Genomic DNA, 57,671 nt, shown 5'->3' on the forward strand with positions numbered 1-57,671 from the left:
CAAGGCCTGCCAGGCATACTGGCCTGACGAGGGCGTCTCATCGACCAATACCAACTGGATATCTGCCACGTTATCGCGCAGGTGCTGATAACGCTCCGGATCACAAATCAGCACACCGGCTCCGGCATCTCCGATAGCGTGCAACAGCTCATCGCGCAGCCCCCAGCTATTCAGCGGGACCGGGACGGCACCAGCCTGAACGCAGGCAGTGAAGGCGATCATCCATTCCGGGCGGTTGCGCATGGCGATCGCTACCCGCTCACCGGGACGGAGACCAAGGATCTGCTGCAGCGCAGCGGTCATGCGGTCGGCAGCCGTGTAGAACTCGGCAAAGCTGTAGCGTTGGTCACACCACAGCAGAAACGGCGCATCACCGTGGCGGCGACCAGCCTGAATGGCTTCGGTAAGAGTCGCCGGGGCATTGATGAAGTATTTGCGCCCTTGTTGGTCTTCACCCAGGGCAAAGGGTGATTGGGCGCTCAGCAATTGCTGGTTACACGTCCGCCATTGATCCACGAGACTGGTGTGCATGGTTACCTCTTTGTAATTTTTGTAGTTCGCCACGGGCCGTTTCAGGCGCTGCGGTTGTCGCTGTATCGCTGGCAGTGGTAATCACTGTTGCCCAGCTGGTTCTGTGCTACGCGCATACGCTTGAGAAACAGCCCCAGATCATATTCATCGGTAACGCCAATGCCACCGTGCATCTGTATCGCCTCGTTACTGACCCGCTGGGCCATCTGGCCGGCCTTCCACTTGGCCAGGCTGACCAGACGGCGACGCTCACGGTCGTCGCTGCCTGGACGATCGAGCTGGGCAAAGGCCCCCATCACGCTGCTACGCGCCAGTTGCAGGTCGGTATACAGGCGGGCCGCACGGTGCTGCAGAGCCTGGAAGCTGCCGATCGGGACGCCGAACTGGACCCGGGTCTTGAGGTATTCGATGGTCATCTGGAAGGCGGTTTCGGCCATGCCCAGCAGCTCTGCCGCCAGGCAACTGCGCCCACGATCCAGCACCAGATCAAGCGCCTCGGCAGCATCGGCACTACCCAGCCGGCTATCAGGCTCCAGCCGCACCTTGTGCAAGCGCAGCGCCGCCATATTGCGCGCATCGATCATCTGCCGCGCTTCAAGCTGCACACCAGGCGTGCCGGCGCGGACCAGGAACACCCCGCAGCCGCCGTCGGCCTCACGCGCCACCACCAGCCAGCCGTCCGCCTCGCGAGCGTCGGCCACCCAGAGCTTCTCACCATCGAGCAGCCAGCCGTCGGCATCGGCCTGGGCGCTGAGCGCGATATCTTCCGGTGCGTGGCGGGCCGACTCTTCCAGCGCCAGCGCCAGGCGCAGCTCACCACTGATCAGTTGCGGCAGCCATTGCTGGCGCTGTCCGGCAGTGCCGAGCTGCTCGATCAGCCCACCGCACAACACCACGCTACCCAGTAGTGGCGAGGCGCTCAGATGGCGCCCCATTTCCTCGAACAGGGGTGCAAAGCCGGCAAAGCCGAAGTCCAGCCCGCCATCCTCTTCGCTGAACGCCACCGCGCTCCAGCCCAGCTCCAGCATGCCCTGCCAGACGTCGGCGTCGTAGCCAGCGGCAATACCCTGGTCGCGTATGGCCCGTTGCACGGAAACCGGCGAGCGCGCGGACAGGAAGTCGCGTGCGCTGTCCTGCAGTTGCAGTTGATCTTCGTTGTAAACCAGACTCACGGCACTCTCCTCACTTGGCTTCCGGCAGGCCAAGCACGCGCTTGGCAATCACGTTCAACTGCACTTCCGATGAACCACCGGCAATGGTCTGGGCATAGCTCATCAACCAGGCACCGGTCATATCCAGTTCACGCTGGCTGAAGCCCTCACCTTCCCAGCCCAGGGCCTGGTTGCCCATGATCTCCAGCAGCAGCTCGAACTTGGTTCGCTCCTGCTCGCTGTGTACCAGCTTGGCGATTGCCATCAGTCCCGAGGCGTCCTGCCGGGCGCGCAGGGTCTCGGCAATACGGCGACTGGTCAGACTGAAGGCTTCTTCATCCATCAGGCAGGTTACCGCCCTCTGCTGCAGGGCGATCTCAGCCACCGTTTGCGGCTTATCCAGATACTGCTTGAGGAGTTCACCCAGGTCGAAATGGGTGGGCAGCGCCGTTTCGCTGAACTTCGACATGGCCCGGCGCTCATGCTGCAGCAAGGCCTTGCCCAGTGTCCAGCCACCGTTGAGTTCACCGATCAGTTGCGCACGCGGCACCCGCACGTTGTCGAAGAACACCTGGCAGAAGCTCGACTTGCCGCTGATCAGGTCGATCGGTGCGACGCTCACTCCCGGCGAGGTCATGTCCAGCACGATCAGGCTGATGCCAGCCTGCTTCGGCTCCATCGGCCCGGTACGGACCAGGGCATACATCCAGTCGGATTTGTTGCCATAGGAGGTCCAGATCTTGGTGCCATTGATGACGAAATCGTCGCCATCGATGACGGCCGAGGTGCGCAGACTGGCCAGGTCGGAGCCCGCATTGGGCTCGGAAAAACCCTGACACCAGCGAATCTCGCCCCGGGCCATGGGTGGCAGGAAGCGCTGCTTCTGCTCTTCACTGGCGAACTCCAGCAGGACCGGACCGAGCATCCAGATGCCCAGATTGATCTGGGGTGGGCGACAATGCAGGCGGCGCATTTCCGCTTCGAGAACAGCCAGTTGCTGGGGATTCAACCCGCCACCGCCGTATTCCACCGGCCAGTCGGGGCAGAACCAGCCCTTGTCGCGCATGCGTTCGAACCACAGGCGCTGGTCCTCATGCTGGAATTCGACCGTACGTCCGCCCCAGACCATCTCATCGGACGGCATGGGCGTGCGCATGGATGCCGGACAGTTGGCCTCGAGCCAGGCTCGGGTTTCCTGGCGAAATGCTTCTAGCTCGTTCATCGTGTTACCTGCATGTTGTTCTTACCAGACCGCGAACCCGGCCTTGATTATGCGTTGACTCTAACGGCAGCAACCGCGCGACGACGTCGTCCGGATGGACGATTTCCCGCGCGGCATCGGTCAACTGCCGACTGCTGCAGAGCGCCCGGCCAGACGACCGAAGAAGGTCGAATCGCCCAACGACAGGCCCGAGCAGTAGTCCTCCCCCCAACGCGGCAGCCCGCAGGCCGTGCGGCCGGCCGCATACAGACCGGCGATCGGCTGGGCATCACCATCCAGTACCTCACCGCTGGGCAAGGTAGCCAGTCCACCCAGGGTGAAGGCATGGCCCTGGAAATCGCCCTTGCAGTAGCTCAACGCGGCGAATGGCGGCTCGGTCAGCGGACGCAGCCACTCGGCGGTCTTGTGGAAATACGGATCGCGGCCGTCTGCCGCCAGCCGGTTGAACTCCTCGACGGTATGCACCAGCGCGCCTGACGGCAGCCCGAGCTCTTCCTCCACTTCCTGCCAGGTCTCGCCAACGGCGGCCACCTGGATGTCCTCCTGGATCACCGGACGACCGAAAATCTCGTTATCGACCAGCAGCCAGGCACGACCATTGGGCTGGCGCAGCACATGATGCGCGGCCCGACCGTGATAGCAGTCCTCGTTGACGAAGCGCTGCCCGCGTTCATTGACAAAGATACCCTTGACCAGCGATGCCGGGGGGAAGAATGGCAGGGTGGCAAAGAACTCCTGCATGTTCAGCGTGGCCGCACCAACGCTCATGCCCATGCGGATACCGGAACCGTCATCATTCCCGGCGCTGACCTGCAACTCGCAGTCCAGGGCACCCGGCACGAAGCGCCGAACCATGGCGGTATTGCTGATGAAACCACCGGCACAAAGCACTATCCCGCGCCGCGCACAGATGAAACGTTGCTCGCCGCCTTCGCGAGTAACGATGCCTGCTACCCGCTGTTGTTCATCAATCACCAGCGACAGCGCGCGACTGTCATAGCGGACCTGCGCACCCAGCTCCTCGGCGCGGGCGCACAGGATTTCCATCAACACCTTGCCGCCACCCCAGCCGACGAACTGCACGGTATGACCGCGCGGTGCCGGTCTGGCCTGATCCAGATAGGGCCAGGATTTTTCGTTGCCGGACCACAGCAGGGTATCGTCGGTCGGCGGCTCGATCCACTTGCCTGGCAGATAGGTGCCCTTGAACGGTACGCCCTGCTCGCGCAACCAATTGAAATGCGCCACGCCATTGTCGGCATAGATCGCCACCCGTTCGGCATCCGCGGCCGGGCCACCCGCCAGCATCAGGTACTTCTGGAAGTCCTCGGTAGCGTCGTCGAAGCCATGCTCACGCTGGACATCGGTGCCACCGTTACCGCCCACATAGACCTCACCACCGGACAGGCTGGCGCTGCCACCGCCAACGCCGGCTACTTCCAGCACCACCACCTCGGCACCCGCCTGACGCGCCTCGATCGCCGCACAGGCGCCAGCGGCGCCAAAGCCGACCACCACCACGTCGGTTTCCATGTCCCAACCCGGCACCGTAGCCAGCGGGCACGGACGGGAGGGAGAACAGGTCTTGTCAGTCAGCATTGCACAGTCCTTTCATCTTGTTGTTATCGAGCTATTCAGCCTGCCGCCGGCGTGTGGTTGAGTACCGCATCTCCTGGTCTACCCAGTACACAGGAGGTGCCGCCGTCGGTATACATCATCGTCACGCAGCGGTTGCAGGCAGTGCAGCCGGAACGCTGTATATTTCCTTCTCGCAGGCGACTGACCCACGCCGGGTCATGGATCAATGCCCGCCCCACGGCTACGGTATCGAAACCTTCGGCCATCAACTGCCCCACGCCCGCTGCCGATGTGACTCCGCCCAGATAGGCCAGCGGCACATCCACTGCAGCACGCACCTTGCGAGCGTGCTCCAGCAGGTACAGCTCACGGAACTCCACCGGTTTTTCAGTCAGGGACTGCAGGAACATGGCCGCCTTCATCACCGGATTGGTCACCACCGCCCGATTCTCCGGGGGAAATGAAGAGCCGAACATGGTGGTAATCGACTCGGCATTCATGCCGGCACTCAACACCAGCAGATGCGCGCCCTCGGCCTCCAGTTCGCGAGCGATGCCCACACCATCCTCAATGCTGTTACCGCCGCGCGTACCCTCGGTGATGCTGAACTTGCAGATCACCGCCAGCTCGTCGCCGACGGCGTCGAGTACCTGGCGCAATACCTGGCGTGGAAAGCGCATGCGGTTGGCCAGGCTGCCGCCGTACTCATCCCGACGCTTGTTGTACAGCGGCGAGATGAACTGACTGAGCAGGTAGCCGTGCCCCATATGGATTTCCACCGCGTCGAAGCCAGCCTCGCGGGCCAGCTCGGCCCCGGCGGCAAAATCCGCCGCCACTTGCCGCATGTCCGATACGCTCATGGCGCGCTTGAGGTATTGCCCGCTCATCAGGCCGATCTTGTTGAAACCGCCGCTGGCCGATATCGGCCGACCTTGCCCCGGCGTTTTGGTAAAGGTGAAGCAGCCGCCATGGGTGATCTGCGCCGATATCGCGCCGTTTTCCGCATGCACCGCCTCTGTCAGGGCACGCAGGTGCGGCAGTGTGGCACGATCGAGACAGATCTGGCTGGGCAAGGTGCAACCTTTCGCGCTCACCGCGCAGTAGGCCAGGGTGTTCAAGCCAACGCCGCCAGCGGCCATACCGGCATGGAACTGCACCAGTTGGCGTGATGGGACACCATTGGGCGCCATGCCCTCGTTGGTCGCCGACTTGATGAAGCGGTTGCGCACCGTCAGTGGGCCGATAGTGAGCGGGGTATAGGCTTGGGATAATTGTTGTTCGATGCCTGCCATGCTGGTCTCCATAACGAATGGACCGGTAGCCGGCCCGACCATGCCCAGCGGCAGCGGCTCGGCCAGGACTGTCCGGCGTCAATTGCATCGATTCTGGAAAGCTCGTCGATGGGCGTCATCGTCTGATCAGACGAGAAGAGTGAAATACCACTGAGGGGGACCACCGGCGCCCCATGAGATGGCAGGCTTGCGTCCCTGGTTGCCGCCAATCGGTGATGAACTGCCAGATGGGCGTATTGCCCCCTTCATTTGGACGAGTCCGTAACCCACCCGGCACGCCATCCTCATCGCACAATCAATAATAATGAGGATGTACATGATGCTTCGCAGCAGTTTGATCAGGCTCGCCAGTCTGGTAGTCGGTCTGCTCATCACTACCCTGGGCCAGACGGCGCCCGCTCTGCCCGATGTCGACTGGCCTCTGCACGGCAACACTGCTGGCGAAACGCGCTACGCGCCGCTGGCGACCATCGACCGTGGGAATGTCGAACGCCTGGGACTGGCCTGGCACTTTCGTTTCGATCGGCCCCGCGGGGTCCAGGCCACCCCCATCATGGTGGACGGCACCCTGTATGTAAGCGGCCCCTGGGGTGTGGTCTACGCCCTTGATGCACGCACCGGCTCACTGCGCTGGCAGCATGATCCCCTGGTACCACCAGCAAAGGCCGCCATCAGTTGCTGCGACGTGGTCAACCGCGGCGTGGCCGTCGAGGACGGCAAGGTCTTTGTCGGCACCATCGATGGCCGACTGCAAGCCCTCGACGCCACCTCTGGCGCCCTCCTGTGGGAAACGCTCACCGTCGATCCTGAACAGCCCTACACCATCACCGGCGCACCCCGTACCGCGGCCGGCCTGGTGATGATCGGCAACGGCGGTGCCGAGTTTGGAGTACGCGGTTACATCTCGGCCTACGACATGACAACTGGCAGGCTGAAATGGCGATTCCATACCGTGCCCGGCGATCCGCAGGCAGCTGCTGACGGGCAGATCTCAGACCGGCCACTGAAGCAACTGGCGCAACCGACCTGGACCGGAGAGTGGTGGATCCAGGGTGGTGGTGGCACGGTGTGGGACTCCATGGCCTGGGACCCGCAGCTGGACCTGTTCTACTTCGGCGTTGGCAATGGCTCGCCCCATGATCGTGATCTGCGCAGCCCGCAGGGCGGAGATAACCTGTTTCTCTCGTCCATCATCGCCGTCCGCCCGCAGACCGGCGAATACGTCTGGCATTACCAGACCACCCCGGGCGACAGTTGGGACTACACGGCCACCCAGCATATCGTTCTTACCGAACTGGAGATCAATGGCAACGCCCGCAAGGTACTGCTGCAGGCACCGAAGAATGGCTTCTTCTATGTACTGGATCGCGCCACCGGAGAACTGCTCAGTGCGGAAAACTATGTGCCCACCTCCTGGGCCTCGCATATCGACTTGCAAACCGGTCGGCCCGTGGAGCTGCCCGGGGCACGCTATCCCGCCGGTCAGCCGGCCCTGGTCACACCCTCCCAGATCGGTGGTCACAACTGGCAACCGATGGCATTCAGCCCCAAAACCGGACTGGTCTATATCCCGGCCCAGGAGAGCACCGGCTTGCTGATGAAGGCAGCGGATTTCCGCCATGAGCCCGGCCGTTGGAATACCGGCATCCAGGATCATCCCATGCCCACCGACGCCGCGACACTGGCTCAGGCGCGGGACGGCTTTCGTGGTCACCTGCTGGCATGGGACCCGGTCAGGCAGCGAGCGGCCTGGCGTACCGAGCAGCCTGGTCTGTGGAATGGTGGCGTGCTGGCAACCGGTGGTCAGTTGGTCTTTCAAGGCCAGGGCGGCGGTGGCCTGCATGCCTATGATGCCGAGACTGGTGTGCGCCTGTGGCAGAGTGATACCTGGCTGGATGTTCTCGGCGGCCCCATTACCTATGCCCTGGATGGCGAGCAGTACATAGCCGCCGCAGCCGGCTTCGGCAGTTCGCTGCACCTGTCCGCCAGCCTGTCGCTACCCAGGCAGGGCATGCCAGTGCCCGGTGGCGTCTTTGTCTGGAAGCTGGACGGCAAACAGGCACTGCCCGCGCCCCAATCTCGCCCGGCCGTTCCCGCCTTGCCGGCCATCGAGGCGAGCAACGAAGAAATCCAGCGCGGCGGGGAGCTCTATACACGCTATTGCATGGTATGCCATGGCGCAGCGGCGGTGGCGGGGGCTGCCATACCGGACCTCCGGTATTCGCCTTACATCCAGAGCGGCGAACTGTTCAGCCTGCCACTGCTCGAAGGCATCCTACAACAACGCGGCATGCCGTCCTTCGCCAGGACACTGGATGCTGCATCCGCCGAGATGATCCGCAGCTATGTCATCCACAGCACAGCGACAGCTCGCCGGCAGGGGGTCGAATAACCAGATCAGGGTTTACAAGTGACTTGCGGTGAACGGGATGACGGTTGTTTCCTCTGAAAACGAAGGCGCCTTTCCGGTAAAGCACAGAGAGCAAAAAACAAACAAAAAAAGGGCGGGATCGCTCCCGCCCATATTTTTGCGCTATCCCTATCTGCCGTCCCTGACCAGTCGTCCTGACTGCCATCGTCCTGAAAATCCCTGACTCAGCTCCCTGCCGAGTAGCGCAGTCCGTTGCGCATGGACACATCATAGCCAGAAAATATCCCCGATCAATATCAAAATCTGTCTCACCCATCTGGGTTACCTTGTTTTTTACATATATAAATCAATCATTTACTAATTTTCGCCTAACAGAAATCCTACTCATCTCACAGTGATTGACGGATATATCCTATAGCTGGAATAGCCAATGTCTTACACAGACCAATAGGACGTAGCGTGACCAGCACGTCCCGGCAGCTGGCGCGGCAGTTCCCTCCTCCCGCCTAAGACTAAGGTCGCCTTTCCTCATCCGGGCACTGATTTAGAGTCTCCATACCAGACCGTGCTCGGCCAGGAATAAAAACAAACATGCGCAACAACAATGCTTTGCCAGTTCAACACCCGGGGGTTCCCGCTGAACCCATGCAGCAGCGTGGCCGCTTCGTCTGGGTATGCACACTCGGCCTGGGTATCCTGTACCTGGGCTTCCTCATGCTCGTCGCCTTCCAACCCGAATGGCTCGGGGCCACCATTGCAGAGGTCTCCAGCGTACTGCTCTGGGGCCTCGGTCTGTTACTGCTGTTATTGACCTTCGTGCTGGCCACCCTGCATTTCAGCCATGCCAGTCGTGACTATGCCGACCTGAAATTCCCGGACCATCCCCTTGCGCACCCCGGCGGCGACGATGTCGCAGCAGCCGAAGGCTACCAACCTGACACGGGCTGCCTGCGCCGCCTCCCGGGATGATCCCTCAAGAGCAATGAAAAACAGCGTTCACACCGAGCCTGCGAGTGGACGAGCATAACCAGAAAGGAGAATAACAATGCAAAAAGACGTAGTGGCCGAGGTGCTCAGGCACCCGAAATACCAGGAGCTGGTGAGGCGTCGGACCCGGGTGAGCATGGGCTTTTTCGGCCTGACCCTGCTGATCTATGCCGGTTTCATTCTGACCATGGCCTACCTGCCGGAGGTGTTCGCCCAGCCCCTGGGACCAACCTGGACCATGAGTGTCGGACTCTTCGTCGGCCTGCTGGTAGCCTGCAGCGCGGTGATCCTGATTGCCCTGTACACCTATTTCTCAAACAAGGTATTCGACCCGCTGTTGGAAGCGATCATGAGGGACGTGCAATGAACAAGTACCTGTTGGGCACGCTGCTGACCCTCGCCACACCGATGGCCTTCGCCGAGACCGGCCAGGGCGCCAACACCGAAGCCATCGTGATGTTCCTGCTGTTCATCGCCGGTACCATGGGGATTACCTGGTGGGCTGCGCGCAAGACCCAGACCACCTCTGATTTCTACACCGCCGGTGGTGGTATCAGCGGTTTTCAGAATGGCCTGGCGATTGCCGGTGACTACATCTCCGCCGCGTCCTTCCTGGGGATTGCCGGTATGGTCTACGTCTCCGGTTACTACGGCGTGATCTATGCCATCGGCTTCCTGTTCGGCTGGCCGGTGGTGATGTTCCTGGTCGCCGAGCGCCTGCGCAACCTGGGCCGCTACAACTTTGCCGATGTCACCGCCTTCCGCCTGGAGCAGACTCCGGTACGGATACTGGCGGCGAGCGCTTCACTGCTGATCATCGCGCTGTACCTGATCGCGCAGATGGTCGGTGCAGGCAAGCTGATCGTGTTGCTGTTCGGCATCGAGTACAAGTTCGCGGTGGTGATCATCGGTGCGCTGATGATGATCTATGTGTTCTTCGGCGGCATGACCGCCACCACCTGGGTACAGATCATCAAGGCGGTACTGATGCTGGCCGGCGGCACCCTGCTGTCGGTACTGGTACTGTATGCCTTCAACTTCAGTCCGGATGCCATGCTCGCCGAAGCAGTGACCGTGCACCCCTATGCCGAAGAACTGATGTCACCCGGTGACGCCGTTACCAGCAACCCCTTGAATGCGCTGTCGCTGGGTCTGGCTCTGGCCTTCGGTACCGCCGGTCTGCCGCACATCCTGATGCGTTTCTTCACCGTCTCCAGCGCCCAGGAAGCGCGCAAGTCAGTGATCTGGGCCAGTAGCTTCATCGGCTACTTCTATATCCTGACCTTCATCATCGGCTTCGGTGCCATTGCCCTGCTGGTTCGCCATCCGGAATTCTTCCATGGTGGAATGGACGGCAGTTTCAACATGCTGACCGACCTGATCGGCGGCACCAACATGGCAGCGGTGCATCTATCCAATGCGGTGGGTGGCAGTCTGCTGTTGGGCTTCCTGGCCGCCGTGACCTTCGCCACCATCGTTGCGGTGGTCGCCGGTCTGGCCCTGGCCGGCGCCGCCTCCATTGCCCATGACCTGTATGCCAACGTGATCGCCCGGGGACGTTCGACCGAGAAGCAGGAGATGCGTATCTCCAAGATCTCGATCCTGGTGCTGGGCGTGCTGTCGATCCTGCTGGGTATCATCTTCGAGGATCAGAACGTGGCCTTCATGGTCGGCCTGGCCTTCGCCATCGCCGCCAGCGCCAACTTCCCCGTACTGGTGCTGTCGATCTCCTGGCGCGGCTGCACCACCCGCGGTGCAGTCATCGGCGGCTTCACCGGCTTGGCGGTAGCAACCCTGTGGGTAGTCCTGAGCAAGACGGTATGGGTCGACGTGTTCGGCAATGCCGAACCGATCATTCCCTTCCCCAACCCGGGTATCGTGTCCATCCCGCTGGCCTTCATCGCGATCTGGTTCTTCTCGATCACCGATAAGACCGCACGCGCCGACCGTGAGCGTGATGCCTTCGACGCACTGACCGTGCGCAGCCAGACCGGCCTCGGTCGCACTGGTGCAGTAGCTCACTGAGCCTGGACCAGCACCAGACAGATCCCCGGCAGCGGTATGGTGCCGGGGATTTTCTTGTCTGCTCGACGGCAGTCCAGGCGCTGCCGGACACCGGCGTAGCACAGGCGCGCTACCCCCCGGAGGCGTTGCGGATCACGCCCGCTGCAACGGAAAGGCAATCACCTCATCGATACGGCTCGCACCCAATGCCAGCATCACCAGCCGATCCACCCCCAGTGCCACGCCGGCACACTCGGGCAGCCCCTGCTGCAGGGCACCGATCAATCGCTGGTCTGTAGGCAGTACCGGGCGCTGGAATACCTCACGCAAGCGCTGATCAGCTTCGAAGCGGCGCGATTGCTCATCCGCATCGGTCAACTCGAAGTAACCGTTGGCCAGCTCCATACCCTTGATGAACAGCTCGAAACGTGCCGCACTGGCTACCCGGTCATCACCCTCGACCACTCTGGCCAGTGCCGCCTGGGAGGCGGGAAAGGCGTATACCATGGTCGGCTGCAACAGGCGCGGCTCGATGCAGTGGGAAAACAGCAGGTTCAGCCAGCCATCCCGGTCCAGTTCACCACGAAAGTCGCAATGTTCGAGCCCCAACCGCGCCAGCTCGGCGTTCTCGCAGGTATGGATATCCACACCCAGGTGCTCGACGAACAGCGCAGCATAGGTCACCCGCCGGGACCGTCCGCAACCAAGCACCACATCGACCAGGTCATCCACTTCATCCATCAGCCGATGATGATCAAAGCCCAGCCGATACCACTCGAGCATGCTGAATTCGGGATTATGCCGGCTGCCACTCTCACCATTGCGGTAGACCCGGCACAGTTGCCAGATACAGCCGCTGCCAGCAGCCAGCAGGCGCTTCATCGGGTATTCCGGTGAGGTGTGCAGATACAGGGGCTGCGCTGCCCCACCGCCTTCGGGCACGTAGTCGGTGGCAAACGGAAACAGGTGTGGGTCGCTGACCGCGGCAGCGGACAAGCTGGGCGTTTCCACCTCCAGCACCTGGCGCTCGGCGAAAAAGCGGCGGATGGTATCGATGACCTGGGCCCGGCGGCGCAGGTTGGTCAACGAGGCGGTAGGCTGCCAGTCGTTCATGCTCACTCCAGAAAGAAAAACCGGGGCCTGGGCCCCGGTTTCGCATACATCATCGGCGCTTGCCGATATCAGGCACGGCCCACATAGTCGGCGGTGCGGGTATCGACCTTGAGCACGTCGCCAACGTTGATGAACAACGGCACCTTGACCACCGCACCGGTTACCAGCTTGGCCGGCTTGTTGCCGCCGCCAGAGGTATCGCCACGCACGCCCGGATCGGTCTCGACCACTTCCAGCTCAACGAAGTTCGGCGGCGTGACCGCGATCGGCGAGCCGTTGAACAGGGTGATGGTGTAGACGACCTGCTCCTTCAACCAGTTGGAGGTATCACCTACGGCTTTCTCATCGGCACCGAACTGCTCGAAGGAGCCGTCGGTGGCCATGAAGTGCCAGAACTCACCATCGGTGTACAGGTATTCCATGTCCCGATCCATCACGTCGGCGCCTTCCAGGCTGTCGCCCGACTTGAAGGTCCGCTCGTTGACCCGGCCGGTCTTCAGGTTGCGCACCTTGACCCGGTTGAAAGCCTGGCCCTTGCCAGGTTTGACGTACTCATTCTCGAGGATCGCGCAAGGATCGCCGTCGAGCATCACCTTAAGACCCGGCTTGAATTCGTTGGTAGAATAGTTGGCCATAGATTTCCCACTTACTGTTTGAACGGATACATCCGAAAACGCGCCGACCGATGGTCACAGCCCGGCGTTGCATGCAACGCCCGACGGATGCCCCTGCCACCCATGCGCGGAAAAACCCCAATGATACATGGATCTTTAGCGCCTGTTGAGTCTGTCAGTTGGCAAAGCCTGCTGGCGCAGAGTATTACCGATCCGCGGGAGCTGCTCGGCCGACTCGACCTGGAACCGGCACTGCTGGCACCGGCACTGGCCGCCAGCGCCGATTTCCCCCTGCGCGTGCCCGAGCCCTACCTCAGCCGCATGCAACCGGGCAACCCACACGACCCGCTGCTGCGCCAGGTGCTGCCACTGGGCGAGGAGTTGCAGGAACACCCGGACTTCATACTCGACCCACTGGGTGAGCAGCACAGCAACGCCCGCCCCGGGATCATTCACAAATACCATGGCCGGCTACTGTTGATCGTCAGTGGTGGTTGCGCGATCAACTGCCGTTACTGCTTCCGTCGGCACTTCCCCTATGGCGATAACGCCCTGAGTACCGATGAATGGCAACAGGCGCTGGATTACATCCGCCACGACCCCAGTATCGCCGAGGTGATCTACAGCGGCGGCGATCCGCTGGCAGCCAACGACAAGCGACTGGCCTGGCTGACCCGGGAAATCGCCGACATTGCCCATGTACGCCGGCTGCGCGTGCATACCCGGCTACCGGTGGTGATTCCGCAGCGGGTGACCAGCGCCCTGATCGATGCCCTGTGCGGCACCCGCCTGCCAGTGAGCATGGTGCTGCACTGCAACCATGCCAACGAGATCGATGCCCAGCTTGCCCAGGCCATTGCCACCCTGCGCCGGGCGGGCATCCTGCTGTTGAACCAGACAGTGCTGCTCAAGGGCGTCAATGATCGTATCGAGGAGCTGCTGGCACTCAGCGAAACCCTAGGAGATCATGGCGTTTTGCCTTACTATCTGCACGTACTGGATCATGTAAAAGGTGCACAGCATTTTCATGTAGACGACACGACGGCCAGAGGACTGGCCGGTGAGATGCTCGCCAGACTGCCGGGTTTCCTGGTCCCACGTCTGGTGCGGGAAATCGCAGGGGAAACCAGCAAAACACCACTGCCTCCCGAGTTGATCAGGGCGGCTGACCACTTAGCCTAGGCCCCGACCAACTGCTACAGTGTGATCAAACACTCATCCTTGGCGTAACGCATGTATTGGACTCCAGCTTGATTCGTTCTCGATTTGGCCTCAAGGGGCTGCAACGGAAGAAAAATGTTATGGATAACGCCACGCATACACTGAATCTGCGCGTGCCCCCGCAAACGCTCGAATCGCTGAGCTTTGCCGAAAGCAATGAGAAAGGCATCGCCCACTGGATCGCCAACCTGCCCAAGGCCAATATCGGCGAAACCGCCCGCCAACTGTACAAAGGCCTGATCGAGCTCAACCAGCTGCGGATCACCCCGGACAAGCGCCTGGCCATGCTCGAGCTGATCCGGCCGCAGGTGCACTACGTCTGCACTGCCCTGTCACGCTATTACCTGGGCCAGTCCATCGTCCTGGAAGAGCGCCCGCGCAAGGTCGCCAACCTGTCCCAGTCACTGCAGAACCACCTGGCCACCGGCTACAAGATCGTGGTTACGCAGGACGCCAGCATGAAGAACCGCGACCGCGCCGAGATCACCACCCTGGCCATCCAGCGGGCGATACGCGCGCTGTGCGGGCCATTGCTGCGTGCCTATCAGCTGTATTGTCCGGTCGCCGACGGCGTCTGGCTGGAAATACACCAGCTGTATCTGCTGGCGCGCGGACGCAGGCTGCATCAGGTTCCGGTCGAGGACAAGGAAAGCACCGGCGGCAAGGTACTGAGCATCGAGCAGGCCTACCTGGCCGTGTTGCTGCTGGGCACCGCGCGCCCCAACCAGATGCGCCAGAGCGTCATGGCACGGCTGTTCGGCGTGCTCGAAAACTGGAGCGACCTGGCCGCCCTGGTCGAACCGGACTCCCCCGATGCGCTGTTCATCATCAACCCGGCCATGGATTGCCCACCGCGCTATCGCTCACTGGTGCTGGATGAGGACCTGACCGGCAGTCTCGGACTGGATACCCGCGCACTGGTCGATACCATCAAGCAATACCTGCTGGACAGCGAACCGGCCCGCAAACGCCTGCAGGTGCCCGAGGGCCTGGGCATGGAGCTGCTGCAACATATCAGCCAGTCCTGGGGCGACCTGGCCGAACGCACCTTCAATCGCATGCCGGGCCGCGGCGAGCTGCGTATCACCATCGGCATGAGTGCCACCCACTTCCAGGTTGCCGGCACCAGCTTTTCGCGCTTCATCAATGCCGAGGACAGCAACCCGTTTTCCGACGCCAGCCGTCGTACCCGCCAGGAGGGCTGGAGCACTGCATTCGATGGTGACCAATCGGTGGATTGGACACCGGATGTGGAAAAGATCAACTACACCACCGACAGTGAGCCCAGCGACGAAGAGAACGCCGAGAGCTACCCGGTACACAGCCTGCGCATCATCAACCACAGCCCCGGCGGCTTCTGCCTGACCTGGCCGCGGGAAGTACCCAGGCAGTTGCAGGCCGGCGAACTGCTGGGCGTGCAGGAAGAAGCCGATCAGGGCTGGAGCCTGGCGGTGGTACGCTGGATTCGCCAGGTGCGCGGCGGTGGCACCCAGATGGGTATCGAGCTGATCGCCCCGCACTTCACCCCCTGCGCAATCAAATTGTTGCGCAAGACCGAGCACCCCAGCCGCTATCTGCGCGCCCTGCTGGTGCCCGAAGTGACGGCGATCGATCGCCCTTCGACACTGATCACCCCGCGCCTGCCATTTCAGGTGAGCAGCAAGGTGATGCTGCTGCTCGGTGGTCAGGAGCTGCGCGCCCAACTGGTCGAGGGCATCACCGCCACCGGCAGCTTCAGCCAGTTCGAACACCATATTCTGAATCAACCGGACAACAGCACCGGCCAAACCGAGACCGATAGCACAAGTTTCACCATTGGCTCGGAGGATGACTTTGACTCGTTATGGAAGTCTCTGTAGATTCAATTGTCTGGATCCGCAAGGATGGGACTGCTTGAGACAAATGGGACAACATGGCCATCGATGCACACGCCATCAGACTACTGATTCTGGACGATTCGCAGAATAACGCGGAGCGTCTGGTCAGCATCTTACGCAACGCCGGGCATGCCACCCGCGCGCACCGCGTCAGTTCACTGGAAGACCTGCAGGAATCACTCCAGCAGACCTGGGACCTGTGCCTGGCCTGCCCCGAGACCAGCTTCATGAGCGCTCAGGAAGCCTGTCTGATCATCAGCCAGTCGCATGACGTGCCCTTCATCCTGCTGAGCGAGCAGGATAATCTCGACACCCGCAGCGACGCCCTGCGCAGTGGCATGCAGGACTGCGTACCCGGCACTGCCGACGCCCTGCTGACCATGGTGGTCAAGCGCGAACTGACCAACCTGGCCGCACGCCGCCAGCGCCGCATCGCCGAGCAGTCCCTGCGTGAAACGGAAAAGCGCTGCCAACTCCTGCTGGACAGTTCCGTCGATGCCATTGCCTACGTGCTCGATGGCATGCATATCTATGCCAACCGCTCCTATATCCGCCTGTTCGGCTACGACGATGCGGATGACCTCGCCGCCGAGCCGATGGTCGGCCTGATCGCCGCCAAGGACCAGAACAACTTCAAGGATTTTCTGCGTCACTACGCCAGCCGCAGTGAGCAAAGCGAAATGCGCTGCACCGCGATGGACAGTGACGGCAAGGAATTCCCGATCATGCTCAGCTTCTCACCGGCCAATTACGACGGTGAGCCCTGCACCCAGGTAGTGATCCGCGCCGAAACCGCCAGTGCCGAATTCGAAGAGAAGCTCAAGGCCATGGCCAGCCACGACCTGGTGACCGGGTTGTATAACCGCTCCTGGTTCCAGGAACAGCTGGAAGGCATCAGCGAACAGGCGGTACGCAACAGCCAGCCCAGCACCCTGGTGTACATCAGCATCGACACTTTCAGCGCCCTGCAGGCGGACATCGGCATCGGTGGCTCCGATCTGGTGCTGGCTGACCTGGCGCAGATTCTGCGGCGCGCCGTCCCGGAAAATACCCTGCTGGCCCGTTTCAGTGATGATGCCTGCAGTGCATTGATCGAAGGCAAGGAGCCAGAGACAGTCGCCGCGCAGTTGCCAGCGCTGCTGAAACAGATCGAGAGCAATCTGTTCGAGGCCAATGGTCGCACCGTCCAGATCACCGTCAGCATCGGCGTCTCCAGCATCAGCGAAACCAACCCCGAACCGACTCAGGCCATCGAGCGAGCGCACCGCCTCGCCGAGCAGGTCAGTCAGGCCGGCGGCAATGCCATCAAGGTGTTCAATCCGCTCGAAGAACTGGAGCACATGGCCAACCGCGGCAACATCATCGCGCTGATCCGCCATACCCTGGAAACCAATGCCTTCAACCTGCAGTTCCAGCCGGTCATCAGCCTGCGCGGTGACAACTCGGAGCATTACGAAGCCTTCCTGCGGCTGCTCAACAACCAGGGTGAGGAAGTACCGCTGGTCGAATTCCAGTCCGCCGCCCTGGAGTCGGGGCTGGCCATGGATATCGATCGCTGGCTGATCGGCCGGGCCGTCAACCTGCTCGCCCAGCACCGTTCCAAGGGTGCCGACACGCGGCTGATCCTCAACCTGAGCAGCGCCAGTCTGCAGGACCCGGAAATCGTCAAGTGGATCTCCACCCTGCTGAAGGAATCCAGGCTGCCAGCCGATGCGCTGATCTTCCAGTTCAACGATGCCGATGCCAACAACTATCTGAAACATGCCAAGGTGCTGGCCGAGTCGCTGCACAGCATCCATTCGAGGATTTCGCTGAGCCATTTCGGTGGCGCGCTGAACCCCTACACCATCCTCAAGCATCTGCCGGTCGACTATGTGAAGATCGACGAATCCTTCAGCCGCGACCTGTCCGATGCCGACACCGTCGAACAGCTCAAGGAAATGGTCGCCACCCTGCACAACCAGGGCAAACTGACCATCGTTTCCTGCGTCAACAGCGCAATCATGATGCCGACGCTATGGCAGGCCGGGGTCAACTATATCCAGGGCAATTACCTGCAGCCGCCCAGCGACAGCATGAGCTACAACTTCTCCAGCGAGTAGGAAAGCCCCAGCGCCCCCCTGGGGGTGTAGCACCCCGGTCCGCGTTCGGGCGCTACGCCTGCTCCCAGCGGTCAGAGGGATATGTCGTCGAGCAGGCGCTCGACAACCCGGTGTTGGATGACAGGCCGCGTCAGAACCCTTCCCGATCACGGAACCCCAGCAGGTACAGGATGCCATCCAGCCCCAGGGTGGAAATCGCCTGCTTGGCTGACTGCTTGACCAGCGGCTTGGCCCGGAAAGCCACCCCCAGCCCGGCGATGGACAGCATCGGCAGGTCGTTGGCTCCGTCACCCACAGCGATGGTCTGCTCCAGGCTGATACCTTCGCGCTGGGCCAGTTCGCGCAGCAGATCAGCCTTGCGCTGACCATCGACAATCGGCTCCAGCACCTCGCCGGTCACCAGCCCATCCCGGGTCGGCAGCGCGTTGGCATAGACGTAATCGATACCCAGGCGTTTCTGCAGCCCCTCGGCGAAATAGCTGAAGCCGCCGGACAGGATGGCGGTCTTGTAACCCAGGCGACGCAACTGGGCGATCAGGGTTTCGGCGCCCTCGGTCAGGCGCAGGGACTGGCCGATCTCCTCTAGCACGCTTTCCGGCAGCCCCTTGAGCAGCGCCATGCGCTCACGGAAGCTGGCCTTGAAGTCCAGTTCGCCGCGCATCGCCCGCTCGGTGATCTCCGCCACCTGGGCACCGACGCCGGCAGCCTTGGCCAGCTCGTCGATCACCTCGGCATCGATCAGCGTGGAATCCATGTCGAACACCACCAGACGGCGATTACGGCGGAAGATGCTGTCCTGCTGGAAGGCGATATCCACGTTCAGCTCCTGGGAGATCGCCAGGAATTCGGTACGCAACGCCGCAGGATCTGCCGGTTCGCCACGCACCGAGAACTCGATGCAGCCCTTGCCCTGATCTGCCGGCATGCCGTCGGGAATACGCTCGGACAGGCGGTCGATATGGTCGATATTGAGGCCGTAACGGGCGGTGATTTCACTGACCCGAGCAATATGCTCGGCGGTAACCCGGCGGGCCAGCAGGGTCACGATATGCCGGGGCTTGCCCTGTCCGGTGACCCAGCGGCTGTACTCCTCGGCGCTCACTGGTGTGAAGCGTACCTGCTGGTCCAGTTCATAACCGCGGAACAAAACATCCTTGAGCACGTCAGAGAGACCGTCTTCACCGGTCATTTCAACCAGGATGCCAAACGATAGCGTGTCATGGATAACAGCCTGTCCGATATCCAGAATTCTGACGCTCGCCCGCGCCAGAATGCCGGTGATGGCCGCCGTCAGGCCGGGGCGATCGGGACCGGTAATGTTGATCAGGACGATTTCCTTCAAGGGGCCGCTCCAGTCAGAAAATGGAATCGGCCATTCTACCCGCAAATGCCCAATTCATCACTGGTGCAACCTTTTTCCCCTCACTGCTAATGGCTATACTTCAATTCCTACGGCGTTTCAGGCTGCCGGTCCTGCCTTTCATTCATCGATCGAGTCATATTTTGAATCACACACCGAATTCACCTGACAATCTGTTTCTGCGCGGCCATGCCTCGCTGCGCAAAAAACGCCTGACCTTGCCCAGCCTGCTGATGCTGCTGGCGCTGGCTCCCCTGCTGCTGATGTTCGTACTGGTGCTCTGGTTCGGCCAGTTTCAGCTGCAGCGCGATATCGCCCAGCAGGCCGATAAGACCGGCAGTGAGCTGGCCCGACAGATAGCTTCTCTGGTCGCCGACCCGCTCGCCGCCAATGACACCCTGAGCCTGAATATCATTCTCGCCCAATGGGTGCAGAATCCGATAATCGCGCACAGCAGCTTGACCGCCGCAAATGACCGGGTCGTTGCCGAGGCCGGCAGACGTCCCTCCGCAGGCAGCCTGGCACCGGGCAAGGGACGTTTCGTCGCCGCCGTGCATTTTCAGGACGAATTGATCGGCCAGTTGCATCTGAGCCTGGCCCGCGAACCGTTCACCACGCCGGTGGCCAACCTGTTGCAAGGCCTGATGTGGAGCCTGGTATTGCTGCTCATCATCACCGGCCTGATCGCCTGGCGGCTCGGCGTCGGCATGCGCCAGGTCCTGGCCGGCCTCGGCAACTGGTATGGCGATTCCGATATGCCGACCCCGGGAATTCGCCGTGGTGACGAGCTGGGTGACCTGGCCAGGCGTCTGGCCGAACGCCGTATAACCGACCTGCCCCCTTTGCCGGAACCAGAGCCGGAGCCGGAGCCAGAACCCGAACTGGAGCTCGACATCGAGCCCCTCGAAGGCCTCCAGACAGAGTTGCCCGGGACACCGCAGGCAAAGATGGACGCACAGCTCGACGATGATATGGAACCAGCCCCAGCAGCGCCTGGTGATGCGAACCCCATTGATGAAGAGTCATCAGGCGAGTCCGTCGCGGTAGAACAGAGCGTCAGCGCTACGGCAGACACCGCAGCCGCAATCAGCAGTCAATTGCCCGAACTGGAGGCCACGCCTGCGCCACAAGTTCCGCCCAGCACGGTACTGGCGATACGTCTGGGTGACCAGAATACCCTGCATCGCCTGCCGCGCCCGCGCCTGCTCGGCCTGCTCGAACGCTATCGCGAACAGCTGGAACAGGCCAGCCACGCCTGTGGCGGGCAATTGCATACACTGATGGATGGCACCAGCCTGATCTTCTTCCATCCGGACAATGCCGACCAGTTGGGTAACGCCCTGTGTTGTGGCGAACTGATGCGGGTGCTGGGGCATGAACTGCAGATTCAGATCGCCGATACCGGCATCGCCCTGCACGTACAGATCGCCCTGTGCCATACCCCGTGCCAGGACATACCCGCGGATGAACTGAAAGAAGCCTCAACCGACTGCGCGCAGATGCTCGAAAGCATGCAACACAGCCGTAACCTGCTGTTACTGGATGCCGAACTGGCCGCCAGCGGCCTGCTGAGCGACAAGGCCATGCTGCGCCGACTGGCAAGCCCGCCGGGCATCTACTGCGTCGAACGCCTGCGTGAGCCCTATCAGAGTCAGTTGGAACAGCAGTTGAAGACCTTGGGCAGGGACTGATCTCGGCGCAATGGCTGTCGGCGAGCAGACGCTCGCCAACCCCGGAAGGGACGAGCGCCAGCTCGTCCGCGGACCAACAGGTCTTACCTCTCCACCTGCACCGCATCCACCTTCTGGAAGCCCCGCGGCAGCTTGTTGCCGCGCCGCCCACGCTCGCCACGATAATGTTCCAGGTCCGCCGGCTTGAGGGTCAGGGTACGCTTGCCGGCGGTCAGTACCAGATTCGCGCCTTCCGGCAGCAAGGCCAGCGCCAACACGAACTCCTCGCGGCTTTTCACCCGTGCGCCAGGTACCGAAAGAATCTTGTTGCCCTTGCCTTTTGACAGTTGCGGCAGGTCCTTCAGCGGGAATATCAGCAAACGACCTTCGTTGGAGAGGGCCACCACCGAGTCACTCTCACGCTGATTGACCGGTACCGGTGCGATGACCTTGCTGCCATCGGGCAGGCTCAGCAGCGCCTTGCCGTTCTTGTTCTTGGCCTGCAGGTCGGCACCCTGCACCACGAAGCCATAGCCGGCATCCGAGGCCAGCAGGTACAGCTGCTGATCTTCCGGCAGCAACAGGCCGACGAACTCGGCGCCGGGCGGCGGGCTGAGGCGCCCGGTAAGCGGCTCACCCTGCCCCCTGGCCGAGGGCAGGCTGTGCGCTGCCAGGGAATAGCTGCGCCCGGTCGAGTCGAGGAATACCGCCTGCTGGTTGGAGCGTCCGCTGGCCTGGGCCAGGAAACTGTCACCGGCGCGGTAGGACATCCCCTTGCCATCCACATCATGACCCTTGGCGCAACGCGCCCAGCCGCGCTCGGACAGCACCACGGTGACCGGCTCGGAGGGCACCAGCTCGGTTTCCGACAGGGCGCGGGCTTCCTCGCGCTCGACCAGGGGCGAGCGACGCTCGTCGCCATAGGTTTCGGCGTCGGCAACCAGTTCGCCACGCACCGTCTTGCGCAACAGCTTCTCGCTGCCGAGCACCTTCTGCAATTGATCGCGTTCCTTGGCCAGCGCGTCCTGCTCACCCCGAATCTTCATTTCCTCAAGCCGCGCCAGCTGACGCAGACGCGTATCGAGGATGTAGTCGGCCTGCAACTCACTCAGGTCAAAGCGGGCCATCAACTCGGCCTTGGGCTGATCCTCGTTGCGGATGATCTCGATCACCTCATCCAGATTGAGGAAGGCGATCAGCAGGCCATCCAGCAGATGCAGCCTGGCCAGCACCTTGTCCAGGCGGAACTGCAGACGGCGCCGTACCGTGGTGATGCGAAAGCCCAGCCACTCGCCAATCAGGCTGCGCAGGTCCTTCACCGCCGGACGGCCATCGGTGCCGATCACGTTCATGTTGACCCGGTAGCTGTTCTCCAGGTCGGTGGTGGCGAACAGGTGCTGCATCAGCTCTTCGGCGTCCACCCGGTTGGAACGCGGCACTATCACCATGCGCGTCGGGTTCTCATGATCGGACTCGTCACGCAGGTCGGCCACCAGCGGCAGTTTCTTGGCCTGCATCTGCGCAGCGATCTGCTCCATTACCCGTGCGCCGGACACCTGGTGCGGTAGCGCGGTGATGACGATATCGCCGTCCTCGCGGGTCCAGATCGCCCGGCAACGGATCGAACCGCGGCCAGTGGCATACAGGTTGAGCAGGTCACGGCGCGGGGTGATGATTTCCGCCTCGGTGGGGAAGTCAGGCCCCTGGATGTGCTCCATCAGCTCATCCAGCCCGGCACCGGGATCATCCAGCAGGCGTATGCAGGCCGCAGCCACCTCGCGCAGGTTGTGCGGCGGAATGTCGGTGGCCATGCCCACGGCGATGCCGGTGGTGCCATTGAGCAGCAGGTTGGGCAGGCGCGCCGGCAGTACCATGGGTTCATCCAGGGTGCCGTCGAAGTTCGGCTGCCAATCCACCGTGCCCTGCCCCAGCTCGGTCAGCAGCACCTCGCTGTAGCGGGCCAGGCGGGCCTCGGTATAACGCATCGCAGCGAATGACTTGGGATCATCCGGGGCGCCCCAGTTGCCCTGCCCGTCCACCAGCGGATAGCGGTAGGAAAACGGCTGTGCCATCAGCACCATGGCCTCGTAGCAGGCCGAATCACCATGCGGGTGGTATTTGCCCAGCACATCGCCCACGGTACGGGCCGATTTCTTGTGCTTGGACAGGGCCGACAGGCCCAGCTCGCTCATGGCGTAGACGATGCGCCGCTGCACCGGCTTGAGCCCGTCGCCGATATGCGGCAACGCGCGATCCATGATCACGTACATGGAGTAGTTCAGATAGGCTTCTTCGGTAAACGACGACAGTGAACGGCGCTCAACGCCTTCCAGGCTCAGATCCAGACTGTCACTCATACTTGCTCTCTACATTGACGTTTTGGCGCAAAATCAATTCACCGCCCTGCTGGCTGAAATCCAGCTGCCGCAGGGCGCTCATACCCAATAGAACATCCTCGCCGACGATCCCCGGCACTATGCCGGCGCTGACATCGTGCAACCGAATCTCGCCCAACTGCAGGGTGTCGATACGGGTGCTCCAGCTCTCGGTCAGGCCGTTGGCGGTATTGACCATGATCGGTCGACCCCGCGATAGCTGCAGGCGCTCGGCCAGCGTAGCGGGAACCGCAACGAAGGTGGCACCGGTATCCAGCAGAAAGGTCACCGGTTGGCCATTGATCTGACCAGCCGCCAGGTAGTGACCATGGCGGTTGCGCTCCAGATGCACCTCCACCGTCTCCCCCACATGCAGCGATATGGGCGCCTGGTTGGGGTTGCGCCGGCGCTCCTCCAACCCGGAGAACCATTGCGCAGCCAGCGCCAGCCCGGCAATCCAGGCCAGCACCAGCATCACAGTGCCAAGCCGCCGGTCAGGCGGAGCGGCCTGGGTCATGGCTGGCGGCCCAGCATCAGGCCAGCACCTCGGCGAGGTTGCCCTTGCTTTCCAGCCACTGTTTGCGATCCCCGGCCCGTTTCTTCGCCAACAGCATGTCCATCAGCGCTTCGGTGCCGGCCATGTCATCCACGGTCAGTTGCACCAGACGGCGGGTATCCGGAGCCATGGTGGTCTCACGCAGTTGCAGCGGGTTCATCTCGCCCAGCCCCTTGAAGCGGGTGACCTGTATCTTGCCGCGCTTGCCCTCGGCTTCGATGCGGTCGAGGATGCCGGTCTTCTCCGCGTCATCCAGCGCATAGAACACCTCCTTGCCGATATCGATGCGATACAGCGGCGGCATGGCGACGAACACGTGGCCGGCTTCCACCAATGTGCGGAAATGCCGTACGAACAGCGCGCACAGCAGGGTCGCGATATGCAGGCCGTCGGAGTCAGCATCGGCCAGAATGCAGACCTTGCCGTAGCGCAGCTGGGACAGGTCCGGCGAGCCGGGGTCCACGCCGATGGCGATGGCGATGTTGTGTACTTCCTGGGACGCCAGCACCTGCCCGGAGTCGACTTCCCAGGTATTGAGGATCTTGCCGCGCAGCGGCATGATCGCCTGGAACTCCTTGTCCCGCGCCTGCTTGGCACTGCCACCGGCCGAGTCTCCTTCCACCAGGAACAGCTCGGAACGGCGGCTGTCCTGGCCAGCGCAGTCAGCCAGCTTGCCGGGCAATGCCGGGCCCTGGGTGATGCGCTTGCGTTCGATCTTCTTGCTCGCCTTCAGGCGGCGGCTGGCGTGGTCGATGGCCATCTCGGCAATCTGCTGGCCGATGTCGGCATGCTGGTTCAGCCACAGACTGAAGGCATCCTTGACCACCCCGGAAACAAAGGAGGCGGACTCCCGCGAGGACAGACGCTCCTTGGTCTGCCCGGAAAACTGCGGCTCGGCCATCTTCACCGACAGCACATAGCTGACCCGCTCCCAGACATCTTCCGGCGCCAGCTTGACGCCGCGCGGCAGCAGATTGCGAAACTCACAGAATTCGCGGATGGCCTCCAGCAGCCCGGAGCGCAGGCCATTGACGTGGGTGCCGCCCTGGGCAGTCGGAATCAGGTTGACGTAGCTTTCCTGCACCAGCTCACCGCCCTCCGGCTGCCAGAACAGTGCCCAGTCCACTGCCTCCTTGCTGGAGGCCAGCGCACCGGTGAAAGGCGCCTCCGGCAGGGTTGGCCATTGCGCGCAGGCGTCCACCAGATAGTCACGCAGGCCATCTTCGTAATACCAGCTGGTCTTCTCGCCGGATTGGCGATCATCGAAATCGACACGCAGGCCGGGGCACAGGACCGCCTTGGCCTTGAGCAGGTGCAACAGGCGATTGATATTGAATTTCGGTGTATCGAAATAGCTGCCGTTGGGCCAGAACTTCACCGTGGTACCGGTATTGCGCTTGCCCACGGTCCCCACCACTTCCAGCTCGCTGACCTTGTCGCCATTCTCGAAGGCGATGGCATATTCCTGACCGTCACGCCGCACCCGCACCTCCAGCCGCAGCGACAACGCATTGACCACGGAGATGCCCACCCCGTGCAAGCCACCGGAAAACTGGTAGTTCTTGCCGGAGAACTTGCCGCCGGCGTGCAGCCGGGTGAGGATCAGCTCGACCCCGGAGACCCCTTCCTCGGGGTGGATGTCCACCGGCATACCGCGCCCGTCATCGATGACTTCCAGAGCATTGTCCTGATGCAGGATCACGGTGATGGCGCGGGCATGCCCGGCCAGCGCCTCGTCAACGCTGTTGTCTATGACTTCCTGGGCAAGGTGGTTGGGGCGAGTGGTGTCGGTGTACATGCCCGGGCGGCGACGCACCGGGTCCAGACCGCTGAGTACTTCAATATCATCGGCGTTATAGGACGATTGGGACATAGAGTGTCTGGTTTTCCTTGATCAATCAGAGCGGACACGACCTGCCATCGTGGTGGGTCAGCATAGCATCCTATCCTCCCCCACCGCATGCTGCCAGCGATGGAAGAGGCCCCTCGCTGTAGTTCATCTAATAGCCGGATGCACCGGCCTGTGGCAGGAAACTGCCCGGCGGCAGACGCGAGACGGCGGTGTCAATCCGGCCATCATCATACAGGCGCAGCCAGCGATAACCCGGTGGCTGGTTGTCGGTGGCAAAATCACTACTGGCCACGGCGAATTGCACGCAGGTCGAGGGCGACGCCAGCAGGCGCATGGTGCCGCGCCGCTGTTCGAGCTGCTGGTGGATATGCCCCCAGAGCACCCCACGCACTTGCGGCTCGGCATCCAGCCGGGCCAGCAGCTGGTCGGCATTGCCCAGTCCGATCGGCTCCATCCAGTCACTGCCGATCGGCACCGGATGATGGTGCAGGCAGACCAGCACATGGCGCTGACCGGCGCTGCTCAACGCCTGGTCCAGGCGCGCCAGTTGCTGCTGGTCCAGATACCCGGCGACGCTGCCCGACACACTCGAATCCAGCAGCACGATACGCCACTGGCCGATATCGACCCAGTCACGATTGAGCCCGCGCTCCTCCCCCAACTCGGCCATCAGCACGGCATCGTCATGGTTGCCGGGAATCCAGTGACATGGCTGCGGAATGCGTGCCACGGCATCGATGAAGCGTTCATAGGCCGCGGCCGAGCCGTCCTGGGTGATATCACCGGTGGCCAGCACCAGATCGATCTGCGGACATTCGTCGAGCACCTGGTCGATCACGGCGTTCAGCGAAGCCAGGGTATCGAGCCCCAGCAGGCGCTGCTGCGGATCGGCAAAGAGATGGCTGTCCGTCAGCTGTACTACGCAGATGGAGTCAGCGGAATTAATGGCGTCGGATGGTGGCATCTGGCCCGCTCCTGAAAATGTACCCGACATGATCGCAACAGACGCAGCGACAATCCAGTGACTGGCTCACACTTGCGAACAGATTTACCAGCGAAACACATCAGCCCCACAACGCGCAGGCCACTGGCGTAGCGCAGGAGCGCTACACCCCGGGGCTACGTCATTGCGCGTCCACAGGATGAAGCAATCCACGGGCACGGCCGCAGCCAGCAGACACGGGGTCGCCTGGGCTCAGCGGTCGATCAGCACCGGCTGCGCGCTCTGACCATAGCGTTGACAGTACCCCAGCCATTCACCGAGGAACAGGTTGAGCTGGTACTTCTCGTCCGGTTGCAACATCTGCTCATTGGGGTAGGGATAGACCCCACGAAAACGTCGGCGGTTGTAGGCGGCCACCACCTCGGCCATGCGTGCGTCATGATACAGACGCACCTCCATGCTCGGTGGCGCGAGCCAGTCATGCTGTCGCTCATGGCGCAACTGCAGCGTGGTGGTGTAGCGGCAACGCTCGATCACCCGCATCACCAGCCGCTGTGGCTGCTCGTCGGCGTCAAGCAGGATGTGTCGCTCATCCTGCATGGCCATGTCCGGCATCAATTGACGCAAACGGAAGAAATTGGTCTCGCACACCGCCTGCAGCGAAGACAGATCCACCCGGTAACGGGGCTTACCAGCCACCAGCATGGTCATGGTCGTGGGCCCGCCTGCTCGCGCAGCCTCTGCCCATGCAGCTCAAGCCATTGCAAGGCGATGATGCTCGCGGCATTGTCGATGCGCCCCTGCTCCAGAGCCTGCAAGGCCTCGCTGCGCGACAGGACGCTGACGCGGATATCCTCGCCTTCCTCGGCCAAACCATGCACGCCGCCCACGCCACGGCTATCCACCGTGGCGCAATACAGGTGGACCTGCTCGTTGCTGCCGCCCGGCGAGGGAAAATAGCGGGTGATGGGGGTCAGTTGCAACAATTGGAGACCCGCCTCCTCCTGCGCTTCGCGATGGGCTACCTGTTCGGCACTTTCGTCGGCGTCGAACAGGCCGGCGACCAGTTCCAGCATCCACGGGCTGGCACGCTTGTCCAGCGCCCCGACGCGCATCTGCTCGACCAGCACCAGCGCATCCTGCCAGGGATCGTAGGGCAGCACGCATACCGCGTCCGGACGCACGAACAGCTCCCGACGTAACTCCGGCCCCCAGCCACCGGCGAACAGGCGGTGACGCAGGGTCAGTACATCCAGCCGGTAAAAGCCACGAAAGCCCGGTTCACGGCGCAGGATCTCGACATCCTGCTGATTGAAATCGGTCAAGTAAACGCCCCTGAAAAAAGACAAACCCAATGGTCGAGCTTTTAAACTCGCATATCAGAGCGGGCCGAGGCAAGGACTGACCCATTTCAACGGCGAATGGTCATGCTGCTGCCGAGCGTGCACCATCGCGAAGGGACGGGGTGTAGCGCGCCTGCGCTACGCCGGGTGAGCTTGCAGCGGCGCTGTCGTCGAGCCGGCGCTCGACAACCCGTGCTGGCGCCCCCTGCTCGACTCGACGCCTAGGCGAGCAGGCTGGAACTCTCGACACCCCCGTCTCCCTCCGCGGGAGCATGGACGTCTGCCCTACACCTTCTGGTACAGCTGCGAACCGGTCTGGCGGAACTCCGAGGACTTGGCCTTCATGCCCTCCTCCACCGCCACGTCGACTGCCTCGATACGCTGGGCCGCGGCGTATTCACGCACCTCCTGGGTGATTTTCATCGAGCAGAACTTCGGCCCGCACATGGAACAGAAATGGGCCACCTTGGCCGACTCCTTGGGCAGCGTCTCGTCATGGAAGGCGCGGGCAGTGTCCGGGTCCAGGCCAAGGTTGAACTGGTCCTCCCAGCGGAACTCGAAGCGCGCCTTGGACAAGGCATTGTCGCGAATCTGCGCGCCCGGATGCCCCTTGGCCAGATCCGCCGCGTGGGCAGCGATCTTGTAGGTGATGATGCCGGTCTTCACGTCATCGCGGTTGGGCAGGCCCAGGTGCTCCTTGGGTGTGACATAGCAGAGCATGGCGCAGCCGAACCAGCCAATCATCGCCGCGCCGATGCCCGAGGTGATATGGTCATAACCCGGCGCGATATCGGTGGTCAGCGGCCCCAGGGTATAGAACGGCGCCTCATCACAGCATTCCAGCTGCTTGTCCATGTTCTCCTTGATCAGTTGCATCGGCACATGGCCGGGCCCTTCGATCATCACCTGTACATCGTGTTTCCAGGCAATCTTGGTCAGCTCGCCGAGGGTTTCCAGCTCACCGAACTGGGCCTCGTCGTTGGCGTCGGCAATCGAACCCGGGCGCAGGCCATCGCCCAGGGAGAAGGACACGTCGTAGGCCTTCATGATCTGGCAGATGTCCTCGAAATGGGTATAGAGGAAGTTTTCCTGGTGATGCGCCAGACACCACTTGGCCATGATCGAGCCACCACGGGACACGATGCCGGTGACCCGCTTGGCGGTCATCGGTACATAGCGCAGCAGTACCCCGGCATGAATGGTGAAGTAATCCACGCCCTGCTCGGCCTGCTCGATCAGCGTATCGCGGAAGATCTCCCAGGTCAGGTTCTCGGCGATGCCGTCGACCTTCTCCAGCGCCTGGTAGATGGGTACGGTGCCGATCGGCACCGGCGAGTTGCGGATGATCCACTCGCGGGTCTCATGGATATTCTTGCCGGTGGACAGGTCCATCACCGTATCCGATCCCCAGCGAATACCCCAGGTCATCTTCTCGACCTCTTCCTCGATACTCGATCCCAGCGCCGAATTGCCGATATTGCCGTTGATCTTCACCAGGAAGTTGCGGCCGATGATCATCGGCTCCAGCTCGGTGTGGTTGATGTTGGCCGGAATGATCGCCCGGCCCCGGGCGATTTCCTCGCGCACGAACTCGGCGGTGATTTCCTTGGGGATACTGGCGCCGAAGCTGTGACCCGGATGCTGCTCGGCGAGCAGACCGGCGGCACGCGCCTCCTGCAGTTTCATGTTCTCGCGAATCGCCACGAACTCCATTTCCGGCGTGATGATGCCTTTGCGAGCGTAGTGCATCTGCGTCACGTTGTGCCCGGCCTTGGCCCGGCGCGGAGTACGCAGGTGGGCAAAGCGCATGTGATCAAGTGATGAATCGGACAGACGGGCATTGCCGAACTCGGAGCTGAGGCCCGGCAATACCTCGGTATCAGCCCGCTCCTCGATCCACACGCTGCGCACATCCGGCAGCCCTGCACGCAGGTCGATATTCACTTCCGGGTCGGTATAGGGGCCGGAGGTGTCATACACCAATACCGGTGGATTCCTTTCCACACCCTGGTCGGTACGGGTATCGGCCAGGCTGATCTCGCGCATGGGCACGCGAATATCGGCCCGCGATCCGGTCACGTATATCTTGCGCGAATTGGGCATGGGCTGGGTGGCGGCACCATCGGCACCGGAACGGGCAATGGCGGTATCAGGCAAGCGACTGGTCATTATTATGCTCCACTGTATGACAATTACAGGGAACCGAAGCGGCACGGGCCAGCACCCCGGGAACGGGGCAATGCAGAGGTGCGCATCTCGATTCCTACGCCGGTACTAACCGGATCAGGTTCAACGGGTGAAGTCTCAGCCGGCACAAAAGCGTCGGCACCCCGTCAAGATGAGCCTGCAGCTTAGAGCCTCTGCTCCCAGGCGGCAAGCCCGGCGGGTGAAAAGCCGCTACGCTTGCCCTTGACCGGCGGCCTGCAGCTCTTTAGCCTTGGTGGATTAACTCAGTCCCTCATGCGAAGGATCTCTGCATGCTGCGCCCTCTTTATGTTGCCATCGTGCTGGCTGGCCTGTCCGGTCCGGCCCTGGCCAAGTCCGATCTGCTGACCATTTATCAGGAAGCCCTGCTCAACAGCGCCGACCTGGCCGCCGCCGAGGCCGATGCCCTGGCCCGCCAGGAAGTGCTGCCCCAGGCCCGCGCCCTACTGCTGCCGAATATCGGCCTGGGCGCCGGTGTGGCCCGTGAACACGTGGATATCGAAGATCGCGGCAGTGACAGCTATTCCACGCATTATTACCAGGCCAGCCTGACCCAGCCGCTGTTCCGTGCCGACCGCTGGTTCAACTACCAGGCCGCCAAGTCCCAGACCGAGCAGGCGCGGGTCGAGTTTTCGGCGGTGCAGCAGCAACTGATCATGGATGTGGCCCAGGCCTACTTCAACGTGCTGCGCGCTTCCGACAACCTGGCCACCGCCCGCGCCGAGGAAGCTGCCTTCGAGCGTCAGCTGGAGCAGGCCCGTGAGCGCTTCGAAGTGGGCCTGTCGGCCCGTACCGACGTGCTGGAAGCCCTGGCCGGATTCGACACCGCCCGCGCCACACGGATTACCGCCACTACCAACCTGGATGTCAGCTATCAGGCACTGACCCGGTTGACCAACCGCGACCACCCGGAACTGCTGGGCATGGGCCATGATCTGCCGATTCTGGCGCCGACCCCTGGCGACATGCAGCAGTGGGTTGATACCGCCGCAGCGCAGAACCTGTCATTGCAGGCCTACCGCCTGGCGATCGACAGCGCCTCCGACGCGCTGCGCAGCAGCAAGGCCGGCTATGCGCCGGCAGTGGATGCCTTTGTGCGTTACAACGACAGCTACGGCGGAGCCCGCCTGGGCGGCGTTGGTGCGGGTATCAGCGGCACCGGCGACACCGAGCTGACCCAGTTCGGCGTGGAAATGACCCTGCCGCTGTTCACCGGTGGTGGCACCACCTCGCGGGTACGCGAATCCACCTTCCGCCTGACCCAGGCCGAGCAGGCCAGCGAAGCCGAATTGCGGCGTATCGTCGAGCGCACACGCAACCTGTTCCGCACCGTGACCTCCAGTGTCGAAGAAGTCGAAGCCCGGCGTCAGTCGATCATTTCCTCCAAGGCGGCACTGGATGCCACCCAGACCGGATATGAAGTGGGTACCCGTAACGTGGTCGACGTGCTGGATGCGCAACGCAATCTGTATCGCGCGGTACGTGACTACAACGATGCACGCTACAACTACATCATCGACAATCTCGGTCTGAAACAGGCTGCCGGCACCCTCAGCCCGCAGGATCTGGAAGACCTCTCGGCGTGGCTGAACCCCGACTACAATCCGGATCGCGATTTCATCCCGCCATTTACCGAGCAGGAAATCCGTCGCATGAACATCGGTGGCAGCCAGCCGCAACCGACCCCGGATGAGCAACAGCGGCGCATGCGTACGTCGTTCTGAAGGGAATGCCAGGGGTGTAGCGCGCCTGCGCTACGCCCAGTGCTTCGGGTTGTCGAGCGCCGGCTCGACGACAGTACCACCGCAGGCCCACCCGGCCTAGCGCAGGCGCGCTACCCCCCTTTTTCACAACAGCCGCGCAATCCCCTGCAGCAACTTCTCCAGCGCGCCCTGGTTGGCTTCCACTACTGCCTGACCTGCCGCACCGGCCTGCCGGGCGGCTTCGGTATCGCCAAACCAGCCCGCCACCTGCCCGGCCAGCGCCTCGCTATCGGCCACCTCGACCAACGCCCCGGCACCCTCCAGCAATTCGCTGATTTCGGTAAAGTTGAATCGGTGTGGCCCGGACAGCACCGGCAACCCCAGCGCCGCCGGTTCCAGATAGTTATGCCCGCCGCCGGCAATCAGTGAGCCGCCGACAAAGGCCACATCCGCACAGGCATAGAACTGCATCAGCTCGCCCATGGTATCGCCGAGAAACACCTGGTCCGCCATGCCCGGCATCGCACCCTCGCTGCGCCGCACCATGCTCAGCCGCGCCTGCTGGATCTGCCGGGCGACCCCATCAAAACGCTCGGGGTGGCGCGGCACCAGAATCAGCAGTGCCTGCGGGTGCTGCTGCACGATCTGCTGATGCGCGGCAAGAATGACCTCATCTTCCCCGGCGTGGGTGCTGGCAGCAATCCATACTGGCCGCTCGCCCCACTGCGCTCGCCACTGGCCAGCCTTCTCCATGAGTGCGGCGGCGGGTTTCAGATCGAACTTGATACTGCCGGTCACCGTCAGTGCCGGCTGCCGCACGCCGAGTGCGAGAAAGCGCTCGGCTTCGGCGGCACTCTGCACCGCCACCCAGTCCAGCGCCGCAAACATCGGTCGCACCAGCCAGGCGACCCGCTGATAGCCACGCGCCGAGCGCACCGACAACCGCGCATTGGCCAGCACCACCGGCACACGAGCGCGCTTGCATTCGGCCACCAGGTTCGGCCACAGCTCGGTTTCCATGATGATGGCGATACGCGGCTGCAGGCGGCGGATCAACCGGCGCTGCAGCCAGGGCAGGTCATAGGGCAGATAGGCGTGACCTACCTGGTCACCGAACAGCTGGCGGATCTGCTGTGAACCGGTCGGCGTCATGCAGGTGATGGTGATCGGCAGCTGTGGGTGACGCTTGAGCAGCTCCCGCACCATGGGCGCGGCGGCAATGGATTCGCCCACCGATACCGCATGCACCCAGATACCGCCGGCACGCAGCTCCCCGCCCAGGGCGAAACGCTCGGGCCAGCGCCGCGCATAGGCCGGGGCGCGCCAGGCGCGATACAGCAGGCGCGCCAGAATCAGCGGCAGACACAGGGTAAAGATCAGGCTGTACAGAAAACGGGGCATGCACTTCTCCAGTACCGGAACGCGGCATAGAGTAGCAGAAGTGACCTGTGAGGCTGCGGATGGCTATACTACAGACCCTTTCATCCGGTCATATTGCGGAGCCCATGAGCACACCCCTGCACACCGACATCTGTATCCTCGGCGGCGGCATCGCCGGCCTCTGGCTGAACGCGCGCCTGCGCCAGCAGGGTTTCAGCACCCTGCTGATCGAGCCGCACACCCTGGGTGGCGGGCAAAGCAGCAAGTCGCAGGGCATCATCCATGGTGGTACCAAATATGCGCTGCATGGCAAGCTGACCACCGCTGCCGAGGCGATCGCCGGCATGCCGGCACGCTGGCGCGCCTGCCTGGATGGCAGTGGTGAGCTGGATCTGCGCGGGGTGAACGTGTTGTCCGCACATCATTACCTGTGGTCACCTGGCAACCTGATCAGTAACCTGGCTGGGTTCTTTGCCAGCAAGGCCCTGCGCGGCCGGGTGGACAGCGTCAAGGGCGGCGACCTGCCACCGGTGTTCTCCAACCCCGCGTTCAAGGGCAAGGTCTACCGCCTGGGTGAGTTGGTGCTGGATGTACCCGATGTGGTACGCCGGCTGGCCGAGCTGGGCGGCAACAGCCTGATCTGCGGCACGGTCCAGGTCAGCGGTGACAGCAGCACCGGCATCGGCGCGCTGCAGGTCGATGGCCAGCGTATCGAAGCCCGGCGCTACGTGCTGGCGGCCGGCGAAGGCAACGAGGCCCTGCTGCACAGCGCCGGTATAAGCCAACCGGCCATGCAGCGTCGGCCGCTGCAAATGGTACTGGTCAAGGGGCCGGCACTGCCGGCGCTGTATGCCCACTGCCTGGGCAGCAGCCCGAAACCGCGCGTTACCGTTACCACCCATCCCTGCGCTGACGGCCAGTGGTGCTGGTATCTGGGGGGCGAACTGGCGGAACAGGGGACCGACATGAGCGCCCCTGCTCTGATCGAACGGGCGCAGAGGGAAATGGCCGAACTGCTGCCGTGGGTCGATCTGCAGGGCTGCCAGTGGGCGACCTTGCCGGTCACCCGTGCCGAACCGGCGCAAAGTGGCCTGGTCCGGCCCGACAACGCCTATCTCCAGGCAGTCGGCAACAGTCTGGTGTGCTGGCCGACCAAACTCGCACTGGCCCCTGACCTCAGTGATCAGGCCATCGCCGAACTGCAACGCCAGGCGATCCAGCCGCAGTGTGCGCAGCCCGTCACCAGCCTGCCGCAGCCACGGATCGCGCCACCGGCATGGGATACCCTGTTCTCATGAACACACTGCACCCATATCACCGTCCGCTCGGCAGCACCGGCCTGAGCGTCTCACCGCTCGGCCTGGGCACGGTGAAGATCGGCCGCAACCAGGGGGTCAAATACCCCAGTGGTTTCGAGTTGCCGGATGATCAGCAGATACGCGAGCTGCTGGCCTTGAGCCGGGAGCTGGGGATCAACCTGCTGGACACCGCGCCTGCCTATGGTATCAGCGAACAACGGCTGGGCCCGCTGCTGGTGGGCCAGCGGCAGGACTGGGTGCTGTGCAGCAAGGTCGGCGAGGAGTTCGCCGATGGCGAGTCCTGGTTCGATTTCAGCGCCACACATACCCGGCAGTCGGTGGAACGCTCGCTACAGCGGCTGCATACCGATTACCTGGACCTGGTACTGGTACATTCCAACGGGGATGACCTGAACGTGCTTGCCGAAGAGGCCTACCCGACGCTGCAGCAATTGAAGCAGGAAGGCCTGATCCGCGCCTTCGGCTTTTCCGGCAAGACCGTCGCCGGCGGCCTGCGGGCACTGGAACAGGGGGACTGCGCCATGGTCACCTGGAATCTGCGGGAACAGACCGAACGTCCGGTTCTCGATTTCGCGCTGTCACACAACAAGGGCATTCTGGTAAAAAAAGCACTCGCCAGCGGGCATATCTGCCTGCAGGGCGAGGACCCGATCAGTGCCGGATTCGAGCTGGTATTCAGCCATCCGGCTGTCAGCAGCGCCATTATCGGCACTATCAACCCGGTGCACCTGACACAGAACGTCGCTACTGCCGCACGCATTCTGGAGCGATCGAACAAGCACAACGACTGAAGCACGGTACAGCAAGCCAACGAGGGGGCGTCATGGCCAAAATCATTGCCCGCAGGAATCCCGTCGCGTTCAAGACGCAGGCCATTCACGTCCAGAGCAGCCCCGAGGTGCTACGCTACTCCCCGGTCGGCAACCCGCTCAGCTTCGATCAGATGCTCGCGCTGCGCCAGCCGGTGCAGGTGGCCGATCCGGAATGCTTCGAGCTGACGGTGGCCAACCTCGGGGTGTCCGCCGATATCACCTTCCAGTGGCAGCAGCGGGAGTTCCGCCTGCTGGTCAGGCAACAACGCCCCGATCGCGGTGATGATGTACTGAAGCTGCTGTCCGGTTATGTACCGGCCCATGAACTGCGCCTGCCGCTGCTGACGCTGATGACCGAGCTGGCCGAAGAGCTCCTGCTGGAAACCGGCCAAGGCTGGCTGCCCGGACGCTATCAGGATGTCTGGCTACCAGCGCCCTATGCCGATACCCTGCCGGCAGACCCCAAACGCTGGTTCAGCCTCACTCCCCATCAGGGCGCCGCCCGCGCGGTGCTGTGCCGTGAGCTGAACCTGCTGGAACGGCCCCGGGCCTATGTGCATCTGCCAACCAATTCGCTGCAACTGGTCTATCACATGCGTCTGGTCCCGCCGTCCTGCCATGATCTCAGCGCGCTGCATGCGGATGAATTTCTCGATGCGCAAAGCGGTCAGTTGCATGCACGCCTGGATCATCACCAGCCCGACCTGTACCTCGCCGAACTGCGCGATGGCGTAGCCAGCGGTCGCCTGTTCACGCTGGAACAGGGTGAGCTGGTCGAACAGCAACACCCCCAGCTGCTGCTCAGTGAAGCCTTCGCTCCCCAGCGCGGTTGGGTGGTCGCCGAATCCAACTGGCCATGGCCGGATGGCCTGGCGTTCCCCTGAAGTGCTAGAATAGCTAGCCGCCCCGCCACCGCAAACCCATAGCAAGTCGTTGAAAGACACAGTAAAAAGTCGTTTTTCCACGGATTGTTAGACCATGGTCGGAGTGCAACCTCAGCCAGCTGTTACCTAGACTGCCGGCTGTTCGAAATCACCCACTGGTATCTGATCCATGTACAAAAATCGTATTCGCATGCCTGCGCTGCATGACAAGGTCATGAGCGCGGCAGACGCTGCTTTATTGATCGAAGACGGCATGACCGTCGGCATGAGTGGCTTTACCCGTGCCGGGGAAGCCAAGGCAGTACCACTGGCGCTGGTCGAGCGCGCCAGGCAGCAACCACTGAAGATCAGCCTGCTGACCGGGGCCAGCCTGGGCAACGACCTGGACAAGCAGATGACCGAAGCCGGTGTGCTGGCCCGCCGCATGCCCTTCCAGGTAGACGCCACCCTGCGCAGGGCCATCAACCAGGGTGAGGTGATGTTCATCGACCAGCACCTGTCCGACACCGTCGAGCAGATGCGCAACCATCAGCTGAAGCTGCCCGATATCGCGGTTATCGAAGCCGTTGCCATCACCGAGGAAGGCCACATCGTACCGACTACCTCGGTGGGCAACTCCGCCAGCTTCGCAATCTTCGCCAAGCAGGTGGTGGTCGAGATCAACCTGGCGCACAACCCGAACCTGGAAGGCCTGCACGACATCTACATTCCGACCTATCGGCCGACTCGCACGCCCATTCCCCTGGTCAGCTCCGACCAGCGCATCGGCAGCACCGCGATTCCGATCGATCCGGCGAAGATCGCCGCCATCGTCATCACCGACCAGCCCGACTCCTACTCCACGGTCACGCCGCCGGACGAGGACACCCAGGGCATCGCCGATCACCTGGTGGCCTTCTTCGAGAAGGAAGTGGCAGCCGGTCGCCTGCCGAACAACCTTGGCCCGCTGCAGGCCGGCATCGGTAATATCGCCAACGCCGTGATGTGCGGCCTGATCAACTCCCCCTTCGAGGATCTGGTGATGTACTCCGAAGTGCTGCAGGACTGCACCTTCGAGCTGATCGACGCCGGCAAGATGAAGTTCGCCTCCGGCTGCTCCATCACCCTGTCCGGGCGCTGCAACGAGCGCGTGTTCGGCAACCTGGAGAAGTACAAGGACAAGCTGGTGATGCGTCCACAGGAGATGTCCAACCACCCGGAAATCGTCCGACGCCTGGGCATCATCGGCATCAACACCGCCCTGGAGTTCGATATCTACGGTAACGTGAACTCGACCCATGTCGGCGGCACCAGGATGATGAACGGCATCGGCGGTTCCGGTGACTTCGCCCGCAACGCCAACCTGGCGATCTTCGTCACCAAGTCGATCGCCAAGGGCGGCGCCATCTCCAGCGTGGTGCCCATGGTCAGTCACGTGGACCACACCGAGCATGACGTCGACATCCTGGTCACCGAACAGGGCCTGGCCGACCTGCGTGGCCTGGCACCGCGCGAGCGCGCCCGGGCGGTCATCGACAACTGCGTCCATCCGGAGTACCGCGACGCCCTGAACGATTACTTCGAGCGCGCCTGCGCCAAGGGCGGCCATACCCCGCACCTGCTGCGCGAGGCGGTCGAATGGCACCTGAACCTGGAAGAGTTCGGTCATATGCGCGCCGCCGGCTGATAGCCAGCAGCGCCTCGGCGGGCTCCCACGACAGAAAGTGCGGGCCTGCCAGATCGGCGACGTAGCAACCTGGTGTGGGAGCGCCGCCTCCCAACGGGGTGTAGCGCCGCCAACAGACTCACAGCAGCCCCCACCTGATGTCGTCGCGCAGGCGCGCGACAACCCGAGAACCACTCGACCCGGTAGGCAGCACTCCATACAACCCTGAAAGCATGACTCCCTTCTCAAAACCAGCAGCAATTGCTGTCTGCCTACGCATCTGTGATCTGCAACACACCAGCTGACAATCCGTATTGATAGGCTCTGACATCATCCAGCCAGCTCAAGGGATTGCCATGGACGCCCACCCCGACCGCTTCGCTGCCCAAGGTATACGGATTCTGCTGCTGTGGCTGCTCACCGCTGCACCCGGGCTGTCGGCCGTCAGCAGCGAGACCAGTAGCCAGCGGCAAACCGATTTCAGCGACCGCAACTACACACCAAATCGCCAGATCAATGTCAGCAAGCCGGTCAGGCCAACCACAGCCCGCGCCGCAGCCAGTACCGACAACAGGGTCATCCAGAGCAATATGGAAAAGGTGAAGTGGGTCGACGCCCGGGGAGTGGAGACCCAATACCAGATGTACTACGAACACGACAGCAACACGTTGGACTTTGCCAGCGTCTGCAGCAACCATCGCAAGGGTTCAATCGATTATCGCAACTGCCGCAAGGCAGCCAGGCAATGGTTCGGCGGCAAATGCAACGGTGGCAGCACTCCCGGGAGAATGTACTGCCATGCCCGCAATGCCTTCCGGCCCTGAGCTAAATGCGGTTCAATGCGCCGAGGATGGCGGGGAAAGCAGACAAGCAGGAGAGGTCGGGCTAAGACAGTCGCTCAGCCGACATCCTTCTCGCGAATCTTCTCCACGATCGCCGTGGTCGAGCAGCTGTCGACGAACTTCAACACCTTCACCTCACCGCCGTAGGCCTGCACTATGGGCGCGCCGACCACCTGGTCGATGCCATAGTCACCGCCCTTGACCAGCACATCAGGGCGTACCTGCTGCAGCAGGGCTTCGGGGGTGTCCTCGGCAAAGCTGACCACCCAGTCCACCGACTCCAGACCGGCCAGTACCGTCATCCGCCGCTCCACCGCATTGATCGGACGGCCCGGCCCCTTCAGACGGGTCACTGAGGCATCGTCATTGATCGCCACCACCAGACGGTCGCCCTGGCTACGTGCCTCTTCCAGATAACCGACATGACCGGCATGGATGATGTCGAAACAGCCGTTGGTGAATACGATCCGCTCACCATGTGCGCGCGCATCCTCCACAGCGACCAGCAGTTGCTCAGTCGACATGACCCCGCGGCCAGCCCCCTGGGTCTGCTGAACTGCCCGGCGCAACTCAGGTGCACTGATCGCCGCGGTCCCCAGCTTGCCGATGACGATGCCCGCCGCCAGATTGGCCAGACCCACCGCATTGGGCAGTGACTCACCAGCGGCCAATGCCGTAGCCAGGGTGGAAATCACCGTATCACCGGCACCGGTGACATCGAATACCTCACGAGCACGGGCCGGCAGATGCAATGCCGCCTCATCCTTGCGCAGCAGGGTCATGCCCTGCTCGCTGCGGGTCACCAGCAGTGCCTGCAGATCCAGCTCGGTGATCAGCGCCATGCCCTTGTCCACCAGCTCCTGCTCACTGGCGCAGTGGCCGACGACCGCCTCGAACTCGGACAGGTTCGGTGTAATCAGGGTCGCACCGCGATAGATCGAGAAATCCTTGCCCTTGGGATCGGCCAGTACCGGCAGGTTGCGCTCTCGCGCCAGCCGGATCAGCGCCTGGTGGTTGATCAGCGCGCCCTTGCCATAGTCGGAGAGAATCACCACCTTGACCTGGTCCAGCAGACCGCTGACGGTCTCCAGCATGGCCTCGCCGTCGGTGGCGAAGGGCTCTTCGAAATCCAGTCGCAGTAGTTGCTGGTGTCGGCTCATGACCCGCAGCTTGGTGATGGTCGGCTGTTCGGGATGGCTCTGGAATGCGCAATAGACGCCCGCCGCATTCAAGCGCTGCTGCAGGGTCTCGGCGGCCTCATCGGCACCGGTGACCCCAACCAGCCAGGCCGGTGCACCCAGCGCCGCAATGTTCAAGGCCACGTTGCCGGCACCGCCGGGGCGATCCTCGATCTGATCGACCTTGACTACCGGCACCGGTGCCTCCGGGGAAATACGCTGGGTCGGACCGTGCCAGTAGCGGTCCAGCATGACGTCACCCACTACCAGAACCGGTGCGGAATCAAAACGAGGCATGGTCAGTTTCATTGCATCACTCACTTGTATTCGGGTCCAGCCCTTCGGGCATGCTAAGTCTCAGACAGCCGGCGTCTCGTCCTGGAACTGCATGCTATGCAGCCGTGCATAGTAGCCGTTTTGTGCCATCAGTTCGGTGTGACTGCCGCGCTCGACTATCTTCCCCTGATCCATCACCATGATGATGTCGGCCTTCTCGATGGTCGACAGGCGGTGGGCGATCACCAAAGCGGTACGCCCCTCCATGACGCTATCCAGCGCTGCCTGGATATGCCGCTCCGATTCGGTATCCAGCGCCGAGGTCGCCTCGTCCAGAATCAGGATCGGAGCATCGCATAACAGCGCACGGGCAATGGCCAGGCGCTGGCGCTGTCCGCCGGACAGCAGCACGCCATTCTCCCCCACCAGGGTATCGAAGCCCTGGGGCAACTGCTCGATGAACTCCCGGGCATAGGCGGCTTCCGCTGCCTCGATGATCGCTTCACGCGGTGCGCCGGCCAGGTCACCATAGGCGATATTATTGGCCACCGTATCATTGAACAGCGTCACATGCTGGGTCACCAGCGCTATGTGCTTGCGCAGATTGCGCAGCCGATATTCTTCCACCGCAACGCCGTCAATCAGGATCTGGCCCTGATCATGGTTGTAGAAACGGGGGATCAGATTGGCCAGGGTCGATTTGCCGCTACCGGAACGACCAACCAGCGCCACCATCTGTCCCGGCTCGATAGTAAAGTTGATGTCCTGTAATACCTGCTTGTCGGAACCAGGATAGCGGAAGGACAGCTCGCTCACCTCGATACGGCCACTGACACGGTCACGCTCGATACGCCCGGTATCCTTCTCGGGCTCTTCGTCCAATTGCTCGAAGATACTCTCGGCGGCGGCGATACCCTTCTGGATATTGGCGCTGACCTCGGACAACTGACGGATCGGCTTGGGCAATAGGCCGGCAGCGGTGATATAGGACACCAGGTCACCAGCGGTCGCATCACCGCGCAGAAACAGCACCAGGAACATCACCCCGGCCATCGCCCCGTAGGTCACCAGCTGCAAGGTGGGAGTGAACACAGCCCCGGTGCGCACCATCTTCAGGCCGCGCAGACGGTTGTTCTCACTGGCCAGGCGAAAGCGCTCGCTCTCATACTCCTCACCACCGAAGCTGCGTACCACCCGGTAACCGGTGATGGTCTCCGAGGTCACATGGGTGACATCGCCCATGGCCGTCTGGATCTTCCTGCTCTGCTTGCGAAACTTCTTGCTGGTGCTGTTGACCATCAGACCGATCAGCGGCAATACCGCCATCAGCACCAGCGTCAGCTTCCAGTTCATCCACAACAGATAACCGAACAGGAAGATCACTGTCATGCCTTCGCGGAACACCACCTTGATCGCATCGGTGGCCGCCCCGGTGACCATGGTCACGTTGAAGGTAACCCGGGACACAAGATGGCCGGAATTGTTGTTATCGAAATAGCGGTTGGGCAGTGTCAGCAGATTATCGAACAGGGCCGTGCGCAGATCGTGCACTACCCCCAGGGAGACCTTGGCGATGAAGTAGTTACCAAGATAGGAGCCGATCCCCTGGTACACGGCCACCAGAATGATGAACAGCGGAAAGCCCCAGATCAGTGGCACACCGAGAAACAGCGCCGAACTGCCCTCATTCAGTCCATCGACGAAATACTTCAGCATCCAGGCCATGGCTGGCTGGCTGGAAGCGAAGATCATGAAGCCGAAAATACTGACGGCGAAGGGCAGCCAGTAGGGTTTGACATAACCGAGCAGACGCAAATAGATGCGTGCACTTGAGCGGACAAAACTTTCTTTTCGAGAATCCGACATAAGCTCTTCGCGAAATGGAATCAGGCCGGGGAGTTTATCACAGCATAGAGCTGCGCTCCGGGTTGCCATCACCGGTACATACAAGCGCCATGATGGATGAGCCGCAGGCCCCGATACGGTAAACTACCGTTTTATCTCGGGAAGGTGGCATGCAGGCACTGGATTCAGCGCAATACAATCGCTGGCGCGACAATGCGGAGGTATTGGAGCGGGACGGACACGGCGAGAAGGTGCTGCGCCTTGCCGACGGCACCTTTCTCAAACTGTTCCGGCGCAAGAGCTGGTTTTCCAAAACCGCCTTCTACACGCCAGCCCAACGCTTCGCCGACAATGCGGCAGCCCTCCAGCGTCTGGGTATCCCCTGTCCCCATGTCCTGCAGCTTTATCGGCTGAGCAATCCATACCGCTCAGTGGTGCATTACGAACCACTGCCCGGCCTGACGCTGCGTCAACTGCTCACCCAGGACCCCAACCTGGATCAACTGGAACTCTTCGCTCGGCTGGCCGAATTCATCACCCACCTGCATGACGTCGGGGTCTATTTCAGGTCGCTACACATGGGCAATATCGTCCTGACGCCTGATAACAAGCTGGGGTTGATCGATATCTCCGATATGCGCTGCCTGGGCAGGCCGCTGTCCCGGCGGATGCGTGACAGGAACTACCAGCACCTGCTGCGCTACGAGGCGGATTGGGCACTGGTGAACCCGAATATCGGGACACTGTTCATGTTCAGCAAGGGATAGGCTGGCGGCGTCACGTCAGCCCACTCTCGGGCTGAGCAGGAGCAGAAGTACCTGCAGACCCAGCTCAGCGGGAAGGAACAGTTCGCTGCTGGGGCAACTCCCTCACCCAGAACAGTTCGTGCCGGCGCACCGCTTTTCGCAGATATTCATTGTCACCCGTGCTCGGCCAGCGCCTGCCAGCCAGCACGCGCTGGATATGACGACGCAGTCGACGCTTGAAGGGCAACGGAGGCTGCAGATCATGGTGCATCAACAACGCCATGGCCTTGTCCAACTGCTGATGCTCATCCAGCACATGACTGAACAGCTCATCCGCCGGCAATTCGACCAGCGCCGGTGGCAATGCCACACCGGTATTGGCATCTCCCATCGGCCAGCGATCATTGTCATGCAGGTGGTTGGCGTATAAAAATAGTCGCCTGGGCTGCCAGGCACTACGCTCCACTGCCTGAAAGAATGCCCGCGTGCAGGCGATATGGTCCGCATGGGGGTCCAGCTCAGGATGCGGCATGACCACAACCTCAGGTTTGAAATGCTCCAGGCAGGCTGCCAGATCTGCCACCAGGTTCGTCCATGTTGGCAGCCCATCGGCATCACCGGGCAAATCGATCGTGTTGAAACGTCGCGCGGACCGGATATCCATTTCACCGGACTCCTTCGACCCGAAGGCTTGCTCCGGCTGCGCCGCCATCGCCGGCAATTGCATGCAGTAATATCCCAGTTGCACACAGTCTGTCTGCCGTACACCGCCCCATAGCGGAATAGCCAGGCTATCCCAGACCCGCAGACGCCCCTTCAAGCGGGCCGCGGCCGCCTTCGCCAAACCGAGCCGTTGATAATGTCGCGCCTCGATCTCGCCCTGGGTAAGGGTAACGATACGCACCTTCTCAGTGCTGCTGTACAAGCCGAAAGCCGCCAACTCGGCATCGTCGGCATGGGGTGCAAGGATGAGCATGTTCTCTGCCTGTGGACTGGGCTGAGAGAAGACGAATAAACGAACACCAGGGGCGATAGAGCAGAATCGGCAACGAACGATCAGGTTGCCAGCTTGCAGCTGTGTCGCCTGGCCAGTGAGGTTCACATAGCGCACACCCCGCGCACCACGCTCAAAAGTTTGTCGGTCACGACCAATATGGATCACTGGATCCAGCAGCCAACCCAACCTGGAGCTACGCAACTCCACTCGCGCAATAAGTGTCGCCTGATCCAGATTGACCTGGCCATCGCCCGGCTCCAGCGTCCAACGGCCATCCACTACCCGCACCGCCATCGATGCAGTGTGTTCAGGGAAGCGATAACGGTAATCTCCCTGCGGCGAGTAGAACAGGTGATCGGCAAACCAGGCTTCATGCACCAGCCAAGCCAGCAGCAATCCCAGCGGAAACAGCCAGGGCGAGAACTCGATACTGACCATGGCCAATAATGCCAGAATACCCACCATGGCAACCCGTTTGTTACGCCGATAGCGCTTGAGCAGTTGCTGTTTACGCATGCCCTTATCTCACCTCATACACGGGAACACGCCTGCACCAGCGATCCTTGTACTGACGGTCAGCACGGCCAAATGAATAGCGCAGGGTCTTGCCGAGATCACGGGCGTGCCTCCACTCGGCCTGAGTGTTCACGAAACTCAATACGCTGCCTGGACTCAGTTCGTTGAACACCGGGTCCACCCCGCCATTGATGTACTCAACACTGACCCACTCGGGCGATTCCACCCGGTACAGCACCTGAAACGCGGCCGGAACACCATCGATACTAATGAAGCTGCCGGTCATGAATCCCCGCAGCAGACTGAACACCTCCACCAGGTAATCCTTACCCGGCACCGCGAATCCCCAGCGCTTCTCAAACAGGGCGGTGTATATCTCCGCCTGATCGACAGCCGATAGCTGACTGACCGGTGCAATAACGCCGCCCCGCTCTTCCAGTAAACGCAGCTCACGACGTTGGTTGTAGCGAAATTTCCTGCTGTACTGCTCAGGCTCCCGGGCCAGCGCAAGCTCTTCCTTCTGCTGTCGGAGAGTTGACACCCGGTCGACATGCAGCTCGGATATATAGCCACTGGCATGGCGTACCGATATGAGTGAACCCGGCGCCTGAGGCAGGATGATCTCGGCATTGCCCAAATCGAAAACGCCACACTTCTTCTGACGTTTCAGCACCGCCTTGGCCAACGCCAGATGCTTGCCCCAGACAGGCATCGCCGCCTGCAGCTCACCTTCGCCAAACCAGCCCAGGTAATGCACCTCTATGCCAGCCAACGCTGATAACCCGGCTACGATCTCCGGGTGCGTCGCTACACTGCCACCCCAGCGCATCCAGGCCTGCTGGTAATCCTGGGCATCGATGGGAGTCCAGCCACGCTCGCGATAAAGACGAAACAGGTCGAACATGGAACTAGGCCGCCTTGCGCTGGGCAGAGGAGGCTCCACTGGATGCAGCGCACAAAGCATCAGTGGTGAACCCGTGATTTTTGGCCATAGCTATCCCGATGCCTCTGCAGGAAGCATGACTTCCCCGCTTGGGCACAACCTCATGATGATGAAATAACGAACTTGAAGGGCGGCATCTGCCAGCGGACCTAATATAGGGAAATTTGCTTTCCCGCTGTTGGGTTTCCGCGTTTCGTTCAGGAAGCGTTCAGCTTCCCAGGGAGGGAGGCCATGCGCGCGCTCTACCTACGCAGCATGACCATACGGGACGGCAGGCATGAGGTATGCCGCAGCCGCTTGCAAGATGAGTACTGCACCCAGGCGAGACAAGAAGAGACTCAATGCCCGAATGTTAAATCCCAATCCTCAGGATCAATAAAACCTAGCACTTTGACCACCTCAGGATTATCTTCGAGCGACAGGAAAATTGCCGAACCGTACGAGGGTAGCTCTTCGGCATAACCCAATGCCTCTTGAGCATGATTGATGCAGTGACTGTGAGTGACCAGGATCAGATTCCGGTCCGCCTGCTTGTTGCTCAGAGCATTGTCGATAAAATCCTCTTCGCAACTGGCTAGCCAATCGCGCTCTTCCCCAACATCACCAAATACCAATGCCTCGGTCTCTGCTGTTCTCAGCGCGGGGCTGTTGTAGACAATCGCTTTATCCAAACCCAGCTCGCCAAAATCTTCATGAAGCTCGTCCCCAACCAGTTTGGCACGTGCGGTCAGCCCACTCTTGTCGGTCAGACAGGGCACATCGTATCGATCACAACGCTCAAGATGGCGCAGCAAGACAACAACCTCCCCCCTGTCCCAGGATTGCAAGAGTTCACCTGTGTAATGCCGGTGCTCTTCCGAGAGATCGGCAATCGCCGGCGGCTCAAGCACGAAATACAGCAGCGCGCTGGCAAGGAGCGAGACCCCCAATGAAAGTTTATAGCGATTGAGCCATCCGGTTAGGCCTGACAGGTAATGCATTGGCTAGGTCCTGCTTTTAGATTGGGGATCCTGATGGACCATGTATATGAAAGAGCGCTTCATATGCTTGATGCAAGCAGGCAGCATGAGACCAGCACTGAGACGTATTCGCAACAAAATTCTTATTATTTCTCGCCTAGAATGGTTCTGGCTACGCTGCTGGATAACCTTGATCAGGCACTGCGGCGAACTCATTGTCTGCTGAGGCAGAAAACCCTTTAAGTTAAGTGCCTGCCATCAGGTCAGATAAAATTAAGAATATCGTAATTGTCATCTGACCCCGGCTATTGCTAGCAGTGGATAGAGCAAAGCGTGTTTCAGTTTGAGCCGTGCCCTTCAGATGGGCTCAGAGCTTCGAGCGAAACCGGCGTACAGCTGACCACATCTCGATTAACCCGTCTACCGATAACATCATGGTGCCTTTTTGGCGCCATACCAAAGCCAGGTCTAACACTACGTATGGCATCAGCAGTGATGACATCACCCGCCTTCAGATCCTTCACAAAGTACAGTGACCGCCGAAACTGTGCATTACCCTGCTCACTGGATTTGCGACCATAATTCACCTCACCCAGCGCAGACCAGGCCGTCTTGCTGTCACGACATAAAGCGGCCAGCTCAGCCGGCTCCAGCGAAAAGCTGTCATCAGGGCCACCACCACTGCGATCCAGCGTGAAGTGCTTTTCAATGATGGAGGCGCCCAGCACCACGCTGGCAATCGCCGTGGTATTGTCCAGGGTGTGGTCGGACAACCCTGTAACCAGCCCATAACGGGCCACCATATCAGGTATGGTGCGCAGGTTGTAATCGGCAGCCGGTGCGGGGTAGCCGCTGACGCAATGCAGTACAGCCAACTCTTTACAGCCACCGTCACGCGCCGCCTCAATGGCTTCACTGATCTCATCGGCATCGGCCATGCCGGTTGAGATGATCATCGGCTTGCCGGTGCTCGCCACATACTTGATCAGCGGTAGGTCGACGGCTTCGAAGGACGCAATCTTGTACGCTGGGGCATTCAGATCTTCCAACAAGTCCACAGCGGTATTGTCGAACGGGGAACTGAAGATGGTGATACCCAGTTCACGGGCGCGCTCGAACAGCGGTTTATGCCAGTCCCACGGCATGTGGGCTTCCTGGTACAGCTGGTACAGCGTCTTGCCGTCCCACAGCCCACCGTGGATCTGAAACTCTTCCGAGTCACAATCCAGGGTAATGGTATCGGCGGTATAGGTCTGCAGCTTAACCGCATCCGCACCGGCTTTCTTGGCTTCTTCGATGATTTTCAGCGCGGTACCCAGGCGGCCATTATGGTTGGCGGATAGTTCGGCGATGATATAGGGTGACGCGTCGCTGGCGATACGGCGCCCGGCAATAGTGATGTAGGGAATGGTGGACATAAGCTATCTCTCTGTAGTCGGTTGCCAATCAGCTGCGAGTAAACCAAAGCACACCACAGCATGGTACTGCTGGCCGTCAAAGTGCTGATCACGCAAGATCCCCTCCTGCTGAAAGCCCAGGCGGAGATGAAATTGGATGGAGCGTGCGTTAAAGGCCAGTGCCTGGCCGCAGATCTTATGCAGGCCGAGTTCGCCGAAAGCATATTGCAAGAGACTGTACCCCAGTTGGCGTCCCGTGCCTTTGGGCGCTTCGGGTGCCGCATAGAATCCCCAATCAGCAATGCCGCCGGGTGCGATCTCATGCAGATTGATGAAACCCTGCGCGACGCCGTCACGTTCGAAGATCAGCAGATGCCGTGCGGCATCCTGTGAGGCCCGTTCGAACCAGCGAGTATGTTCGCTCAGGGCAATTTCATGCTGCGTATACATATAGCGCCGCACATCAGGATGGTTCCGCCAGGCGAGCACCTGTTCGAGATCATCTTGCCTCATGCGGCGGATCCGTTGAGCCTTGCTTTGTTCCATGTACTACTCCAGATGCCCGATGACCCGAGTTGTCCCGGTGCCGTCGGTCACAGCAGCTGCCGCCTCACTCATCAGATGAAGTTGCCCGGTCGACTGCAGTAGCTCTCTCATCAATATCGGTAGCGCCAACGGTATGTCTTGTGATGCTGCCAACACCCTGACAGCCTGAGCATTCTGTAACCCTGCAGCGACCTGCTGTTGATTGTCTGCTAGAACTACCATGATCGTGGGTAACCCAAGACAGCATCGCTCCCACGACGTTGCTCCAGCGGCGCCGATGGCCAGATCACTATCGGCCATCAGTTGCGCCATGTCACTGACTCCTGATCTGACCAGGGTTGTCACCGGCATACGGGCCGCCTGCCGTCGGATCGTCTCAAGCCAGGGCGCGGTCGAGCCCATAACCACGGTAATCGCGCCCTCCGCTGGCAGCTCGGCGGTTGCCAGCGCCGTCAGTATCTGCCCAGTGGCATTATCCTTGTCCACCCCGCCCATGCTCACCAGGATATGGTGCAGCGGCGCCGACTGTCGACGTTGCAGGCTGTAAGAGCGCAGGGCTGCAAACTCAGGGCGCAGCAGCGCGTACTGGGCGCCACACAGCACCCTGCAACCCGCTGGCACCCAAGGTTGATAATCCAGTGGGTCACGGCCCAGCGTCTGATCCAATAAAACATCACACTGGTGCGGGCGGTCAGCAAGATCATCGATGACCAGCAGCTTGTGATAGTGCGGTTTAAGCTGTTGTTCCCAGCGGGCATCCAGTGCGTAATGGTCCACCACCAACCACTGCGGCTGGAGGTTCGACAGGATCGCCGCGCACAACACCGCATCCTGCGCCTGCGTTGCCCCAAGCCAGCGCGCGTGGATAGGCGTCCCGTCCATCTCAGCGTCGGATATACAGGCCAGCGGGTGCACCTCATGGCCTTGCTGGCGGACATACTCGATAAGGTTCCCAGTATGTTCCCGGCAGATAAAATGGCAGTCGCGTCCCTGGGCCTGCAGCGCATTGGCCAGGGTGAGGCAACGCATGAGGTGGCCCGTACCCATCTCCAGCGATGCATCGGCGCGGAAGACGACTGCTCGGTTATTCATTGCTCGGACTGCGTCTGCTGGGCCTTGAACATCCATTCGGCCCGTTCCCAGTCTTCTGGGGTGTCGATGTCCTGGACACGGTGACGGGGCAGCAGTACGGGCGCAGCGCCCTCTCCAAAAATCACTTTGCCCTGCAACCAGGCCTCGGCCTGCCCCCAGTAGAACTGGCCCGCATCATGGTAAGCCTCTTCCAGGTCCTGCGAACGGGTATTGAAATGCGCGGAGTTGAACATCTCTACTCGCCCCTGTGCTGTCAGACGAATAGCGCGCTGAATAGGGAACGCGTAACTGGTGACCGAAAAGGCGTAGTCACTGCCTGTGTCATCCAATACCGATAAGCCCTGCCGGATATCCTCGGCGCGAACGAACGGGGCAGTGGCATACAGGCAACACACTTGCCGGACCGGTGTGCTGCTGTGTGCATTGACCCACTCGACGGCATGGCGGATCACCGGGAGGGTGCCGGTGTGATCGTCCGACAGCTCCGCAGGGCGCACAAAGGGCACTACGGCACCATACTCCCGTGCGACCTCGGCAACCTCGGCATCGTCGGTGGAGACAATTACCTGATCGAAGCAGCCGCTCTCTACAGCGGCCTCAATCGACCAGGCAAGCATCGGTTTGCCGCAAAAGACCTTGATGTTCTTGCGGGGAATGCGTTTGCTTCCACCCCGCGCCGGGATGACCGCCAGCCTCATGCGCCTGTTGCCTTTACTGCCTGGCTCACAGCGGCCACCACCTCATCCTGCTGTGCATCGGTCATGGTCTGGAACATGGGCAAGCTGATGGCTTCGGCGTAATATTGCTCCGCCTGCGGGAAGTCCCCGATCTGAAAGCCCATCTGCTGATAGTACGGCTGGGTGTGCACCGGGATGTAATGCAGGTTGACCCCAATGCCCTGCTCGCGCAGCGCTTCAAACACCTCGCGGTGGCTGTTCTGAATCTGGCCCAGCTTCAGACGAATCACATATAGGTGCAGGCCCGAGTAGCTGTCCGGATGCTGCCAAGGCGTCAGAACCGGCAGACCGCTTAATAGATCATCGTAACGCCTGAACAGTTGATGACGGCGCGCCACAAACTGGTCCAGACGCGCCATCTGGCTGACACCCAATGCCGCCTGCAGCTCGGTCATACGGTAATTGAAGCCCAGATCCACTTGCTGATAATACCAGGGGCCATCCGGCGCCTGCGTCATCAACGCGGGATCGCGGGTAATGCCGTGGCTGCGCAGCAATGCCATGCGCTGGGCCAGGTCGTCATCATTGGTCAGTGCCATGCCGCCTTCGGCGGTGGTGATGATTTTCACCGGGTGAAAGCTGAACACCGTGATATCGCTATAAGCCCCACTACCAATAAACTCGCCCTTGTACTTACCACCAATGGCATGCGAGGCATCTTCAATGATCCTGAAACCATAGCGCTGCCCCAGGGCGTGGATGGCAGCCATATCGCAGGGTTGGCCGCACAAGTGCACGGCCACCACCACCTTCGGTAGGCGCCCTTCCCGCTCAGCCACTTCCAGCTTGGCCTGTAGCGCAACTGGACACAGGTTGTAGGTCGTCGGATCAATATCGACAAAATCGACCTGGGCACCGCAGTACAACCCACAGTTGGCCGAGGCGACAAAGGTAACTGGCGTGGTCCACAACCAGTCACCTTCTCCAAGGCCCAACGCGAGACAGGCAATGTGCAGAGCGGACGTTGCGCTGTTCACCGCCAGTGCATGGCGGGCACCCACATGAGTAGCCACCGCCTGCTCAAAGCGCGGCACCATGGGGCCCTGGGTAAGAAAGTCGGACCTGAGTACCGTTACCACGGCCTCGATATCCGCCTCAGTAATCTCCTGCCTGCCGTAGGGGATCATGTTCAGATACTCCCGATCTTTTCCCGGTTAGTCTCGATCCAGGTTTGCAACTGCTCGTCAGACATCCATTCGCTGTTATTGTCGCTCGAATAGACAAAACCTTCCGGCACCTTCGTGCCATCCTTGATGCGCTCGGGTGAGTTGCTCCAATCGTTGATTACCGGCAGGATCTTGAAGTGCTCGGGGTATTCGTACGTGTAATAGGCATCTTCGGCGCTGATCATCTGCTCATGCAATTTCTCACCGGGGCGAATGCCCACCACTTCCTGTTTGGCTTCAGGCGCTACCACCCGGGCCAGGTCGGTGACCTTCATGGAAGGGATCTTCTTCACGTAGATCTCGCCACCGACCATATCCTCAAAGGCATGCCAGACTAGATCCACTCCTTCTTCCAGCGAAATCATGAAGCGGGTCATCCGCTCATCGGTGATCGGCAGCACACCTTTGTCCATGATGGACATGAAAAATGGAATGACCGAGCCGCGCGAGCCCATGACATTCCCGTAACGTACCACCGAGAAGCGAGTACCGTGCTCTCCGGAGTAGGCGTTACCGGCAACGAATAGCTTGTCGGATGTCAACTTGGTGGCGCCATACAGGTTGATCGGGCTGCTGGCTTTGTCGGTAGACAGCGCGACCACTCCCTTCACGCCCTTGTCGATACAGGCATCAATCAGATTCATCGCGCCCAACACATTGGTCTTGATGCACTCAAAGGGGTTGTACTCGGCGGTCGGCACGATCTTGGTCGCCGCGGCATGGACCACATAATCCACACCATCCAGCGCACGGTACAGGCGCTCTTTATCACGCACATCACCAATGAAGAAACGAATACGCGGGTCATCTGCAAACTTCTTCGCCATGTCCCATTGTTTCATCTCGTCACGGGAAAAGATGATGATTTTCTTGGGGTTATACTTGGCCAGCGTCATAGGCACGAAGGTATTACCGAAGGAGCCAGTACCGCCGGTGACGAGGATGGTTTTATTGCTGAGCATAGGAAAGCTCCTCACATCAAATAAGTTTGTATGGCTTCAGATACACGCTGGTTAGCTAACCGGTCGCGCTTGCCAAATACCCATGAAAAATAGTTATCGCGCTGTTTCGCATAAGGCCGAGCACAACTGATGGCGTCGTCTAGTATTTCAGAGAACCCTATTGAGTCACGTATGAAATGACTAGGTCCGCAGTCATATAAAGTCAATAGCTTGGCCAGGTCATCGGGATGCATGGATTCTTTCACCCCGAGATTGAATAAGAAATCTCGGGAAAAGCTATCTGTCTCAATAAACATCTGTGGAACATCGTAGAATAATGACTCCTCGCTGGGCGAGTTGGCATCCGATACTACCAGGTCCGCTATCGACACCAGCTCTGCCAACGAGCAGGTTCCGAGATCCAGATAGGCATCCCGCCTTTGCATAATCAACCGTTGTACCCGCTGGAAGCTCTGACGGTCTTTCCTCCGAGAGGTGAGAGACTGGCTGGGATGCGGACGCAAGACCAGATTGAAATGCTCCGGTGCTGTCAAAACAAGCTGCTCCGCAGCCAAGTCCCATGAGCCAAGCCCTCTACGGCTAGGAGTATAGATAATCGTGCGCTTTTCCGGATTCAAGCAGAGCTTATTCAGGAGTGCGTTTTTCTGGATTAGCGATTGCTCAGGGTACTCACAGAACGGCAAAAACCCGGTATCCACGGCATTAACCTGGATATCATCTGAAAACCGCTCAATCATGGTTTTCATTCTGGGGCCAATGACGCACAGCAGGTCAAAATGCTGATTCTTTGCCAGCGCATCCTGAGACAACATCATATAAGTCCCATGAAACACCGTCGCTTTCTTTGCCTCGTAAGGTGCCAAGAAACTACGATAGGGAGATCCGGTGACAATGATATCCGCATTTTTGAGAAGCCGATTCCCCTTGCTCAGCCCTCTCAGATACTTTGAGTAGCGCGCAGTCTCCAGCTTGGGGTACAAGCGGTTCACCGCTTTCAAGGTCGAGCGGCGACTGGTAACAAAAGTACCCGTCAGTTCAGTGGCTACCTGAGCCAAATGAGGCACAGCCTGAAACATCTTTGAAAAGTAAACCACTTTACTACTCATAGTTCGCTGTCCTCATCTTACGGTGCACTGGCAACATGTTACCCATAGCTCGCCTCGTTACCATTACGCTGAATCATCGATTCCCCCGTGCTCCATGCTCAGATATTGAAGATGCGGCTTATAAAAACATGTTCAGCGCATCGGTCGCTGAGCCCCGCCGATGAAGCCGAGCTTTATGCATATTGCCCCTACACAGTTCATTTCCCTTGCTGGGCAAGTACCGGACCAGCCAGAGCCGTACTCAATAATGGCGCCATAAACTCGGAGCCAAATTTACTCAGATGGTTTGAGTCTCGATACAGTAACTGGCTCTGCTGCTGTACCTGGCAGAACTGATCGTCACACATCAGTTCTGCCAGATTCACACGAGTAAACGAGTAGCGCTCCATCATGCCTTTGAAGAAAGTCTGCGCAGGCAGAACCTCGGCATCGTGTTGCTGGCGGGGTGTGCGAATATCCAGCTCACGCTCAAGCCATTCCAGGCGGGCCAACGTTTGCGGTACGTTATGCTCTATCAGCGGTACCTGCTCAATCAGCGTGGCCTGTCGTCCACTACTCTTGAGATATTCCAGAGTCCGCTCAAAACCAGCCGCAAAACTGGTATCCGAATCGATCAGCTCAACATCACCTCGCAGATAATTTGACCACACACCGACCAGAATCACCTTGCGTATTTCTGGGTGCCGCTCGAGATAGCGCACCACGGCAGAATTGAATTCCGCACAGGAGACCTCTGATGGTTTGAATTCACGGCTACTAAGTGCCGGCGGGCATACCGAGCGGGCTAGAAACCGTCCGGAGCTCTCCAGCCCTTTGGCCGCGAGGTCGAAGCCATGGGCCAGCGACAGAGCATGCGAGTCTCCCCACAGCAGGAAGCTGGCCTCCCCTTCGCTGCCCAGCGTACAGATGTTGCGCTCCTTATCGACATCATCAACGGCGAGACCAAAACAGGGCCGCCGAAATGGTATTTTTTCTTCCTCCACTGCTGCTATCTCTGCCACAGCATCAGGCAATCTGAATGCAGCCCCCTTGCTTATCGCCCCAGGCAGGGCAACAAGGATCAGAAAGCCGGCAACCCAACCGGCCCGTTTGAAGAGCCGACCACGGGATGCCAGATCCGGCTTGCCGCGGAACGGCGATTCGATAAAGCGCCATGATAGCCAGCCGAGCAGGCAGGCCAAGGCAAGAAGCCCGACCTGCTCCCATGTTGTGAACGGTACTATCTTGTAATATGCGGCAAATGTGAACAGTGGCCAGTGCCATAGATACAGCGAATAGGAGATCAATCCGAAGAACACCAGCAGTTTCCAGCCCAACAGCCGCCCCACCAGGGTCGAGCCAGTCTGACCTGCATGAATCATCAATGCTGAACCAAGCACCGCCGGTAATGCCGAAACCCCGGGAAAGGCAGTGCTTTTATTGAGCAGGAAGACACTACCTAGAATCAGTAGCAGCCCCATCAGAGCCGAAAGTTCACGTAGCCACTGCCAACGGTGAGCAGGCAACAAACCGGTAGCCAGCAGAGCACCAGATAACAGCTCCCAGGCACGCAGATGCACCAAGTAGAAGGCGCTCTCTGGAGTACTGGAAAGCGCACGCTGTGCCCCGAACAACGAGAGAATGGCCAGCCCCAGCAGAATCAGGTTAATGCGGCGCGGTACAAAGCGCACCAGAAGCAGCAACAGTGGCGGAAACAGTATGTAAAACTGCTCCTCCACCGACAACGACCAGGTATGTAGCAGTGGGATGTTGCTGACGGCATCATTGAAGTAGTCGGTTTTGTTCCAGAAGTGAATATTGGCCAGGAATAGCACCGCCAATCCCTGCGCCTCACTGAACAGCTTGTAATCCTCTGGCAACAGCAGGAACCAAGCCACCACTGCCGTCACCAGCAGCATTACTGCCAGTGCTGGGAACAATCGGCGAATACGACGCTCATAGAAGCCCGCATAGCTGAACTCACCAGCCTGCAACTCACGATAGACAATACTTGTGATCAGAAAGCCGGAGATAACAAAAAACACGTCGACGCCGACGAAGCCTCCGGAAAACGGTGCCACTCCTAAGTGATATAGAACCACCGGTAGCACCGCAACCGCCCGCAGACCATCTATATCACGACGATACGCTAGTCGCGGATTCAACTCAGCGCACTCCTTCCTTCACCACCAACACATCCTCCATGATCAGATACTCCAGATCCGACCCATAGAACATGTTCAACGCATCTGTCGGCGAGCACACCATAGGCTCCCCCCGGCGGTTGAGTGAGGTGTTGAGCGATACGCCGTTGCCGGTCAGCTTCTCCAGTTCGAGCATCAGATCGTACCAGCGCGGGTTGTGCTGGCGTTCCAGCACCTGGGCGCGGGAGGTGCCGTCTTCGTGGACGACTTCTCCCACACGGGTTTTCCATTCCTCGTTGACCTCGAAGGTGAAGGTCATGAAGGGGCTGGGGTGGTCGACCTTGAGCATCTGCGGGGCGACGGTGTCGAGCATGGACGGGCAGAATGGGCGCCAGCGTTCGCGGAACTTGATCTGTTCGTTGATGCGGTCGGCAACGCCGGGTACGCTCGGGCAACCGATGATGGAGCGGCCGCCCAGGGCGCGCGGGCCGAACTCCATACGGCCCTGGAACCAGGCTACGGGGTTACCTTCGACCATGATCTGGGCGATGCGCTCGGGTACGTCATCGATCTGCTGCCATTGCGGCTGGTTCGGGTGGCGCGCGCAGGCAGCAATGATGTCTTCGTTGCTGTAACTGGGGCCAAGATAGACGTGTTCCATCTTCTCCACCGGCACGCCGTTCTTCACCGAGATATAGGCAGCGGCACCCACCGCCGTTCCGGCATCGCCGGAGGCCGGCTGCACGAACAGCTCCTTGACCTCGTCACGGGCAATGATTTTCTGGTTCAGCTTGACGTTCAGCGCGCAACCGCCGGCAAAGGCGATCTTGCCGGTCTCACGAAGGATGTCACCGAGATAGTAGTCCATCATTTCCAGGGCCAGCTTCTCGAACAGCGCCTGCATGCTGGCGGCATAGTGGATGTAGGGGTCGTCGGCGATGTCCCCTTCGCGCTTGGGGCCGAGCCATTCGATCAGCTTGGGCGAGAAGTAGAAGCCCTTGCCCTTCTCCTTGTAGCGGCGGAAGCCGATCACGTTGGCGTAGTCGGTATTGATGGTCAGCTCACCGTTCTCGAACTTGGCCAACCGCGAGAAGTCGTATTTGGCGGCATCGCCATAAGGCGCCATACCCATGACCTTGAACTCGCCATCGAGCATCTCGAAGCCCAGGTATTCGGTGAGGGCGCCATACAGTCCGCCCAGCGAGTCCGGATCATAGAATTCCTTGATCTTGTGGATCTTGCCGTTCTCGCCGTAACCGAAGAAGGTGGTGGCGTACTCGCCCTTGCCATCGATACCGAGGATCGCGGTCTTCTCCTGGAAGCCCGAGCAGTGATAGGCGCTGGAGGCGTGGGCCAGGTGGTGCTCGACCGGTTCCAGCTTGACCTTCTTCAGGTCGAAGCCCAGTTGCTGCAGACACCACTGGATGCGCTTCTTGTAGCGATGGTAGCGTCGGTTGCCCATGAAGATGGCATCCAGTGAGCGGTCGGGAGCGTACCAGTAGCGCTTGGCGTAATGCCAGCGAGCCTTCTCGAAAATGCTGATGGGAGCGAAGGGGATGGCGACGATATCCACATCCTCCGGCTTGATGCCGGCCTGCTCCAGGCAGAATTTGGCGGACTCGTAGGGCATGCGATTTTTCGCGTGCTTGTCGCGCACGAAACGCTCTTCTTCCACAGCGGCGATCAACTTGCCATCGATATACAACGCAGCTGACGGGTCATGGCTCAATGCGCCGGAAAGTCCGAGAATGGTCAGGCCCACGGGTACACCTCTTTCAGAAACGGTAAAGGGAAGGATTTTATACACATTTGCCGCCACTGGCTCGCCTAGTCTGCCCGTTATGGCATCCCGCCACCTGCTCCGCTGCCAAAAAAACCGGGGACTTGACCACAGACGGCCCGTCGGGAAGCTCACGCCAAAGGTTCAAATATCACAAACAAGCACTACAATGTGCATATGAAACACAGGCAGGAGCACCTCATGCATATTGCAGAACGCATACAACCAAGCGCTGATGCCGTCCTCGCCAAGGCAGTGCTGCGCGCGGCCACGCAGCTTGGCCTGAAGCAGGCCGAGCTGGCGGCGGTACTGGGGATGCATCGCACCGCGGTGAGTCGACTCAAGCAGAG

The 57,671-nt window shown here is 60.8% G+C and carries 46 protein-coding genes and 1 riboswitch (2 of these 47 running past the window's edge); of the genes, 16 read left to right on the forward strand and 30 right to left on the reverse strand.

Features of this window, described 5'->3' with window-relative positions:
* From CQ007_RS04100 to CQ007_RS04120, 5 genes are all read right to left on the reverse strand, one after another.
* A protein-coding gene (locus CQ007_RS04100) for a class I adenylate-forming enzyme family protein (protein ID WP_105643643.1) crosses the window boundary here: on the reverse strand, nucleotides 1-531 show its beginning. The gene continues 1,140 nt to the left of window position 1, outside the view; 531 of the gene's 1,671 nt are visible here — the first part of the coding sequence; its start codon is at nucleotides 529-531; its stop codon lies off the left edge, out of view.
* Between the two features lie 41 nt (nucleotides 532-572).
* Nucleotides 573-1,703, reverse strand: a complete 1,131-nt coding sequence (locus tag CQ007_RS04105; protein ID WP_105643644.1) for an acyl-CoA dehydrogenase family protein — start codon at nucleotides 1,701-1,703, stop codon at nucleotides 573-575.
* Between the two features lie 10 nt (nucleotides 1,704-1,713).
* Nucleotides 1,714-2,904, reverse strand: a complete 1,191-nt coding sequence (locus CQ007_RS04110; protein ID WP_105643645.1) for an acyl-CoA dehydrogenase family protein — start codon at nucleotides 2,902-2,904, stop codon at nucleotides 1,714-1,716.
* 120 nt (nucleotides 2,905-3,024) lie between these two features.
* A complete protein-coding gene (locus CQ007_RS04115) occupies nucleotides 3,025-4,503 on the reverse strand; it encodes an FAD-dependent oxidoreductase (protein WP_105643646.1) in 1,479 nt (492 codons plus the stop codon).
* 35 nt (nucleotides 4,504-4,538) lie between these two features.
* A complete protein-coding gene (locus CQ007_RS04120) occupies nucleotides 4,539-5,774 on the reverse strand; it encodes an NADH:flavin oxidoreductase (RefSeq protein ID WP_105643647.1) in 1,236 nt (411 codons plus the stop codon).
* A 316-nt stretch (nucleotides 5,775-6,090) separates the two neighbouring features.
* Between CQ007_RS04120 and CQ007_RS04125 the strand changes: the two genes are divergently transcribed.
* From CQ007_RS04125 to actP, 4 genes are all read left to right on the forward strand, one after another.
* Entirely contained in the window at nucleotides 6,091-8,166 is a 2,076-nt protein-coding gene (locus tag CQ007_RS04125) for a PQQ-dependent dehydrogenase, methanol/ethanol family (RefSeq protein ID WP_218278823.1), read from the forward strand.
* 570 nt (nucleotides 8,167-8,736) lie between these two features.
* Nucleotides 8,737-9,114 (forward strand): DUF485 domain-containing protein, encoded by a 378-nt coding sequence (locus tag CQ007_RS04130; protein WP_105643649.1) that lies wholly within the window; start codon nucleotides 8,737-8,739, stop codon nucleotides 9,112-9,114.
* Nucleotides 9,115-9,190: 76 nt separating this feature from the next.
* Nucleotides 9,191-9,499 carry a DUF485 domain-containing protein gene (locus CQ007_RS04135; RefSeq protein WP_105643650.1) on the forward strand — a complete coding sequence of 103 codons (309 nt, stop codon included), beginning with the start codon at nucleotides 9,191-9,193 and terminating at the stop codon, nucleotides 9,497-9,499.
* Nucleotides 9,496-11,157, forward strand: a complete 1,662-nt coding sequence (actP, locus tag CQ007_RS04140; RefSeq protein ID WP_105643651.1) for a cation/acetate symporter ActP — start codon at nucleotides 9,496-9,498, stop codon at nucleotides 11,155-11,157. Before CQ007_RS04135 ends, actP begins: the two co-directional genes overlap by 4 nt.
* Nucleotides 11,158-11,289: 132 nt before the next feature.
* Here actP and epmA read toward each other — a convergent pair whose 3' ends face one another.
* A complete protein-coding gene (gene epmA, locus CQ007_RS04145) occupies nucleotides 11,290-12,249 on the reverse strand; it encodes an elongation factor P--(R)-beta-lysine ligase (RefSeq protein WP_105643652.1) in 960 nt (319 codons plus the stop codon).
* 68 nt (nucleotides 12,250-12,317) lie between these two features.
* Nucleotides 12,318-12,884, reverse strand: a complete 567-nt coding sequence (gene efp, locus CQ007_RS04150) for an elongation factor P (RefSeq protein WP_105643653.1) — start codon at nucleotides 12,882-12,884, stop codon at nucleotides 12,318-12,320.
* A 120-nt stretch (nucleotides 12,885-13,004) separates the two neighbouring features.
* Here efp and epmB point away from each other — a divergent pair, with 120 nt between their 5' ends.
* The 3 genes from epmB (at nucleotide 13,005) to CQ007_RS04165 (ending at nucleotide 18,063) form a co-directional block, all read left to right on the forward strand.
* Entirely contained in the window at nucleotides 13,005-14,045 is a 1,041-nt protein-coding gene (gene epmB, locus CQ007_RS04155) for an EF-P beta-lysylation protein EpmB (RefSeq protein ID WP_105643654.1), read from the forward strand.
* Nucleotides 14,046-14,164: 119 nt separating this feature from the next.
* Nucleotides 14,165-15,943 carry a molecular chaperone gene (locus CQ007_RS04160; protein WP_105643655.1) on the forward strand — a complete coding sequence of 593 codons (1,779 nt, stop codon included), beginning with the start codon at nucleotides 14,165-14,167 and terminating at the stop codon, nucleotides 15,941-15,943.
* Nucleotides 15,944-15,996: 53 nt separating this feature from the next.
* Entirely contained in the window at nucleotides 15,997-18,063 is a 2,067-nt protein-coding gene (locus CQ007_RS04165) for an EAL domain-containing protein (RefSeq protein WP_105643656.1), read from the forward strand.
* Between the two features lie 130 nt (nucleotides 18,064-18,193).
* On the opposite strand, the gene serB is transcribed toward CQ007_RS04165, so the two are convergent.
* Entirely contained in the window at nucleotides 18,194-19,405 is a 1,212-nt protein-coding gene (gene serB / locus CQ007_RS04170; protein ID WP_105643657.1) for a phosphoserine phosphatase SerB, read from the reverse strand.
* A gap of 161 nt (nucleotides 19,406-19,566) precedes the next feature.
* On the opposite strand from serB, the gene CQ007_RS04175 reads away from it, so the two are divergent.
* Nucleotides 19,567-21,114, forward strand: a complete 1,548-nt coding sequence (locus tag CQ007_RS04175; RefSeq protein ID WP_105643658.1) for a hypothetical protein — start codon at nucleotides 19,567-19,569, stop codon at nucleotides 21,112-21,114.
* Nucleotides 21,115-21,197: 83 nt separating this feature from the next.
* Here CQ007_RS04175 and parC read toward each other — a convergent pair whose 3' ends face one another.
* The 7 genes from parC to thiC form a co-directional block, all read right to left on the reverse strand.
* Nucleotides 21,198-23,450: a DNA topoisomerase IV subunit A gene (parC, locus tag CQ007_RS04180; RefSeq protein ID WP_105643659.1), complete on the reverse strand. Its 2,253-nt coding sequence runs from the start codon at nucleotides 23,448-23,450 to the stop codon at nucleotides 21,198-21,200.
* Nucleotides 23,443-23,985 carry a TIGR02281 family clan AA aspartic protease gene (locus tag CQ007_RS04185; RefSeq protein WP_105643660.1) on the reverse strand — a complete coding sequence of 181 codons (543 nt, stop codon included), beginning with the start codon at nucleotides 23,983-23,985 and terminating at the stop codon, nucleotides 23,443-23,445. Before CQ007_RS04185 ends, parC begins: the two co-directional genes overlap by 8 nt.
* Nucleotides 23,986-24,001: 16 nt before the next feature.
* Nucleotides 24,002-25,897: a DNA topoisomerase IV subunit B gene (parE, locus tag CQ007_RS04190; RefSeq protein WP_105643661.1), complete on the reverse strand. Its 1,896-nt coding sequence runs from the start codon at nucleotides 25,895-25,897 to the stop codon at nucleotides 24,002-24,004.
* A 127-nt stretch (nucleotides 25,898-26,024) separates the two neighbouring features.
* On the reverse strand, nucleotides 26,025-26,840 hold the full coding sequence (cpdA, locus tag CQ007_RS04195; RefSeq protein WP_105643662.1) for a 3',5'-cyclic-AMP phosphodiesterase: 816 nt from the start codon (nucleotides 26,838-26,840) through the stop codon (nucleotides 26,025-26,027).
* Between the two features lie 231 nt (nucleotides 26,841-27,071).
* The gene (locus CQ007_RS04200; protein ID WP_105643817.1) at nucleotides 27,072-27,524 is read right to left on the reverse strand and encodes a DUF1249 domain-containing protein; all 453 of its coding nucleotides are present in this window, start codon (nucleotides 27,522-27,524) and stop codon (nucleotides 27,072-27,074) included.
* A 2-nt stretch (nucleotides 27,525-27,526) separates the two neighbouring features.
* Nucleotides 27,527-28,144: an NUDIX domain-containing protein gene (locus tag CQ007_RS04205; RefSeq protein WP_105643663.1), complete on the reverse strand. Its 618-nt coding sequence runs from the start codon at nucleotides 28,142-28,144 to the stop codon at nucleotides 27,527-27,529.
* A 303-nt stretch (nucleotides 28,145-28,447) separates the two neighbouring features.
* On the reverse strand, nucleotides 28,448-30,331 hold the full coding sequence (gene thiC / locus CQ007_RS04210; protein ID WP_105643664.1) for a phosphomethylpyrimidine synthase ThiC: 1,884 nt from the start codon (nucleotides 30,329-30,331) through the stop codon (nucleotides 28,448-28,450).
* Nucleotides 30,332-30,405: 74 nt separating this feature from the next.
* A riboswitch (TPP riboswitch) is annotated at nucleotides 30,406-30,505 on the reverse strand.
* A 134-nt stretch (nucleotides 30,506-30,639) separates the two neighbouring features.
* Here thiC and CQ007_RS04215 point away from each other — a divergent pair.
* On the forward strand, nucleotides 30,640-32,091 hold the full coding sequence (locus CQ007_RS04215; RefSeq protein WP_105643665.1) for a TolC family outer membrane protein: 1,452 nt from the start codon (nucleotides 30,640-30,642) through the stop codon (nucleotides 32,089-32,091).
* A gap of 123 nt (nucleotides 32,092-32,214) precedes the next feature.
* Here the strand turns inward: CQ007_RS04215 and waaA are convergent, their stop codons facing one another.
* Nucleotides 32,215-33,471 carry a lipid IV(A) 3-deoxy-D-manno-octulosonic acid transferase gene (gene waaA, locus CQ007_RS04220; protein ID WP_105643666.1) on the reverse strand — a complete coding sequence of 419 codons (1,257 nt, stop codon included), beginning with the start codon at nucleotides 33,469-33,471 and terminating at the stop codon, nucleotides 32,215-32,217.
* Between the two features lie 104 nt (nucleotides 33,472-33,575).
* On the opposite strand from waaA, the gene CQ007_RS04225 reads away from it, so the two are divergent.
* From CQ007_RS04225 to CQ007_RS04245, 5 genes are all read left to right on the forward strand, one after another.
* On the forward strand, nucleotides 33,576-34,748 hold the full coding sequence (locus CQ007_RS04225; RefSeq protein WP_105643667.1) for an FAD-binding oxidoreductase: 1,173 nt from the start codon (nucleotides 33,576-33,578) through the stop codon (nucleotides 34,746-34,748).
* Nucleotides 34,745-35,560, forward strand: a complete 816-nt coding sequence (locus CQ007_RS04230) for an aldo/keto reductase (protein WP_105643668.1) — start codon at nucleotides 34,745-34,747, stop codon at nucleotides 35,558-35,560. Before CQ007_RS04225 ends, CQ007_RS04230 begins: the two co-directional genes overlap by 4 nt.
* Before the next feature lie 32 nt (nucleotides 35,561-35,592).
* On the forward strand, nucleotides 35,593-36,465 hold the full coding sequence (locus tag CQ007_RS04235) for a metal ABC transporter ATPase (protein WP_105643669.1): 873 nt from the start codon (nucleotides 35,593-35,595) through the stop codon (nucleotides 36,463-36,465).
* A 169-nt stretch (nucleotides 36,466-36,634) separates the two neighbouring features.
* Nucleotides 36,635-38,131 (forward strand): acetyl-CoA hydrolase/transferase family protein, encoded by a 1,497-nt coding sequence (locus CQ007_RS04240; RefSeq protein ID WP_105643670.1) that lies wholly within the window; start codon nucleotides 36,635-36,637, stop codon nucleotides 38,129-38,131.
* A 335-nt stretch (nucleotides 38,132-38,466) separates the two neighbouring features.
* The gene (locus tag CQ007_RS04245; protein WP_105643671.1) at nucleotides 38,467-38,934 is read left to right on the forward strand and encodes a hypothetical protein; all 468 of its coding nucleotides are present in this window, start codon (nucleotides 38,467-38,469) and stop codon (nucleotides 38,932-38,934) included.
* Nucleotides 38,935-39,008: 74 nt separating this feature from the next.
* Here the strand turns inward: CQ007_RS04245 and hldE are convergent, their stop codons facing one another.
* On the reverse strand, nucleotides 39,009-40,439 hold the full coding sequence (hldE, locus tag CQ007_RS04250) for a bifunctional D-glycero-beta-D-manno-heptose-7-phosphate kinase/D-glycero-beta-D-manno-heptose 1-phosphate adenylyltransferase HldE (protein ID WP_105643672.1): 1,431 nt from the start codon (nucleotides 40,437-40,439) through the stop codon (nucleotides 39,009-39,011).
* Between the two features lie 48 nt (nucleotides 40,440-40,487).
* The gene (msbA, locus tag CQ007_RS04255) at nucleotides 40,488-42,272 is read right to left on the reverse strand and encodes a lipid A export permease/ATP-binding protein MsbA (RefSeq protein ID WP_105643673.1); all 1,785 of its coding nucleotides are present in this window, start codon (nucleotides 42,270-42,272) and stop codon (nucleotides 40,488-40,490) included.
* Between the two features lie 149 nt (nucleotides 42,273-42,421).
* On the opposite strand from msbA, the gene CQ007_RS04260 reads away from it, so the two are divergent.
* Nucleotides 42,422-43,018, forward strand: coding sequence for a lipopolysaccharide kinase InaA family protein (locus CQ007_RS04260; RefSeq protein WP_105643674.1), 597 nt, complete (start codon nucleotides 42,422-42,424; stop codon nucleotides 43,016-43,018).
* Between the two features lie 64 nt (nucleotides 43,019-43,082).
* Here CQ007_RS04260 and CQ007_RS04265 read toward each other — a convergent pair whose 3' ends face one another.
* From CQ007_RS04265 to CQ007_RS04320, 12 genes are all read right to left on the reverse strand, one after another.
* A complete protein-coding gene (locus CQ007_RS04265) occupies nucleotides 43,083-44,510 on the reverse strand; it encodes a PIG-L deacetylase family protein (RefSeq protein WP_105643675.1) in 1,428 nt (475 codons plus the stop codon).
* Between the two features lie 4 nt (nucleotides 44,511-44,514).
* On the reverse strand, nucleotides 44,515-45,414 hold the full coding sequence (locus tag CQ007_RS04270; RefSeq protein WP_105643676.1) for a GNAT family N-acetyltransferase: 900 nt from the start codon (nucleotides 45,412-45,414) through the stop codon (nucleotides 44,515-44,517).
* Between the two features lie 377 nt (nucleotides 45,415-45,791).
* Nucleotides 45,792-46,433 (reverse strand): histidine phosphatase family protein, encoded by a 642-nt coding sequence (locus CQ007_RS04275; protein ID WP_105643677.1) that lies wholly within the window; start codon nucleotides 46,431-46,433, stop codon nucleotides 45,792-45,794.
* A gap of 317 nt (nucleotides 46,434-46,750) precedes the next feature.
* The gene (gene pseI, locus CQ007_RS04280; protein ID WP_105643678.1) at nucleotides 46,751-47,830 is read right to left on the reverse strand and encodes a pseudaminic acid synthase; all 1,080 of its coding nucleotides are present in this window, start codon (nucleotides 47,828-47,830) and stop codon (nucleotides 46,751-46,753) included.
* A 3-nt stretch (nucleotides 47,831-47,833) separates the two neighbouring features.
* Nucleotides 47,834-48,355, reverse strand: coding sequence for a UDP-4-amino-4,6-dideoxy-N-acetyl-beta-L-altrosamine N-acetyltransferase (gene pseH, locus CQ007_RS04285; RefSeq protein ID WP_371919790.1), 522 nt, complete (start codon nucleotides 48,353-48,355; stop codon nucleotides 47,834-47,836).
* A 3-nt stretch (nucleotides 48,356-48,358) separates the two neighbouring features.
* Nucleotides 48,359-49,447 (reverse strand): UDP-2,4-diacetamido-2,4,6-trideoxy-beta-L-altropyranose hydrolase, encoded by a 1,089-nt coding sequence (gene pseG / locus CQ007_RS04290; protein WP_105643679.1) that lies wholly within the window; start codon nucleotides 49,445-49,447, stop codon nucleotides 48,359-48,361.
* Nucleotides 49,444-50,145, reverse strand: a complete 702-nt coding sequence (pseF, locus tag CQ007_RS04295; protein WP_105643680.1) for a pseudaminic acid cytidylyltransferase — start codon at nucleotides 50,143-50,145, stop codon at nucleotides 49,444-49,446. The genes pseG and pseF overlap by 4 nt, the downstream gene beginning before the upstream one ends.
* The gene (gene pseC, locus CQ007_RS04300) at nucleotides 50,142-51,311 is read right to left on the reverse strand and encodes a UDP-4-amino-4,6-dideoxy-N-acetyl-beta-L-altrosamine transaminase (protein WP_105643681.1); all 1,170 of its coding nucleotides are present in this window, start codon (nucleotides 51,309-51,311) and stop codon (nucleotides 50,142-50,144) included. Before pseC ends, pseF begins: the two co-directional genes overlap by 4 nt.
* Before the next feature lie 2 nt (nucleotides 51,312-51,313).
* A complete protein-coding gene (gene pseB, locus CQ007_RS04305; protein ID WP_105643682.1) occupies nucleotides 51,314-52,312 on the reverse strand; it encodes a UDP-N-acetylglucosamine 4,6-dehydratase (inverting) in 999 nt (332 codons plus the stop codon).
* Between the two features lie 11 nt (nucleotides 52,313-52,323).
* On the reverse strand, nucleotides 52,324-53,418 hold the full coding sequence (locus CQ007_RS04310; RefSeq protein ID WP_105643683.1) for a hypothetical protein: 1,095 nt from the start codon (nucleotides 53,416-53,418) through the stop codon (nucleotides 52,324-52,326).
* 197 nt (nucleotides 53,419-53,615) lie between these two features.
* Nucleotides 53,616-55,562 carry an acyltransferase family protein gene (locus CQ007_RS04315; protein WP_105643684.1) on the reverse strand — a complete coding sequence of 649 codons (1,947 nt, stop codon included), beginning with the start codon at nucleotides 55,560-55,562 and terminating at the stop codon, nucleotides 53,616-53,618.
* Nucleotide 55,563: 1 nt separating this feature from the next.
* Nucleotides 55,564-57,303, reverse strand: coding sequence for a carbamoyltransferase (locus tag CQ007_RS04320; protein ID WP_105643685.1), 1,740 nt, complete (start codon nucleotides 57,301-57,303; stop codon nucleotides 55,564-55,566).
* Nucleotides 57,304-57,522: 219 nt separating this feature from the next.
* Between CQ007_RS04320 and CQ007_RS04325 the strand changes: the two genes are divergently transcribed.
* On the forward strand, nucleotides 57,523-57,671 hold the start of the coding sequence (locus CQ007_RS04325) for an MbcA/ParS/Xre antitoxin family protein (protein ID WP_105643686.1). Its footprint extends 223 nt past the window's final position; the window shows 149 of its 372 coding nt (coding positions 1-149); its start codon is at nucleotides 57,523-57,525; its stop codon lies off the right edge, out of view.

It is taken from the genome of Pseudomonas sp. MYb185 (assembly GCF_002979975.1).
GTDB lineage: Bacteria > Pseudomonadota > Gammaproteobacteria > Pseudomonadales > Pseudomonadaceae > Halopseudomonas.

Coding starts and splice junctions, on each gene's coding strand:
- parE (WP_105643661.1), bottom strand. CDS start 25,897: ATGTCCCAATCGTCCTATAACGCCGATGATATTGAAGTACTCAGCGGT.
- CQ007_RS04125 (WP_218278823.1), top strand. CDS start 6,091: ATGATGCTTCGCAGCAGTTTGATCAGGCTCGCCAGTCTGGTAGTCGGT.
- CQ007_RS04235 (WP_105643669.1), top strand. CDS start 35,593: ATGGCCAAAATCATTGCCCGCAGGAATCCCGTCGCGTTCAAGACGCAG.
- CQ007_RS04165 (WP_105643656.1), top strand. CDS start 15,997: ATGGCCATCGATGCACACGCCATCAGACTACTGATTCTGGACGATTCG.
- pseH (WP_371919790.1), bottom strand. CDS start 48,355: ATGGAACAAAGCAAGGCTCAACGGATCCGCCGCATGAGGCAAGATGAT.
- CQ007_RS04225 (WP_105643667.1), top strand. CDS start 33,576: ATGAGCACACCCCTGCACACCGACATCTGTATCCTCGGCGGCGGCATC.
- pseF (WP_105643680.1), bottom strand. CDS start 50,145: ATGAGGCTGGCGGTCATCCCGGCGCGGGGTGGAAGCAAACGCATTCCC.
- CQ007_RS04110 (WP_105643645.1), bottom strand. CDS start 2,904: ATGAACGAGCTAGAAGCATTTCGCCAGGAAACCCGAGCCTGGCTCGAG.
- CQ007_RS04270 (WP_105643676.1), bottom strand. CDS start 45,414: ATGTTCGACCTGTTTCGTCTTTATCGCGAGCGTGGCTGGACTCCCATC.
- CQ007_RS04265 (WP_105643675.1), bottom strand. CDS start 44,510: ATGCGTAAACAGCAACTGCTCAAGCGCTATCGGCGTAACAAACGGGTT.
- CQ007_RS04160 (WP_105643655.1), top strand. CDS start 14,165: ATGGATAACGCCACGCATACACTGAATCTGCGCGTGCCCCCGCAAACG.
- pseC (WP_105643681.1), bottom strand. CDS start 51,311: ATGATCCCCTACGGCAGGCAGGAGATTACTGAGGCGGATATCGAGGCC.
- CQ007_RS04310 (WP_105643683.1), bottom strand. CDS start 53,418: ATGAGTAGTAAAGTGGTTTACTTTTCAAAGATGTTTCAGGCTGTGCCT.
- CQ007_RS04185 (WP_105643660.1), bottom strand. CDS start 23,985: ATGACCCAGGCCGCTCCGCCTGACCGGCGGCTTGGCACTGTGATGCTG.
- CQ007_RS04115 (WP_105643646.1), bottom strand. CDS start 4,503: ATGCTGACTGACAAGACCTGTTCTCCCTCCCGTCCGTGCCCGCTGGCT.
- epmA (WP_105643652.1), bottom strand. CDS start 12,249: ATGAACGACTGGCAGCCTACCGCCTCGTTGACCAACCTGCGCCGCCGG.
- actP (WP_105643651.1), top strand. CDS start 9,496: ATGAACAAGTACCTGTTGGGCACGCTGCTGACCCTCGCCACACCGATG.
- CQ007_RS04130 (WP_105643649.1), top strand. CDS start 8,737: ATGCGCAACAACAATGCTTTGCCAGTTCAACACCCGGGGGTTCCCGCT.
- CQ007_RS04215 (WP_105643665.1), top strand. CDS start 30,640: ATGCTGCGCCCTCTTTATGTTGCCATCGTGCTGGCTGGCCTGTCCGGT.
- parC (WP_105643659.1), bottom strand. CDS start 23,450: ATGAGTGACAGTCTGGATCTGAGCCTGGAAGGCGTTGAGCGCCGTTCA.
- epmB (WP_105643654.1), top strand. CDS start 13,005: ATGATACATGGATCTTTAGCGCCTGTTGAGTCTGTCAGTTGGCAAAGC.
- CQ007_RS04135 (WP_105643650.1), top strand. CDS start 9,191: ATGCAAAAAGACGTAGTGGCCGAGGTGCTCAGGCACCCGAAATACCAG.
- hldE (WP_105643672.1), bottom strand. CDS start 40,439: ATGAAACTGACCATGCCTCGTTTTGATTCCGCACCGGTTCTGGTAGTG.
- efp (WP_105643653.1), bottom strand. CDS start 12,884: ATGGCCAACTATTCTACCAACGAATTCAAGCCGGGTCTTAAGGTGATG.
- CQ007_RS04260 (WP_105643674.1), top strand. CDS start 42,422: ATGCAGGCACTGGATTCAGCGCAATACAATCGCTGGCGCGACAATGCG.
- msbA (WP_105643673.1), bottom strand. CDS start 42,272: ATGTCGGATTCTCGAAAAGAAAGTTTTGTCCGCTCAAGTGCACGCATC.
- CQ007_RS04230 (WP_105643668.1), top strand. CDS start 34,745: ATGAACACACTGCACCCATATCACCGTCCGCTCGGCAGCACCGGCCTG.
- CQ007_RS04200 (WP_105643817.1), bottom strand. CDS start 27,524: ATGCTGGTGGCTGGTAAGCCCCGTTACCGGGTGGATCTGTCTTCGCTG.
- waaA (WP_105643666.1), bottom strand. CDS start 33,471: ATGCCCCGTTTTCTGTACAGCCTGATCTTTACCCTGTGTCTGCCGCTG.
- CQ007_RS04240 (WP_105643670.1), top strand. CDS start 36,635: ATGTACAAAAATCGTATTCGCATGCCTGCGCTGCATGACAAGGTCATG.
- pseG (WP_105643679.1), bottom strand. CDS start 49,447: ATGAATAACCGAGCAGTCGTCTTCCGCGCCGATGCATCGCTGGAGATG.
- cpdA (WP_105643662.1), bottom strand. CDS start 26,840: ATGCCACCATCCGACGCCATTAATTCCGCTGACTCCATCTGCGTAGTA.
- pseI (WP_105643678.1), bottom strand. CDS start 47,830: ATGTCCACCATTCCCTACATCACTATTGCCGGGCGCCGTATCGCCAGC.
- CQ007_RS04275 (WP_105643677.1), bottom strand. CDS start 46,433: ATGCATTACCTGTCAGGCCTAACCGGATGGCTCAATCGCTATAAACTT.
- CQ007_RS04245 (WP_105643671.1), top strand. CDS start 38,467: ATGGACGCCCACCCCGACCGCTTCGCTGCCCAAGGTATACGGATTCTG.
- pseB (WP_105643682.1), bottom strand. CDS start 52,312: ATGCTCAGCAATAAAACCATCCTCGTCACCGGCGGTACTGGCTCCTTC.
- CQ007_RS04120 (WP_105643647.1), bottom strand. CDS start 5,774: ATGGCAGGCATCGAACAACAATTATCCCAAGCCTATACCCCGCTCACT.
- thiC (WP_105643664.1), bottom strand. CDS start 30,331: ATGACCAGTCGCTTGCCTGATACCGCCATTGCCCGTTCCGGTGCCGAT.